We start from the raw sequence: 57476 nt of genomic DNA, 5'->3' as shown, positions 1-57476 counted from the left end.
CTGCCAGATCAAACGAGATGAGGTCGAACCGATCCTCGAACCAGGGCCGCAAGGCCGACCACGCGTCCTGATCGGTCCCAAAGCCATGCGACAGGATTGCCACAGTCGGCCCCGCACCACTCCTGCGGCCATGCAATTTCGCGAAGCAGCTCACGCGTTTTCCATCAGAAATTTATCTACATGAAAACGCGTAGGCTGAATACGGTTAAAGCTTCAACCGCGATCAAACGGGTTCCGCTGTCGGGAACGCAGAAACTTGGCGAATTCGCTGGTCAACAGCGCTGGCCACGGGTTTTCCCGGCGCTGGCTCAGCTCGCCCAGCGGCTGAGTGTAAGAGGCGGGCTTCCTCAGCTCACATCGTTATCCTGCGCGACGCAAAACTCTGCAAGACCTTAGGCGGGAGCTATTCCGCGAATGAACTTACGCCTGAACAGTATTCCGCGCGGTTTGGCCCTACTGCCGGCTTTCCAATGATCGCTTCGGAAACCGCACAAGAATCGCGGTTCCGATGGCGCCTTCGCCGATCTCGACGCTGGCGCCCATGCGCGATGCTGCGGACCGCACGATGGCAAGGCCCAGGCCCGTGCCATCGGGCCCTTGCGCTGCTTCGAGGCGGACGAAGCGTTCGAAGATCGTCTCGCGCTTGTCCGGCGGGATGCCTGGGCCGTCGTCGCCGACCGTGAGCACGGTCTCGCTCGCCCGCTGCAGCAGCGTGATGGTGACCGTGCCACCGGGCCGGTTGTAGCGGATGCCGTTGTCGACAAGGTTGGCGATGATCTCGAACGTCAGCGTGCGGTGGCCGGATATGACATAGTCTTCGCCATCATCCGCATCCAGATTGAGTTCAACCCCTGCACCGATGGCCTGGTTGATGAGGCGGCCAATGATGGCCGCGCTGACTTCCCTGAGATCCACGGATTCCAGCGGCGCGGAAACACCGGCTTCCTCGGCACGGGCGAGCGCGAGCAGTTGCGTGACCAGTCGCTCAAGCCGCGTCACCGCATCGCCGATCTCGTCCAGCGCTTCGCGCGATCCGCGCCGGGCCAGCGCAACCTGAACCTTCAGCACGGACAGCGGCGTACGCATCTGGTGCGAGGCATCGGCCGTGAAGCGGCGGACCCCGCCGGTTGCATGGTCCAACTGCGCCAACAACTGGTTAAACGCGGTTGCCAAAGGGCGCAATTCGCGCGGCAGGGGACCACTGTCGAGCGGCGAGAAGTCCGGCCGGCTGCTGAGTTCCCGCGATTCGACCGCGCCGCGAAGCCGGGCGAGCGGCCGCAGGCTCCAGCTCAGAGCGGGGCGCAGCAACAGCGTGGCGACCCCGACGAGTGCCAGTTCGGCGATCAACAGCGCATCCAGAAGGCGTCTGGTCAGCGCCTTTCTGTTGTCGAGCGTTTCGGCGATCTGCACGATGACCGGGCTATCGATCCGGGGCAGCATCCGCTTCACCTCGCCAATGCGGATATCTTGGCCTCGATAACGGGCAAAGCGGAATCGTGGCTCGTCGGTGGTCAGCGTTGCCGGATCGGGCGCGGGCAGGTCGGCATAGCCTGTGAGCAACTGGTTGCCCGCGGCGATGCGGTAATACACATTATCGCGCTCGCTGTTTTCCAGCATGCCGAACGCGGCGGGCGGCAGGTCCAGCGTGACCTCGCCCCGTTCGACCTCGACGGTTTCGGCAATGGCGCCCAGTGCACCGCCAAGCACGCGGTCATTGGTGCGGCGCACGACATCGGCGATCAGGGCGGCGCCGCCGATGCCGATGATCGCGGCGACCGCCAGCAGCGGCCCAAGCATCGCCGCCAACAGCCGGGTGCGCAGCGCGATCGCCCGGTGCGGCCCACCGCCCGGTTCAGCTGGCATCTAGCATATAGCCAACACCGCGCACGGTACGGATGCCCGGGCCGTCGGGCGCCAGCTTGCCCCGCAGCCGCGTGACATGCACTTCGATCGCATTGCCGCCGACCGGCTCGTCGAACCCGAAGACCTCCCCGATCAGCAGTTCGCGCGGCACCACCTGACCGGCGCGGGTGGCAAGCGCCTCCAGCACCGAAAACTCGCGGCGGCGCAGGTCCAGCGGGCGACCCGAAACGTCCGCCATGCCCGTTGAGCGATTGATGGTCAGCGCACCGACAGTGATCTCGGGCGTTGGATCGCCTCCACGCCGCCGGCCCAGTGCCCGCGCGCGGGCCTCCAGTTCTTCCGGTTCGAACGGCTTGCGCAGATAATCGTCGGCACCCAGGTCCAGTCCGCGCACCCTGTCGTCCAGCGCGTCGCGCGCCGTGAGCATCAGCACCGGGACGCGTGAGCCGCGCCGGCGCATCTCGGCCAGCACCGTGAACCCGTCGATGTCGGGCAGTCCCACGTCCAGGATCACCAGCGCGTAAGGCTCGCCGCCGACGACCGACAGGGCATCTTCGCCCGTGGCCACATGGTCGACAGCATGGCCGCCCGCGCGCAGCAGGGCCGATATGCTGCGCGCCAGGGCCGCGTCGTCTTCGATGATCAAAATGCGGATAGGGCACCGGATGCTGAAAGGTTGATGACAGGTTCCCTTCGTATCCCACCCTCGGATCTTATCCGAACGTAGAGACGGAAAGTGAGGAGATGGAGCGATGCCAAGGGTTATTCTGAAGATAGCGATGGTGGCAAGCCTGTCGATGCCGGGCGTCCCGGCGATCGCGCAGCAGCGCCCGACCGGCTATCCCCGCTCCTACGACCAGCTGATCGCCGACGCGCGCGCCGAGAGGCAGGTGAGCATCTACGCCAATGCCGACCAGGCCGAGGTTGCCCCGATCATCCGTGCCTTCCAGCGCCGCTACCCCGGCGTCACCGTGCGTTACGCGGACTTGGGCTCGACCGAGATTGCGCGCCGCTTCGTTGTCGAAACGCGGGGGCGGAAGCCTTCGGCCGACCTTGTCTGGTCGTCGGCGATGGACCTGCAGGGCAAGCTGATCAACGACGGATTCGCGCAAGCCTATGCCAGCCCGGAAAAGCCGGCTTTGCCCGCATCGGCGGTGTGGAAGAATATGGGTTTCGGCGTCACGGCCGAGCCGATCGGCTATGCCTACAACAGAAAAGCGATCCCCGACGCGCGCGCGCCGCGCACCCATGCCGCGCTCGAAGCGCTGCTGCGGCGCGATCGCAAGACGCTGACGGGCAAGGTCACGACTTTCGATCCGGCACGCTCGAATGTCGGCTATCTCTACTTGGCCGAGGATTTCGCAATCACGCGCGATACCCGCTCGCTGGTTGAAGCGATGGCGGCAACCCGGCTGGTGCTCGCTAGCACGACGGAGCCCATGTTGCGCGCCGTGGCCGAAGGGCGGCAGGCGATCGCCTATAACGTCATCGGCTCCTACGCGCTGGAGCGGGCGCGGCACGATCCCAGGATCGGCGTGATCTTTCCGCAGGACTATACGATCGTCACCTCACGCGTTGCCTTCATCGCGCGCAATGCGCGGCATCCCGCTGCGGCGAAGCTGTTCCTGGATTTCCTGCTCTCGCGCCAGGGGCAGTCGCTGCTCGCCCAGCACAGCCTCTGGCCAGTGCGCACCGATATCCGCAGCCGTCGCCTGCCCGCCGCGCAGGTTCGCCCGATCCGGGTCGGGCCCCAGCTTCTCGTCAATCTCGACCGCCTCAAGCGCCAGCGCTTCCTGCGCGACTGGAATGCGATCCTTACTTCCGGAGCCCGAAGCCGATGACATCTTCCCTCCTGCGCGGCGGTTGCGCCGCGCTGGCACTGATCGCTGCTACACCCGCACTGGCGGCCGAGGCGCTCACCAACGCCGATCTGGCTGACCTGGTGCGCGCACAGGCCGCACAGATCGCGACGCTGAAGGCCCGGCTCGACAAGCTGGAAGGGCACAATGCCGCCATGGCCGCGGCCCAATCCGCACCCGCGCCCACTCCCGCGCCGCAAATGGCGCAGCGAGAGGCCGCACCGCCCCTGAAAGTCAGCCCGTTCGCGCCGCAGATCGTGCCGCCCGGCCCCGCCGACATCGACGTGGCACAGGCGCGCGCCATCGCCGCGAACGAAGTCGGCCTCAAGACTGAATGGGGTGCGGGCCTGCCGGTGTTCCGGTCTGCCGATGGCGTGTTCACCTACAAGCCACGCGGGCGCATCCTGGTGGACGTCAGTTCGACCGGGGGATCGAAATACCAAGGCCGCAACACCACCACGACGGGCATGCGCGCGCTCCGCCTGGGCCTGGAAGGGGGCGTCGGGCCGCACTTCTTCTATCAATTCGAAACCGACTTCTCCGAAAACGAGGTCGATATCGTCACCGCTTTCATGGGCTGGCGCAACAAGATCAGCAACAAGATCGATTATGACGTGCGCGTCGGCCATCTGTTCAACGATCGCAGTTTCGAGGGCAGCACGGGGTCCGACTCCACGCCGTTCCTGGAGCGCAGCACGGTATCGACCGCGATCATTCCGCAGCGCGGATTCTATGGCATCGGTATCATGGGCCGGATGTTCGGGCCGAACTGGCACGCTTCGGTCGCGGTCACCGGTGACCGGGTCGATGGGGAGCAGGCGACCAACGACAGCCGCACCGTGTCGGCGCGCGCGCACTGGAACCCGATCAAGACCGACACATCGCTTCTGCATGTCGGCCTGTGGGGCTTCGACGAAGCGCTGTCTTCTGCAGCGACGACGTTGACGCGCAACACCGTGATTGGCGGACGGTTCAACGGTGCGGTTCGGGTGAGTACGGGCGAACTGCTGGGTGGCCGGTCGACCACCGGTTATGGCGTCGAACTGGGCGGCTATACCGGCGGCCTGTGGGTGATGGGCGAGGCGGGCCAGCGCATTGCGCGGCTCGACGCTGGGCGACCCGATTTCAAGAGCAAGGCGTGGAGCGTGTCCACCGGCCTTTTCCTGACCGGCGAGCTGCCCCCCTACAACCCGCGCCTCGGCAGCTTCGGCCAGCCCAAAGTGCTTGATCCGGTGCTCAGCGGTGGGACCGGCGCGATCGAGCTGACCGCGCGCTATGAAAATCTCGACTACACCGACCTGATCCTGGGCGGCGATGGCTGGGCCGCGACGCTGGGCGTCAACTGGTATCTCAACAGCTTCACGCGCTTCCAGCTGAACGGCATCCAGTGGCACACCGACAATCGCTCCGGCGCCTATACCGGCAGCGACGACGGCCAGACCGTTTCCGCCCGCGTCGGCGTGACCTTCTGATCCTCATTCCTCCAGTTCTTTCAAGGACGCAGCGATGAACCTCGCCCTGCTCGGCTTCCTTATGGTCGCCACATTCATGACCCTGATCATGACCAAGAAGATGACGCCGCTGGTCGCGCTCATCGTCATCCCTTCCGTGTTCGGCGTGATTGCCGGGCAGTCGGCGGGGCTGGGCGACATGATGATCGAGGGGATCAAGAACCTGGCGCCGACCGGCGTGATGCTGCTGTTCGCCATCCTGTTCTTTTCGACCATGACCGACACCGGCCTGTTCGATCCGCTGGTCGGGCGGCTGATACGGATCGTGCATGGCGATCCGATGCTGATCCTGATCGGCAGCGTGGTGCTGTGTGCGCTCGTGAGCCTGGATGGCGACGGATCGACTACGTACATCATCACCATCGCCGCCCTGCTGCCGCTCTACAAACGGTTCGGCATGAACCGGCTTTATCTCTGCTGCCTTCTGATGGCGACGAGCGGGGTGATGAACCTGACACCCTGGGGCGGTCCCACCGCGCGGGCCGCCAGCGCGCTCAAGCTGGACCCGGCGACGCTGTTCCTGCCATTGATCCCTGGCATGCTCGCGGGCCTCGCGTTCCTGATCGGCCTGGCTGTCTGGTTCGGCCGCAAGGAACGCAGCCGCCTGGGCCAGGTCAGCGTCATGGAGACGACCGATGCGGCCAATATGGCCGTGTCGCAATATCCCGAAGCGCGCCGTCCGCACCTCATCTGGTTTAACGGCGCGCTGGTCGTGGCGTTGCTGACCCTGCTGGTGTGGGGCCTGCTGCCACTGTCGGTCCTGATGATGATCGCTTTCGCCATCGCCATGATCGTCAACTATCCCAGCGTCGCGCAGCAGAAAGAGCGGATCTCCGCGCACGCGGGCAATGTCCTGTCTGTTGTCTCGCTGATTTTCGCCGCGGGCATCTTCACCGGCATTTTGGGTGGCACCGGCATGGTGGAGGCGATGAGCAAGGAAGTTGTCGGGGCCATCCCGCCCGTGCTTGGCCCCTATATGGCGCCGATCACCGCGTTGCTTAGCCTGCCGGCCACCTTCTTCATCTCGAACGACGCGTTCTATTTCGGCATGTTGCCGATCCTGGCCGAAGCGGGCGCCCATTATGGCGTCGAGCCGATTGCGATCGCCCGCGCGTCGCTGATGGGCCAGCCGGTCCATCTGCTCAGCCCGCTGGTGCCGTCCACGTATCTGCTCGTCAGCTTGGCGGGCATCGACCTTGCCGACCATCAGCGCTTCACCCTGCTACCCGCTGTCGGGGTGTGTGTGGTCATGACGCTGGTGGGCATGATTGCGCTGGCCTTCCCCTTCGTTGCCTGATCGCATCGGGGGCGGGCTGACCGGCCACGCTGCTATTTCCCCGCGGTCATCTCTGGCCGCGCAGCGATCAGGAAGTTGCGCATAACGATTCCCGTGTCGCCCCGCCGGTAGGCGAGCGCCAGGCGCACGCTGGCCTCAGCACCCTCGATGTCGCGATAGGCGATGCCGTCCAGCGCCATGTGGCGCATGGAGGCGGGGACGATCGATACGCCGAATTCGGCCGCGACCAGCGCGAGGATCGATCCTATCTGCGGCGCGGGTTGGCCTAGCAGTGGCTCGAACCCCGCGGCACGGCACGCCTCGACCGCCACGTTGAACAGGGTGCGGCCCGCCTCAGGCGTTGTCAGCACCAGCGGCTCGTCGCGGATCGCCGCCAGCGGCAGCGCGTCGGCGGACGACTGCGCCAGCGCATGGCTGGCCGGCAGCACCAGCACCATGCCCTCGTCCACAACCGTATCCAGCACGACATCGCTGCTGTCGACCGATGGCGGACGCAGGAAGGCAATGTCGATCATGTCGTCTTCCAGCGCCCGGGCCAGATCGATGCTGTTCTGTTCGACCAGCTTCAGTGCGATGTCGGGCCAGCGGCGACGGAACTGGCGGATGGCATTGGGAACGGCGCTGTGGAATTTGGCAGAGCCGGTGTAGCCCACCCGCAGGGCGCCGGTTTCGCCACGTCCCGCGCGCTGCGCGGCATGGATGGCATGCTCCACGATGCCGGGTATCTGTTCGACCGCGCGGCGGAAGGCGATGCCCGCCTCGGTCAGCACGGCGCCTTGCGGCACGCGATGGAATAGCCGCACACCCAGTTCATCCTCCAGCGCCTTGATCTGCGCGCTGAGCGGCGGCTGAGCGATGCCCAATTGCTGAGCGGCGCGCGTGAAGTGCCGTTCGTCGGCGACCGCCAGGAAATACCGGATGTGGCGCAGTTCCAGCTTCATACGCCCGGCATATCGAGAATGGCCGAGCGATATATTGGCATATTGTTGCGCCGCAGCATACTGATAGCCCCGTCACCAGCAACCGTCAGGACTACCGCCATGTCCCATCGTTCCACGCCGCTCACCCTGCTTCCCGCCATGCTGTGCGATGGCCAGCTATGGTCGCGCCAGATCATGGACCTGTCGCCTGACACGGCGATCGAACTGGCTGACCTGACGCTGGACGAAAGCATCGCAGCGATGGCGGCGCGCGTGCTGGCACGGGCGCCCGCGCGCTTCGCGGCGGCAGGTGTGGGGCTGGGCGGCCATGTCGCGCTGGAGATCATGCGCCAGGCACCCGACCGGATCGATCGTCTGGCGTTGATCGGTACGCGCGGCACATCCGACCGCCGTGTTCGCCTGGCCGAGCAACACGGATCGCTGGCCACCGCACCGCTCGCCGATCCGACGCTGACCCCGCTGATCAGCGGGCAGGCGCAGGCCATGGCCGACCGGATTGGCCGGGACGTCTTTGCCCGGCAGCAGCGCGCGCTGCTGGCGCGGCCCGCGATCGATGACATGCTGGGGTCAATCGCAGTGCCGACCCTGGTGGCCGTGGGCGATCGCGATCGCATCTGCACGCGCAGCGATGCGCTGGCGCTCCATGCGCGGATACCGGGCGCGACTTTCATGACCATCGCGGATTGCGGCCATCTCGCGCCACTGGAGCGGCCCGGCGCCGTTACGCAGGCGCTGCGGGGCTGGCTGCGGCAGGGCGAGAAGCGCACATGGCGCCGGGCGGCCTGATCCACGCGAGCCGACCCAAGGTTGGAAAAGTCGGCAGAAGTATACTGCTGCCAGGTGTTGTGCATGCTGCCTCTCGCACAAAACGCGGTTCATGTACCCTGCGCCCCGCCGGGAAGGGCAGATCGCAGGCAACATGAGCGCAGCTACGGCCAGAAGCTGTCACGAACCTTTCAACGGACCCGCAGATAAAAACATCCCGGGGGTGCTGCCTGGCCGTGTTCCGCCACGTTGCCTAGAACCTGGTTCTCAGCGTGACGCCATACGTGCGCGGGTCGCCCAGGGTTCCCGTCACCGCGCCGGTGGTGCCCGCCGAAAGGCTCAGGTAATAGAGCGTGTTGGTCAGGTTGCGGGCCCAGACCTGGATGTCCACAATGCCATCCAGTGCGCGGACGCCGAGGCGCGCGTTGACCAGCGAATAGCCGGGGATCAGTGAATAGCGAGATAAGCTGGCGGTGGTGTTGAAGTCCGAGCGATAGCTGTAGTCCGCGCCGACATACGCCTCGCTGTCACGGCCCAGCAGCGATCCCACGGCCTGGCGCGCTTCGCCCCCGGTGGAGACGGCCCATTTCGACACACCGGGCAGGCGCCTGCCGCTTAGGTCGCAGGTGGTCTGTCCGGTGACTTCGATCGGGCATGGCGCATTGGCATAATCGACGTACTTGGCATCAGTGAACGCGCCCGAGGCATAGAGCGAAAGCCAGGGCGCAGGACTGGCGCGCAGATCCGCCTCGAAGCCGCGCGTGCGCACCTTGCCGACGTTGGTGAAATACGACTGGTTGTTGCGATCCGTATCAACCACCGTCGTCTGATAATCGCTGTCGTTGGTCCAGAATGCGGCCAGGTTCGCGGTCAGCGCGTTGTTAAACCATGCCGTCTTCACGCCCAGTTCGTAGCTGTCGATGGTTTCGGGCTTGATCACCGGATCGGCGGCGAAAGCGCCGGTGGTGACGATGTTAGCAAGGTTCAGCCCGCCGAACTTGTGGCCGCGCCCATAGGTCGCATAGACCAGCGCGTCGGGCGTCACTTTCCACGACAGCGTCGCCGAGCCGGACAGGCGGCCCTCCTTGGTGCTGGCCGTGTAGGCGTTCGCCACGCCGTACCGCGCGCGGATCGAGTTCGCGGCGACCAACTGCGCTGGCGTCAACCCGGCCAGGCTGGCACCGGTGGCGGTTTGTTCGAAATATCCGGTCTTCGTCTCGTACGTATAGCGAAGCCCGGTGGTGAGATCGAGCGTGGGGGTGACGTGCCAGATCGTCTGGCCAAAGGCGGCGTAGCTGTTGGTCACCGGGCGTGAATGGCCGACAATGGTGTAGCCGTTGAGCGCAGCGGCCGCAGCGGTCCGGTCCACGTTGGGCGCGACGAACCAGGCGGCAGCGTCCTTGCCATAGGCGTTCAGTGCTTCGGCATCGATCGCCTGCCACAGGTATACAGGCCCGCTACGTAATCGACCTTGCGCGTCCCTTCCGAGGCGATGCGCAGTTCCTGGCTGAACTGCTGCTGCTCGTTGCTCTGGTGGAAATCCGATCCGGCATCCAGGCTGGTGGAATCGCCATCGTTGTGCGGATACCAGTTCCACGCCCGATAGGCGGTGACCGAGGTGATCGTATTGCCGGGGATAGTCAGATCGGCGATCGAGGTGACGCCCCACTGGTTCATCTTGTAGCGCGGATTGGCGTCCACATCGACCTGCCGGCCCGCAGGGTCGATCACCTGCGGGGTGTAGCCGGTTCTGGCGGCGCGGGCATAATAGTTGTTTGGGAATGCGGTGCCGTTGTCGTACTGCGTAAGCACGCCGGTGAGGACGGCGGCGGCAGTCTTCGAATGCTGGCGGCCGTAATCGCCGATCAGCCGCAGTTTGAAATTGGTGGCGGGGGTGAACAGCAACTGACCGCGCACGCCGAAGTCATGATAGTCCTGCGTATCACTGCCGTCATAGCGGTTGGTCATGTACCCGTCGCGGTCGGTCTTGGAAACGTAGAGGCGGGCGGCCAGCAGATCGTCCACCAGCGCGCCGCTGGCATAGGCATGAACCTGCCGGAAGTTGTAGTTTCCAACCGTGATGTCGCCGCCCGCTTCGGGATCGAATTTCGGCGAATTGGTCGTGACCACCACTGCGCCGGCCGAGGTGTTCTTGCCGAACAGCGTGCCCTGTGGGCCGCGCAGCACTTCGATGCGCTCGACGTCCGACAGATCGAACACCGCCTGTCCGGGGCGTGCAAGATAGACCTGGTCAACGTAGACGCCCACCGCAGGCTCCAGCCCGTCGTTGTAGACCGAAACGTTGTTGCCAAGCCCGCGAATGTTGATGCTGGTGTTGCGCGGATTGGTGTTGGTGACCACCAGGCTGGGGGTGAGCTGCTGCAGGTCGCGCAGGTTGTACGTGCGGGTCGCCGCCAGTTGCTCGCCGCCAAAGGCATTGGCGGCAACCGGCACGTCCTGGATGCGCTCGTTGCGGCGACGGGCGGTGACGATGATGTCAACGCCGGAACCGGTGCCACGGTCGGCGTCAGATGGGCCCGCTTCGGCGTCCGCATTCGTTGCGGCGGGAACGGCGGGCGTTTCTTCGGCGCAAACGGGCATGACGGAAAGGGCGCTCGATCCCAGAAGGCCCAGCGTGAAGGCGCGAAAAAGCGTGTTCATTGCAATACCCCGAAGCGATTGGATGACCGACGATCGGACGATCAAGGAAAACTCAATCGGTTCGGTAGAGAAATCATCAAACATGGCAATGAAGTTTCTCTACATTAATGGTAGAGTAAAACTTTGTGGGCTGTTTCCAGCGGCCCCGCTAAGCCGTGCGTTCCCGCCTCCCACGAACGGAACCGACGTGACACGCAAGGCCGCCCTGATTGCCGCCGCTCTTTTGAGCACCTTGATGACCCCGCCTGCCTACGCGCAAGCAGCGCCTGCGGCCCCGCCCGCCACCGCATCCGGGCCGGTGCGTGAAGCCCAGCGGCCCAACTTCCTGGTCATCGTCGCCGACGATCTTGGCTGGTCCGACCTGGGGTCTTTCGGCGGCGAGATCGCAACGCCCAACCTCGATGCGCTGGCCAACAGCGGCGTTCGCTTCACCGGGTTTCATACGGCGCCAACCTGTTCGCCAACGCGCTCCATGCTGCTGAGCGGGGTGGACAATCACGAGGCCGGGATCGGCACGATGATCGAAACCCGCCCGCCATCTCTGGCTGATCGCCCGGGATACGAAGGTTATCTGAACGACCGTGTGGCCTCAATCGCGGAACTGCTGCAGCAAGGCGGCTATCGCACGCTGATGTCCGGCAAATGGCACTTGGGGTTGACACCGGATCGCAGCCCGGCGGCACGCGGGTTCGAGCATTCCTACGCTCTGCTGCACGGGCTGGGGAACCATTTCGGCGCCGACCAGAACGCCGCGTGGCGCAAGGCAAAGGCCAATCCGCTCTATCGCCAGGACGGCAAGCTCGTGCGTTTCCCTGTTGGTCGTTATTCGGCAGACTACTTCGCCGACCAGATGATCGGCTTTCTGGAAGACGGCGCGCACGATCAGCGCCCGTTCTTCGCGTATCTCACCTTCTCCACCCCCCACTGGCCGATGCAGGCGCCCGCGGAAACGATCGCCAAGTACAAGGGGCGCTACGACGGGGGCTACGAAGTGCTGCGCGCGGAGCGGCTTGAGAGGCAGAAGAAACTTGGCCTTGCCGCCCTCGACCAGCAGCCCCATCCGCTTGACGGGGTGAAGCCGTGGAGCAGCCTCACGCCGGATGAAAAAGCGATCGAGGCGCGCAAGATGGAAGTCTACGCCGCGATGGTGGATCGCATGGACCAGAACGTCGGGCGCGTGATCGCGCAGCTCAAGCGCACTGGGCAGTACGACAACACCGTCATCATATTCCTGTCGGACAACGGCCCCGAAGGCAATGAGATCGACGCTCCCTCGCAGGTCCGCGACGTGCCGGGCGGCGCGAAGAAGCTGGGTATCGACAACCGCCTTCAGAACATCGGCAACGCCACATCCTATGTCGGCTACGGTGCCGGATGGGCACAGGCCAACAGCTCGCCCTCGTGGCTGGTGAAAGGCTACCCGACAGAAGGCGGCACCCGGGTGACCGCGTTCGCCGTGGGCAAGGACGTTGTGGGCAACCGCATTGCGCGCGGTTATCTAAGCGTCACCGACATCGCCCCGACTTTGCTTGACCTTGCCGGGCTCACCCAGCCCGCAACGTTCAAGGGCCATGCGATCCTGCCGTTCGAGGGCCATAGCCTCGTTCCGGTGCTGGCCGAGAAGGCGGCCGAAGTGCGCGCGCCAGGTGAGCCTGTGGGCACAGAGCTGTTCTATCGCCGTGCCTTGCGCAAGGGGGACTGGAAAGCGGTTTATCTGCCCAAGTCACGTTCGGTCTATCCGCGCGATGGCGTGGGCGAAGGCAAGTGGCAGTTGTTCAAAATCGCCACCGATCCCGCCGAAAGCCAGGATCTGGCCCAAAGCCATGCCGGCAAGCTTGCAGAACTTGTGGCGGATTGGGACCGGTACGCGGCACAAAAGGGCGTGGCGCTCCCGGAAGCTGCGCCGGCGAAGGCCAAGCAGCCTTGACGAGAGGGTACGCCGGGTGATTGTCCGGCGCGCCCTGCACGGCTATCGTCCCGTCTTGAATGGAACGAGTGAACGGTTTGCAGAATAGCGATGACAGGGGCAGCCTGGGCGAAGCGCCGCCCGCCGGTATGGCGTGGATCGCGGGCGGCCGTTTCGCGATGGGCTCCGACGACTTCTATCCCGAGGAAGCGCCCGTCCGCCGCGTCGCGATCGATGGGTTCTGGATTGACATCACTGCGGTAACGAACCGCGAATTTGCCCGGTTCGTAGATGCTACCAGCTATCGCACCATTGCCGAAGTGGCGCCCGATCCGGCGCAGTATCCGGGCATGGCGCCGGACATGGCACAGCCCGGCTCACTGGTTTTTCACAAGACCGCCACGCCGGTCGACACCCGCAATCCAGCGAACTGGTGGCGGTTCGAATTCGGGGCGGACTGGCGCCATCCGTTAGGCCCGGATAGCGATATCGACAGCCTGGACTTATGGGATCATCCCGTAGTGCAGGTGGCGTATGCGGATGCACACGCTTACGCCGAATGGGCCGGCAAGGATCTGCCCACCGAGGCCGAGTTCGAATTTGCTGCACGCGGCGGCCTTGAGGGCGCGGCCTATGCCTGGGGGGACGAGCTGGCGCCGGGCGGCGCAATGATGGCCAACTACTGGCAAGGCCTGTTCCCTTTCGCCAACCAGCTGTTGGACGGCTGGGAGCGCACGTCACCGGTGGGCACGTATCCGTCAAACGGCTATGGCCTGTTCGACATGATCGGCAACACCTGGGAATGGACCCAGGACTGGTGGAGCGAACGACGCACCCCCATCAAGAAGAACGCTGGCGCTTCATGCTGCACCATCAGCAACCCGCGCGGCGCCAAGCTGAAAGACAGCTTCGACCCATCGCAACCGCGCGTACAGATTGGTCGCAAGGTGCTGAAAGGCGGATCGCACCTTTGCGCCGCAAACTATTGCCAACGCTATCGCCCCGCCGCGCGCCATCCCGAGATGATCGACACCGCAACCTCGCACATCGGCTTTCGCTGCGTACGCCGGTAAACCGCTCGTGCTTGGCCTGCTGCAGTTTGATGATCGGGATGGCGAGGGCGGTTACCGTTCGCGCAGGGCGTACATCCTTTGTCGGGCGAAAGTTTTGATTCTCCCGAGGCGCACTTTGGTCGGCGAATGCTCACTCGGTATCCACCTCACACCAGCGATCAGTTGCGGCCCAGCTTGGCTTTCAGCGCGTCGATGCGTTGCGATGCTTCGGCCTTGCTGAGGCCTTCGGATGGCAGGTCTTCACCGGCTTCCTCGCACAAGGTCGTCAGGTAGGACGCCTGCGCGCCGGTCATTGGATCATCACCGGATACCCAGTCCGCCGGGTCCTTTTCGGTGTTGGAGCCGGGATGTTCATCGAGCTTGGGGTTGTGCAGATGGTCGTTCATGGCGCTAATCCTTTGTCACTAAGTGTTCGCTATTCGTTCCTTAACGACCGCTTGGCGTGGTTGGTTCCTGAACTGTAATCGCTTATCGAGCAGGCAAGCAGGGCAGCGCGTCAGGCATCGGCATCAGGTTGCCGCGCGGGGTCGGCAGCAGCGAAGGGCGGTAGTGCTGTGCAGGCCTCGCCGGCGGCCACCAGCCGGGGAAACGCCTGCAGATCGACGTCGAAACGCCGGGCCGAATAGAGCTGCGGCACGAGGCAGCAGTCCGCCATTGTGGGCACACTGCCGAACGCGAAGGTGCCGCCGTGGCGCGCGACCAGTACTTCCAGCGCTGCAAAACCCTGGGTGATCCAGTGCCGCATCCACGCGTTGACCGTGTCGTCATTAGCGCCCGCTTCGCCGCGCAGCCATTGCAGCACCGCCAGATTGTTGAGCGGATGAATGTCGCAGGCGACCAACTGCGCCATGGCGCGCACCACCGCGCGGTTTGCGGGATCATCCGGCAGCAGGGGCGGCCGGGGATAGGCTTCGTCCAGCCACTCCATGATCGCCAGGCTTTGCGTCAGGTGGAGGCCGTCCGCGTCCAGCACGGGAACCCGGCCCTGCGGCGATGTGTCGCGATACGCAGGCTCCCGCTGTGCGCCGGTCCTGAGGTCATAAGTGATCTGGCTATACGCCAGTCCTTTGAGGTTAAGCGCGATCCTGACCCGGTATGCCGCGCTGGAGCGCCAGTACCCGTGCAGGACAAGGCTCACCGCGCAGGCTCCACCACGCCCGCGCACAAGCCGAAGCCGATGGCGCGGTAGCCGGGCTGCTCTGCCGTGGCGGACAGCACCAGTTCGTCGCCGTCCTCGAGGAAGGTCCGGCTTTCCCCGCCCGGAAGCGTAACCGGCTCGGTGCCCCCACGGCTCAGTTCCATCAGACTGCCTTCGCTGCCGCGCGTCGTGCCCGATATGGTGCCGGTGCCGAGCAGATCGCCGGGCGCCAGGTTGCAGCCGTTGGAGGTATGGTGCGTCACCATCTGCGCCAGGGTCCAGTACATCGCCGTGGCGCTGCCCTGGCTCAGCGTGACGGGCGGGAGCCCTGCGTCCCGCATGGAGCGGGTGGACAGTGTCACCGCCAGGCGAACGGCCAGCGCGCCGCATTGCTGGTCCGCCTCATCCGTCAGATAATCGAGCGGCGCGGGATCGCCTTCGGGCCGGGGCGGCTGAGGGACATGGAAAGGCGCCAGTGCCTCACGCGTGATCACCCAGGGAGAGACGCTGGACAGGAAATTCTTGGCGAGAAAAGGCCCGAGGGGTTGATACTCCCACGCTTGGATGTCGCGGGCCGACCAGTCGTTCAGCAGGCACAGCCCGCCGATCCGGTCCCACGCCTGGCCGATGGGCACCGACGCGCCAAGGTCGTTTTCGCCGGCAATCCACGCCCCCAGTTCCAGCTCGAAGTCCAGCCGCTGCGAGGGCGTGAAGCGAGGGGCTGCATCGTTGGGGCCTTTCAACTGCCCCTTGGGGCGCACCAGCGGCGTGCCTGACGGGCGGACCGAGGACGCCCGGCCATGATAGCCGATCGGCACGTGCTTGTAGTTGGGCAGCAGCGGGTTGTCCGGCCGGAACAGGCGCCCGATGTTGGTGGCGTGGTGGATGCCGACGTAGAAATCGGTGTAGTCGCCGATCTGGAACGGCAGGTGCAGCGCGCAATCAGCCGCGCGGTGCAGATGGGGTTCGACCTCGCCTCGCCGGGACGCATCCGTCAACAGCGCGAAAATGGCATGGCGCAGCGCCAGTCGCTCCTGAGGCGGGAGTGCGAACAGGGCATTGAGCAAAGGTACGGCAAGGGCGCTGCGGGTGGTTTCGGGCAGCAGGCTGGCCAAAGCGGCAAGGTCCAGGCACCAGTCGCCAATCGCCGTTCCTATGCGCGGCGTGCTGTCCACCGGGCTGAAGATGCCAAGCGGAAGGTTCTGCACCGGGAAGTGTTCGTGTGCATCCGCGCCAGCCACCCAGGTGCTGGCGGCGGCATCGTGGGTATGATCGATCATCGACGATTGTGTCCTTCCCGGAGACGGTATCTTTCCACGCTGCTATAGCCGATCCACGATGGCATTTTCGCGCCAACATGCAGGAAATATCGCAATTTCCTGCACGAATATCGCGCCGGCGGCGGGATTGGCGCGCGATACCTCTTGGGCACTGGGGTCGGCGGCGATTGCGCGTGCCGCCGCAGAACGTTCGTTGACGAGGCTAGCGGTGATCGCGATACGCGCACACGACATGGCGACACCGCTGCTGAGGGCTTCTTGATGACGACATATACGCTTCGCCTGCAATGCGACGATCGCCGGGGGCTGGTCGCCACGGTGGCGGGGTTCCTGCTCGGCGCGAACTGCAACATCATCGATGCACAGCAATTCAACGATGCGATCAACAACCGGTTTTTCATGCGCGTGGTGTTCACCAGCGATGACGGGGTTGGCCTCGAACCCTTGCAGCGCGATTTTGCGCCGATCGCCGATGCGCATGGGATGGAGTGGTCGATCCGGGACAATGCGGTGGCGCGCAAGGTCGTGCTGCTGGTGTCCAAGTTCGACCACTGCCTGGGCGATCTGCTGTATCGCTGCCGCATCGGCGAATTGAACATGGATGTGGTGGCGATCGTTTCCAACCACCCTCGTGAGGCGTTGCGGATCTCCGAAATCGGGGCGATCCCGTATCATCATCTGCCGATTACGCGCGATACCAAGCCGCAGCAGGAAGCGCAGATCAAGCAGATCGTCACCGAAAGCGGCGCTGAACTGGTGGTGCTGGCCCGCTACATGCAGATCCTGTCAGACGATCTGGCGCGCTTTCTTTCAGGGCGCTGCATCAACATCCATCACAGCTTCCTGCCCGGATTCAAGGGCGCCAAGCCCTATCATCAGGCGTTCGAGCGCGGGGTGAAGATGATCGGGGCAACGGCGCACTACGTGACCGCCGACCTCGACGAAGGGCCGATCATCCATCAGGACGTGGAAGCCATCACCCATTCCGACCGGCCCGAAGACCTGGTGAGCAAGGGGCGCGATATCGAGCGCCGGGTGCTGGCCACCGCCATCCATTATCACCTGGAGGACAGGGTGCTGATGAACGGCCACCGCACGGTGGTCTTCAAGCGCTGATCGTATGACCCGCCGTGGGGGCAAGCAGCAGGTCTCGCACATGGGACAAGCTGGGCAGCACGTGCGCCGCGAGCAATACCTGCTCTTGCGTGGGTGGCAGCATGTCGGGCACCAGAATGGTGGCGATGCCCGCAGACGTGGCGGAGCGCACCCCCGCTACGCTGTCCTCCACCGCCACGCATGCGGACGGGGCGAAGCCCAGTCGATTTGCGGCCAGCAGATACGGCTCGGGGTGCGGTTTGGGGTGAGTCACGTCGCTACGGGTGACCACCACGTCGAAATAGTGGAGCAGGCCCACCGTCTCCAGCCGCGCTTGCGCCGTGCCGCCGATCGTGGAGGTACATAGCGCCAGCGGCACGCCGGCCTTACGGAAATGATCGAGGATCAGCCGGGCGCCGGGGCGCAGCGGCAGGCCAGCTTCAACGTCGGCCTCGAACAGCACGTCGGCGTCGGCGAAAAAGCGCGCCAGGGGGAAGTCCGGACCCAGCCGCCGGCTCAAAAGCGCTTGGGCGGCGTCCCGGTTTACGCCGACCATTTCATGCAGGACGCTGTCCGCCACGGGCGCCCCGAGTGCTGCCGAGGCCTTGGTAAAGGCTTGGTGCTGCGCGGTTTCGCTGTCGATCAGCGTTCCGTCCATGTCGAAGATCACGCCGCGGATCGGATCGGGCAGGGCGGCTGGGGTTAACGAAGTCATAGGTCACATATGGCGCCTGTTCATGAAGGCGCCATTGCAAAAAGCCCAACCGCCGCGCCTTTTCATGAAAGTGCGGCGATGTTCAGAACGGCAGGCGGTCCAGTTCCGGCAGTTCCAGCACCGCGCACAACGCTGACCGGGCCGTCAGGCAGGTATTCCACAAGGCGGGATCGGACAAATCTTTCACCGCGATGCTCTCCGGCCACAATTGGCCCACGAGCGCTTCGATCCGGCCCAGCTTTTGCGCCGTTGCCATAAAGCGCGGGTCGATGGTGGCAGGATCGGCGACTACGCGCAGGCGCAGGCACGCCGGGCCGCCGCCGTTCGCCATGCTTTCGCGCAAGTCATGCACGAACAAGTGACGGATCGGGCCGTTGCCGGCAACGTGGCGCTCCAGCCAGCGCCAAACAGCGGGCGTATCGCGCGCTTCGCCGGGCAGCACCAGCGCCGCTTCGCCCGAGGGCAGGGTGACCAACTGGGCGTTGAACAAGTACGAGGCGATGGCGTCCTCAAGGCTTACCGCGTCCGCCGGCACCTCCACGATCTCGATCTCGGGCAGCTTGGCGCGCAACTCGGCATACAGCGCATCGCGATCGGCGAAAGCGAGTTCGTGAGTGAACAGCACCCGCTCGTTAGCCACCGCGACGACATCGTTGTGAAACGCCCCGGCGGCGATCGCCGCGTCGGACTGGCGGGCGAAGACCGTGCGCGCGGGGTCCAGGCCATGGATTCGCGCCACCGCCTCGCTCGCCTCGCGATGCTGGCGGGCGGGGAAGGGGCCGCCGGCCACGCCGTAAACGAACACCTCAATGCCGGGCGCGTCGTGGCGCGCGCACAGGCGCATGTGGTTCGCCGCGCCCTCATCGCCGAACGGGGCGGGGATCGGTGCGTGGACGGCAAAGTGCGCGGCGTCGGCAAAAGCGATGCGCAACTGCGCCAGCGTTTCGGTCCATTCGTGGCTGCGATGCGGCATCGTTACCAGATTGGCGACGGTCAGATGGCAGCGCCCGTCCTGCGTGTCGGGACCAGGAGACACCGTGGCTGCGTTGGCAGCCCACATCGACGAGGCGGACAAGGCATTGGCGCGCAGCGTGGCGCTGGCGTGCGCCGTCGTCGTTCCCAGCCGTTCAAGCCACGCGGCATCGGGGCGGCGCTGCGGCAGTAAAAACCCTTGTGCCAGTCCTCGCTCCAGATTGGCGCGCATCTTTGCCAGCCCTTGCAACGCGGCGGCGCGCGGGTGCGAAACTTTGCCGAAATTGCGGGCCGAGGCCAGATTGCCAAGGCTCAGCCCGGCGTAATTGTGGCTGGGGCCGACGATACCGTCGAAATTGATCTCGGTAAGCATGAGTTGCACGCCTTCATGATGCGAACGCTCGGACATGTCGCTAACGGCCGGTTATGCCGGTGCGTACGTAATGGCATCGCCGATGCCAACGCCCAGCAGCTGCGCGGCATCGGTGTCCAGCGCACCGTCTTCGGCCACGCGGCCAAGGCACGCGCGAAACTGCGCCAGCCGCCCGGTTGCGACCAGATGCGTCGGCTCCTCGCCGCTGGCCGGGCCTATCGCCGTGATGGTGGCGGTGCGGGCATCGCGGATGGTGCGGATCTGATCGGTGCGGGCGATCATCGTGGGGCCACCATCGAAGATGTCGATATAATTCTGGAAGGCAAAGCCCTCACTTTCCAGCATCCGCATCGCCGGGCGCCCGGAATAGTGCGGCTGGCCCATGACCTGCCGCGCGGCTTCAGACAACAGCGCGGTATAGATGGGGTGCTTGGGCATCAGGTCGGCGATGAACTGGTTGCCATGCTTGGCGTTGAACTCGTCGGCGTCGCGAAAGCTCATGTCGAAGAAGCGGCCCGCCAGTCCGTCCCAGAACGGGGAGTTGCCCGCATCGTCGATCGCGCCGCGCAGTTCGGCCAGCGTCATGTCATGAAACCGCTCGCGGTGCATGGCGATGAACAGGTAGCGGCTGCGCGCCAGCAGCTTGCCCACCCCGGCCGAACGCTCCGTGGCGTCCAGATACAGGCCGCCCACTTCGCTGGCACCATCAAGGTCGGTGGAAAGCGTCAGCATTTCGGCGCGGAAGGTGCGGTCCAGTTCCTTGGAATGCTGGGTGATGCGCCCGATGCGATAGGAATAGAACGGCAGCTCGGTGCCCACTTGCGAGAACGCCTGGCAGGTGCCGCGCACTTTGCCCTCGGTGGTGTCTTCCAGAATGAACACGAACAAGTCGTTGGCGATCTCGCCATCGTCGCGGGCAAAGCTTTTGGCGGTGCGTTCAAGCTTGCCTGCCAGCGTCGACTTGTCAGGTGGCAGGTTGGTGAAGCCGCCGCCGGTGCCCTTGGCCATGCGGTACAGCGCTTCCAGATCGCCTTCGCGGGCGGTACGCAGCAGGAAGGTCATGCCGGCAATCCTTCGCGGTCGAGACGGTGCATCACCAGCGCGGTGAGGCGGGCGCGGGCATCGAGGGAACTGGGAATCATGAACTCCTGCGGTGAATGGATGGCGCCGCCCAGCGCGCCCATCGTGTCGAGCACAGGCACGCCGCAGGCCGCGATGTTATTGCCATCGCATACGCCGCCGGTATCCTGCCAGCGCATCGGCTGGCCCAGATCGGCAGCAGCGCGGGACACCAGCCCGAAGAGGCTTTGCGCGGCGGGGGTGATCGGCTTGGGCGGGCGGGACACATGGCCATGTACGTGGATCTGCACGTCGTGTGCTGCGCTGACCTCGGCCACGATCGTCTCGATCAGAAGGCGGGCCGTCTCGGCCAGCTCGGGCGTGCGTGGGCGCAGATTGAAGTGCAGGATCGCAAGATCGGGCACCACGTTGTTGGGGCCGCCGCCATCGATGCGGGCCGGGTTGATCGACAGCCCGTCCTGGACGCCAGCGGACAGGCGCAGCGCCAGATCGCTGGCGGCGACAACTGCGTTGCGGCCATCGTGCGGGTTGCGGCCCGCATGGGCGGAGCGTCCGGTGACCACCGCCGCATAATTGCCGGACCCTGGACGGGCGCGCGCCATCGCGCCATCGGGCAGGCCCGGCTCGAACGTCAGCGCGGCCATCTTGCCTGTCGCCAGTTCAGCGATCAGGGCTGCGGACGAGAGCGATCCGGTTTCCTCGTCACTGTTGATCAGTACGTCATAGCCCAGCGTTGGCGCTGCCTCCTCGTACGCGGCAAGGCCCGCCAGCATCAGGGCAAGGCCGCCCTTCATGTCTGCCGTGCCGGGACCGTTCAGCGTATCATCGTCCACCCAGGTGCACTCCTGGAACGCGTGGTCGCGCGGATAGACCGTATCCATGTGCCCGGTCAGGATCACGCGGCGCGCGGCCTGCGGGCGGACCGACAAAACCAGATGGTGGCCATGCTCGACCGGCTGCAGCCTGCCACCGGCATCGACGCGCTCGACCGGGGCGGGCTCCACCAGCCGCACCTCTCCGGGCAGGCGCGCAAAGGCATCCGCAAGCTGGCCCGCCATCGCCGCCAGCCCGTCCAGATTGCCGGTGCCGCTGTTGATCGCGGCCCAGGCCAGCGTGTGCGACAGGATCGGCGCGCGCTCCACCGGTGCGAGCAGGGCCTGTTCCTCCGGGTTCAACGCGGTCATGCCGTGAGCTTGCCGGCAAGCGCGCCGATGTTGCCGGTGGCATCCGCTGCCTCGAAGCTGGCGACCGGGTAGGCGCAGTAATCGGCGGCGTAGTAGGCGCTGGGGCGGTGGTTGCCGCTTTCACCCAGGCCCCCGAACGGCATCGAACCGGCCGCGCCGGTGGTTGGCCGGTTGCGATTGACCACGCCGGCGCGGCATTCGTTGAGGAAGCGGGACCACAAGTCATCGTCGGCGCTAATCAGCCCGGCGGACAAGCCGAAGCGCGTGTTGTTCGCCGCTTCCAGCGCGGCGCTAAAATCGGGCACGCGGCTGACTTGCAGGACGGGGGCGAAGATTTCCTCGTCGGGCACGAAAACCCCGGTCACGTCCAGCATGGCCGGGGTGACGAACGACGCAGGGCGCCCCTCCACGCCGGTGAACGGCTGGATAACCTTTGCGCCGCGCGCGATCAGGGCGTCTACTTGCGCCTTCGCCCCGCTGGCTGCGGCCTCCGAAACCAGCGGGCCGATCCACGGCTCTGGCGTGTCGTCCCACGCGCCGATGGTGATGCGCCGCGCCATGTCAGCCACGGCATCCACCAGCGCCCTGCCGAACGCCGTGTCCGGCACGATCAGGCGCCGCGCGCAGGAACAGCGCTGGCCGGTGGTGATGAAGGCGGATTGCACGACGACAGCGGCAGCCTCTTCCACGTCCGGCGCATCCCAGGCGACCAGCGGATTGTTGCCGCCCAGTTCCAGCGCCAGGATCACGTCCGGCCGATCGGCGAAGATGCGTCGGAAATGTGCACCCGCGCCCGCTGAACCGGTAAACAGCAGCCCGTCGATAGCGCCCGCCACCAAAGCCTCGCCGGTTTCGCGCCCACCCTGGATGCACTGGAACACATGGGGGTCGTCGGCCAGCGCTTCGGCCCAGCATTCCGCCATCGCCGCGCCGGTGGCGGGCGTCATCTCGGAAGGCTTGAACACCACCGTGTTGCCCGCCAGCAGCGCGGGCACGATGTGGCCGTTGGGTAGATGGCCGGGAAAGTTGAACGGCCCCAGCACCGCCATCACCCCATGCGGACGGTGGCGCAGCACCGCCGCGCCGAACGGCATGTCCGTCTGCTTTTCGCCTGTTCGCTCCGCCTGCGCGGCGATGGAAAGCGCCACCTTGCCAATCATCGAGCCCAGTTCGGCGCGGGTTTCCCACAGCGGCTTGCCGGTTTCGCGCGCGATGATTTCGGCAATCGCTTCTTTGTGGGATTCAAGCGCGGTCTTGTATCGTTCCACAACGGCGACCCGTTGGGCAGGCGGCAGCGCGGCCCAGGCTGGAAACGCCTGGCGGGCGCGCAGCAGGGCGGCCGACACCGCGTGAGGGTCTGCCGCTGGCCCTTCCCATACCAGGTAGCCGTCGGCGGGATCGAACGATCGAAGCGTAGTCATGTCTTCTTCCCGTGGCGCATCGCCCAACACCAGAGCCCATCTCTGATCCATGTTAGGCTTTGTTCGTTTATTGCGCTGACATGAAACATAGGAAACGGCGGCGGGCAACCCTCTCAATGGAAGTTCGGCTTTTAGGCGGTTTTTCCTGGTACTGAGGGCCAAAACCGCAGGTGCTTGCGAGACTTGCCGCTGTTTTTGCAGTGCAGCACAAATCGCGACTGAAAATCCGCCCGCAGCGATTGGCGAGATTACTTTAGTGCACAAGTGCACGAAAAGACATAGGAGTAAGCCATTGGAAGGCGTACTGCGTCGGTCTGTCGCTTTTTTGCGTCGCAGCGGAAACCGAATTGCGTCCTGCGGATTGAGACTGTGACATTCATTTCTCGTTCACGGGGATCGCATGGCTCACCTGCCACTTTCACAAGATTTCGAATTCGGTCGCGAGGTGGCAGAGGTGCACTCCTTTTTCGAAGCGACCAACCCCGGATTTTCACGTGCTGCGCGTGTCGCCCTGATCGGCAACTTCGGTCCCCGTAAATGCGGGATCGCCACGTTCACGACCGATGTTTTCGACAAGCTTGCGGAATATCATCCTGAAATCGCCGTAGACGTCTATGCGCTGGATGACCCGGCTCAGCCTCTTTCCTATACCAACGTCGTCGATACCATCGCCTGGAACGATATCGCGGATTACGAGCGGGCCGCCAGGAAGATCAACGATTCTGGCGTAGACGTCGTCTGGTTGCAGCACGAATACGGCATTTTCGGTGGCGATGACGGGGAGATGGTCACGCATTTCGTCAATCGGCTAGCCGCACCGCTGGTTCTTACGCTGCACACCGTGCTTACCGATCCGTCCGAGCGGCAGCGCGCGATCCTGCGACATCTGGTGACGCGTGCCTCGCGGATCATGGTCATGTCGCGCACTTCGTGCGATCTGCTCGAAAACGCCTATGGCGCGCCCGCGGACATCCTTGAAGTGATTGATCATGGTGCCCCCGATCGCCCATTCGGTCGGCAGGAGGAGTTCAAGGCACGTCTCGGGCTGTCGGGTCGCAAAGTTCTCACGACGTTTGGTCTGCTTGGTCCCGGCAAGGGGCTGGAGCACGCCATTCGAGCGCTTCCCGCGATCGTGGAGCGCCATCCCGAAACAGTCTACCGCATTGTCGGCGCCACCCATCCCAATCTGGTCGCCCAACACGGTGAAGCCTATCGCGAAGGCCTGATCGCCCTGTCCCGCGAATTGGGCGTTGCCGATCACATCATTTGGGACAACCGCTTCCTCGACACACCCGAACTGCTGGATCAGTTGGAAGCCTGCGACATCTACCTGACGCCGTATCCTGGCATGCAGCAGTCGACCTCAGGCACGCTCAGCTACGCCGTGGCGCTGGGCAAGGCGGTGGTGTCCACGCCGTATGTCCACGCGCGCGAACTGCTGGCAAATGATGTCGGCTGCCTGATCGAGGTTAATTCCAGCAGCGCGATTGCCGACGCCGTGATCGGCTTGCTGGACGTTCCCGAAGACTTGGAAGCGATGCAGCGGCGCGCTTACATGCGTGGCCGTGAAACGATCTGGCCGCGTTTCGCAGACGCTTCGGCGCGGCTGGTGACAGGCGCGGTTTCGGCGCTGGGCAGCGAGCCGCGCATCAGCAAGGCGCCGTCACTTTTGGCCGTGCTGGCGATGAGCGATGGCACCGGCATGCTCCAGCATTCGGTAGGCGTCGTTCCTAATCGCCACCACGGTTACTGCCTTGACGATAACGCCCGCGCTCTGATGCTCATGAACGTCGCAACCGGCATTTCCCCGGTGGAGCGCACTAAATGGAGCCTGGTCTACGCTGCGTTCATCCAGTTCGCCTGGAATCCTGACCTTCGCCGCTTCCGCAATTTCATGCGGTTCGACCGCACGTGGTGCGAGGATGAGGGTTCGGAAGATTCGAATGGTCGCGGTATATGGTCGCTCGGTCAGACCTTTGAGCTTTCTCAAGACGAAGGCTTGTCGCGCTGGGCGCTGCATCTTTACAACGAGGTGATTGGCTCGATCGCGCCGCTCGGATCGCCGCGCGCTATTGCCTTCTCGATGCTGGGCGCCTGTGCGGTCTTGCGGCGCAATCCGTCTCACGCGGCAGCCCGCAGTGTGGTGGAGAACGGCGGCGATTTCCTGATGCGTCTGCTGGGGCAGGGCCGCCGTCCGGACTGGGCATGGTTCGAAGCTGTGCTGGGCTATGACAATCCTCGCTTGCCGCAAGCCTTGATCGAGGCGGGCGCGGCTTTGGACCGGAAGGACTGGACCGATGCCGGGTTGGAAACGCTGCGGTGGATCTGCGCGCAGCAATTGTCCGTCAAAGGGCAGTTCCGCCCTATCGGCTCGGAGAGCTTTTACAAGGAACACAGCTACCTGCCGTTCGACCAGCAACCGCTGGAAGCACAAGCGGCAATCGAGGCTGCCCGTTCGGCATGGCTGGTAACCAAAGACGCTCATTGGTCGGACCATGCGCGTGCCGCTTGGCGGTGGTTTTTCGGGGATAACGATCGCGGCGCTATCCTTGCCGATCTCGCAACCGGCCGCTGCCTTGACGGCGTGACCCCTCGCGGCGCCAACGCAAATACCGGCGCTGAATCAATCCTGGCCTTCCAGTTGTCGCATTATGCGCTTAAGGAACTGGAAGAGCAGGAGCTGAAACTGGCCCCCCTGTCGCCGTATGTGTCCCGCGAAGGAGGACTTCTTGAACCGGCCCGAGAACGTCTGGTCTGATCCGCTGCAAATTTTCGAAACGCGCCTCCACGCCGATCCGTCACGTGTAGTCATTCGCCCGTTTCATCTGGGCTGGCAATCCAAAGGTGCACCCGGTGGGCGCGCCTTGCGTCTGGTCGAGGACGTCACCGCGCTCACCGAAGATCGTGCGGCGCTCGAATACTCGCGGGTGTTGCAGGATTTCAAGGAACGGCATTGGCAGACCGAGCTCATTTTTTCCAACCGCTTCAACGAAGTGGCGCGCAATCTTGAGCTTTCCCCGGGCGATTACAGCCTCACCAAGCAGCGCCTGATTGGCGCCTATTTCTGTCACGAATATACGTTCGCGGCAGCCGCGTTGATGAACCCATCCATCGTGCCGTCGCCTGACCAGTCGGGCCTGCAGGACGGGTGTGTGCGCTTCATCATGTCGCTGCGCGCGGTGGGCGAAGGGCACATCAGCACCATCGCGTTTCGTGAAGGGATTGCGGATTGTGACGGCGGTTTCGACCTGTGGCCGCAAGCCTCGTTCGCGACGTCGGTCGAGCTTGACCAGGAAGACCAGTTCGATTCCGACGATGTGGTCTCTGTGCACCGCAACCCGGAATCCAGCCTGTCCAACACCGTTATCTTCCCGATCACCGAGCAACAGCGCGGGGGTCTGGAAGACCTGCGGCTGGTGCAGTTCGATCATGGCGGCGGCGATTTCGAATGGATCGGCACGTACACCGCATGGTCGGGCAGCTCAATTCGTTCGGAACTGCTGCGCACCCGCGATTTCCGCAACTTCGACCTCGAACCGATCCGGGGCGAGGCCGGGCGGAACAAGGGCATGGCCCTGTTTCCCCAGAAGATCGGCGGACAGTATGCCATGGTCAGCCGGCAGGATGGCAAGAATCTGTTCCTGCTGCGCTCCGATCAGGTTAACGTGTGGGACGATGAAGGCGTGCTGCTGATGGAGCCCAAGTATCCTTGGGAATTCATCCAGATCGGTAACTGCGGCAGCCCGATCCTGACCGACGAGGGCTGGCTGTTGTTCACCCATGGCGTGGGCGCGATGCGCAAGTATGCGCTGGGCTGCGCGCTGCTGGACCGCGACGATCCCAGCAAGGTCATCGCCCGTTCGACCGAGCCGGTGCTCACCGCCGAGAACGCGGACCGGTCGGGCTATGTGCCCAACGTGATTTACACCTGCGGTGCACTAAAGGTGCGGGACCGTTTGCTGATCCCCTACGGCATCTCCGATAGCACCGTGGGCTTTGCTACGTGCGACATCGCGGCGCTGATCGATTCGATGGAATAACGCGGACGCAGCGTGATGGAACTGGTTGCCCGCCTTGGGCTGGATGTGCCGATCATCCAGGCACCGATGGCGGGGACCAGTACGCCTGATCTTGCTATAGCGGTATGCAACGCGGGCGGTCTTGGCTCGGTCGCGGTAGGGGGTGCCGGCGCTGCCGATGTTCGCGCCATGATCGCGGCGGTTCGCGCAGGGACGTCCCGCCCTTTCAACGTCAACCTGTTCGTGCACCGCACGCCGGTGGCCGCTGCCTCGCGGGAATCAGCGTGGATCGAAACGCTGCGCCCGGTTTTCGCGCAGTTCGGAGCAGCGCCTCCGCCCGCATTGCAAGCGCCCTACCGCAGCCTTGCAGACAATCCTGAAATGCTGGCGATGCTGGTGGAGCGAGCCCCGCCTGTGGTGAGCTTTCACTTCGGCCTGCCGTCCGCCGATGCGATTGCGGCGTTGCGCGGATGCGGATCGCTACTGCTGGCCACCGCCACCAACGTAGAGGAGGCGCGCGCTATCGCTGCGGCGGGGCTGGACGCCATCGTGGCGCAGGGGATCGAGGCCGGCGGCCATCGCGGGATGTTCGACCCCGCCGCGTCGGACCCGCAGCTTGGCGTGATGCCGCTGGTACGGTTGCTGGTGCGCGAAGGCGGCTTGCCGGTGATCGCGGCGGGCGGGATCATGGATGGGGCCGGGGTCGCCGCCGCCCTCGATCTTGGCGCGGCGGCGGCGCAAATGGGAACCGCGTTCATCGCGTGCCCCGAGTCAGCGGCCGACGCCGCGTATCGTGCGGCCCTGACGGGGCCTAGCGCGCATCGCACGACGATGACATCGATCATCTCCGGCCGTCCGGCGCGCGCGTTGGCGAACCGATTCACCGCTTTGTCAGCGCAGTTGGATGAGCGGCAGGTGCCCGATTATCCGATCGCCTATCACGCCGGCAAAGCCCTGAACGCCGCCGCCAGTGCACGGGGCGAACATGGCTTTGGCGCGCAGTGGGCGGGGCAGGGCGCACCGCTGGCCCGCGCGATGCCGGCCGCCGAACTGATCGCCACCCTCAAAGCCGAACTGGCCGCCGCGCGCCCGCCCGCAGCCTGACCGATACGCGCTACCCGTGCGCGCCGAATTCGTTCGCCAGCGCTGTGGTGATGCGCAGCGATAGCGCATACGACCGCGCGATCGGATCGATGTACTCCTTGTGGATTTGCGCATAGCCGGTGGCGCTGGAATCCGGATAATCGCTGGGCGCGTCCACCGCGAAGTCGCTGATCGAGGGGAAATGGATCGGGAATGCGCGACGCAGCTGGGCCAGCCCATCTTCCACGCGCAGGGTGAAGAACATCTCCAACACGTCGTCCCGGCTGATGTCGTTGGCGCGGCTGAACTGCGGCACCATGACCGAGCGCAGGAACATGTGCTGGAACAGTGCGATGCGCAGTGCATGCAGCACGCCCAGCGAGCGGCGGGTCTGCTCCCGGTCGGCCAGCGGGGTTTCGTCGGGAATGAGGTCCAGCAGGCGATACAGCTTGAGCGCATCCACCCGCAGGCGCGAAGCGAGCCGGCGGTAGACGCCGGCGCGGTCATCACGGGTCAGGTATTCGGCCAGCTTGAGGCAGGCGTCCGCGATGCCTTCCTCACCGCCGCGATACGGGCGGCTGGCCCAGTAGGCGGAGTTGAACAGCTCGCCATAGGCCGACACCGTCTTGATCGAGGCCAGCGCATTGGCGGCACGAGCCAACCGGACGATCTGGCGCCCGCGCGCGCTTTCGCGCAGCAGCGCCGCCACTTCCTCGCGGTTGCCGTCCGCCGCCGTGCCGATGCCGGCGATCACGTTCACCGGATAGCCCAGTTGCTGCAGGATCGCGTTGTGGGGGATGGCGCGGATCTGGCGCAGGTTCATCGTGCGGTCGGAGGCCAGGTCCGACTGGCGGCGGGCCTTGCGGCTGCCTGTGTCGTTCAGCAGGCCCAGCCCGAAGGCGGTGATCGCGCGGCTGTATGTGGATGAGGCCAGGTGATCGTGCTGCACGCCGCGGATCGCACGATAGAAATCCAGCGACAGATCGGTGCGGCGATAGAACGGGTCGGTCGGCGCGCTGACGTCCGCGTTCCACAGCGGGCGTTCGACCATGCGGGTGAGCGTGGCCAGCGCCAGTTCGTCCGAGCCGAACCACAGATAGCCGTCACCGCCCTGGAAGCTGACTTCGGGTTCCAGGCGGATGCCGGCGCGCAGGAAGCGGCGGCGCGCCCACGGCGACATCTGCCAGTCGAACCGGTCATCGATGCTGGAAGGGTGGCAGCCGCGGCCCATAGATTCGCCGCCGGTGTTGAACACCAGCGCGGCCACATCGGACAAGCCGTTGGCGGCCATCGCCTCCGACAAGCGGCCCTGCAATCGCTCGATCCCCAGCGCGGCGGGCACCTGGCCCACGAAGCGCCCGGCATCGGAAAAGCCGGTCTGGATCGAAACGCGCCCGCGCCGGCGGGAGTATTCGCGATAGGCCGGTTCCGCCAGCACGGCGTCGAGCAGGCGGCCGCCATGCTCCAGCGCGTTCTCGGTCTCGAACAGGGGTGAGACATCGACCTTGTCGTCGATCCCGAACATGCGCGCGAAATACAGCGCGGCGAGCACCGTCGTAGGCTCCTCGCACTCGGCCACGAGCATGCGGATCGGCGCATCGGCGTCGATGTGCTCAAGGATCTGCGCCATGGCCAGGAACTGGCGCACGGCGGTGGAATTTTCGATGGCGAGCGCGGCGAAGTTGGAGCGCAGCGGCTTCACTTCGCCCAGCAGTTCGCGCATGCGCACCAGCGCGGCCTGGCTGGCCAGGCTGAGCTTGCCGTCCGGGTCGATACGGCGGCGGATCGCGTTTTGCAGCTGCGATGCGTTCACCCGGAAGTGAATCCAGCCCATGCCAAGGCCATCGGCGCGCATGGCCGCCGCGCTGACCAGGAGGGCGCGTGCCTGCTCGATGTCCGCATCGCGCGCTTCGTCCTCAAGCCGCGCGATGATGCCGGCTAGGCTCACCAGCTTGTCGGGATGCGCGGCGGCAAGGCCGTTGGCGGCGGCGGACAGGGCTTCGGGGTCGGACAGATCCTGACGGAAGGCGCTGGCGGCTTCGGCGGTATGGGCGTGCGCCCGCTCCAGCAGAGTGGCGATTTCAGGCGCGGCCTGTTTGAGCGCGGCGGCATAGCCGGCCAGGCGCTGCGCCTTTTCCTCAAGCCGGTAGCGGATCGAGGTTGACCAGGAAATGTCGGTGCGCCCGTCCATGTCGTAGCCGACCCAGTGGGCAAAGCGTACCGGCATCGGGGTAAGCGCTTTCCAGCGCTTGGGCCAGCGCGCGGCGGCCATATCAAACAGGCGTGCATTGATGCGGTCGCGCGCCGCCTGGCCCCGCGCCATCGCTGCCATCGCGGCATCGTGTTCGTAGTCCAGCGTGATCGTGTCACGCTTCGGCGAGGCGACGCACACCGATGCTTCGCTGAAATCGCCGCTGGAGGCGGACGCGGCAACCGCTTCGGCCTGAGCGGCGGTCAACAGGAAAGTGGGATGCGCGGTGAAGACCACGTGCGCAGCGGGGCGCTGCCAGCGTACGGCAAACGCGGCGAAATCCCCGTCGCTGGCGCTGTCATGAGCCAGCGCATCGATTGCGGCGTCGTTGGCCGCTGCCGCGACGGTGCCCAGCATTCGGTCGAGCCGGGCGGCGCGCGCGCGCAAGCCTTCGCAGTCCATCTCGGCGACGAGCGCCTCGATATCGTCGAGCGACATCGCGCCGTCCTCCAGCGCCCGCGACAGTTCCAGGCCAAGCTGGAACACGGGGTTGAACAACGGCGACACGGCGGTCAGCTTGTGCAGGTCCTGCAGCCGCGCGTCGAGTTGTTCGACCGTGCGCAGGGTTGCGTCCGCTGCGCCCACCCCCGCCGGCATCAGCGGTCGAGCCCTGCGGCGATGCGGGCTTCCGCCTCGATCTTGGCCACATCCGGCTTGCCCTTGGGCACCATCCAGCTGCCACCCACGCACAGCACCGCGTCAAGCGCCAGCCATTCGGCGGCGTTCTGCGGAGTGACGCCGCCGGTGGGGCAGAACCGGGCGTTGAACAGCGGCGCGGAGATCGCCTTCAGGGCCGGGGGGCCGCCTGCCGCCATCGCCGGGAAGAACTTCAGCCGGTCGAAGCCCATTTCCAGCGCCAGCATCACGTCGCTGGCGTTGGCGGTGCCGGGCAGGAATGGAATGCCGCTTTTGAGGGCGGCTTCACCCAGGGTGGGGGTGAGGCCGGGCGAGACGATGAACTCCGCGCCCGCATCGATGGCGCGGGCCAGATCGTCAGGCGTGAGCACCGTACCCGCGCCCACGACGGCGCCGGGCACCTGCTTCATCACCTTGATCGCATCGATCGCGCACGGGGTGCGCAAGGTCACTTCCAGCGCGGGCAGGCCGCCGGCCACCAGCGCTTCGGCGATGGGCAGCGCGTGGTCGATATCCTCGATTACCAGCACTGGGATCACGGGCGCCAGGCGCATCACCTTTTCGACGGCGGCGGAGAGGGAGGTATCGGTCATTGGTGCAGGTGCTCCCTTGCAAAAGCGGCGGCAGCGCCGAACAGGCCGGGCTGCGGATGCGTGATGAGCTTGACCGGCAGCCCGGCCATCAGCGCCGAGAAGCGGCCCTTGGCGCGGAATCTTTCGGCAAACCCGGACGACAGGATCGTTCCGCGAATACGATAGCCAAGCCCGCCGGCGATGACGACCCCGCCCGCGCCGTGCGCCAGCGCGTAATCACCAGCCGCCGCGCCCAGCGCGAGACAGAACCGGTCCACGGCGGCAGCGGCAAGACTGTCCTGTCCGCTGATGCCGGCGTTCCAGATGTCCACGTCGGTCATCTCGTGGATCGCCTCATGCTGCATCGCGGCCAGCGTGGCGTGGATGTCGACAATGGCGGGGCCGGAGACTACCCGCTCTACCGAGACGCGGTTGTGGCGCTTGCGCAGACGTACAAGGATCGCATCCTCAATAAGATCGAGCGGGGCGTAGTCTATATGGCCGCCCTCGGTCGCCTGCACGTGGTAGCTGCCCTTGCCGTCGCGATACAGGTGCGCCACGCCAAGCCCGGTGCCGGGGCCCAGTACGCTGAGCGTGCCAGTTTCGGGCAGCGGGATTTCGGGGCCGGTGAGATGCAGGAACTCGGTTTCATCGGCGCGGGCAACGGCATAGGCGACCGCCGCGAAATCATTGACGATGGTCTGGCGCGTGGGGCCCAGCATTTCCTGGATGCGGGCAGGCCGGATGATCCACGGGTTGTTGGTGAACTTGATCACCTCCCCGCCCACCGGGCCGGCGACGGACATCGCCACGGCGTCGGGCAAGGTGCCCCCGTTCATGTCGCGAAAGGCCTGCCAGGCCAACTGGAAACTGCCGTGGTCCTTGGTGTGCAAGGTGGCCGGCTCGCCCAGCGTGATAGTGCCGTCCGGCGCGATGGTGGCCAGCGCGAAGCGGGCATGTGTGCCGCCGATATCGACGGTTACGATCCGGGTGTCGCTCATAGCCCGGCCACCTCCAGCACCGCCGATCCGCCGGTCTCCGCGCTCGACGCACTATTGCGGAACATCGCGAACAATTCACGCCCCATGCCGAACGCTGGCGGCGGGGGCGGTGCCGGATCGCGGCCGGCAAGATCAGCGGTGGTCGACAAGCTGCCGTCCACGGCGGACAGGCGCACCACGTCTCCGTCGCGCAGATAAGCCAGCGGACCGCCTGCCAGCGCCTCGGGCGTCACGTGGATCGCCGCGGGCACTTTGCCCGATGCGCCCGACATGCGCCCGTCGGTGACGAGCGCCACCTTGTGGCCGCGATCCTGGAGCACGCCCAGCGGCGGGGTCAGCTTGTGCAGTTCGGGCATGCCGTTGGCGCGTGGGCCCTGAAACCGCACGACGACGACCACATCGCCGTCCAGTTCGCCCGCCGCGAAGGCCTGGATCACGCCTTCCTGCGTATCGAACACGCGGCATGGGGCCTCGATCGTCCAGCGCTGTTCGTCCACCGCGCTGGTCTTGAAGGTGCCGCGCCCCACGTTCCCTTGCACCAGCCGCATGCCGCCATCGGGCAGGAACGGGTTGGTCACGGGCCGCAGCATCGCATCGTCGCCGCTGTGCGCCGGTGCGGGTTTCCAGGTGAGGGTATCATTCTCCAGCACCGGCTCTTGCGCATAAGCGGCCATGCCGCCCTCGGCGATCGTCAGCACGTCGCCGTGCGCCAGCCCGGCGTCCAGCAGTTCGCGCACCACCCAGGCCATGCCGCCGGCGGCATGGAAGTGGTTCACGTCGCCCGCGCCATTGGGATAGACGCGGGTGATCAGCGGCACCACGGCAGACAGTGCGTCGAAATCCTCCCAGTCGACGATGATCCCCGCAGCGCGCGCCATGGCGGGTAGGTGGATCGCGTGGTTGGTGGACCCGCCGGTTGCCAGCAGCCCGGCGATGGCGTTGACGATCGCCTTTTCATCCACGACCTTGCCCATCGGGCGGTGATCGCTGCCCTTGCGGGTGATCTGTGCCAGACGGTGCGTTGCCGCGCGGGTCAGCGCCTGACGCAGCGGCGTATTGGGCGGGATGAACGAGGCGCCCGGCACGTGCAGGCCCATCATCTCCATCATCATCTGGTTGGAATTGGCGGTGCCATAGAACGTGCAGGTGCCTGCCGAATGGTAGCTGGCGCTTTCGCTGGCGAGCAGCTCCTCACGCCCCACCTTGCCTTCGGCATAGAGCTGGCGGACCTTCTGCTTCTCCTTGTTGGAGATGCCGCTGGGCATCGGCCCGGCGGGTACGAACACCGCGGGCAGGTGGCCGAATCGCAGCGCGCCGATGACGAGGCCCGGCACGATCTTGTCGCAGATGCCCAGCAGCGCCATGCCATCGAACATCGCGTGGCTAAGCGCGACGCCGGTGGAGAGAGCGATCACGTCGCGGCTGAACAGCGACAGTTCCATGCCGTCGAACCCTTGGGTCACCCCGTCGCACATGGCTGGCACGCCGCCGGCGACTTGCGCGGTGGCGCCGATTTCGCGGGCGAACAGCTTCATCTGCTCGGGGTAGCGGCCATACGGCTGATGGGCGCTGAGCATGTCGTTATACGCGGTGACGATGCCCAGGTTGATCGCCCGGCCCGATGCGATGGCGGGCTTGTCCTCGCCCGATGCCGCAAAGCCATGCGCCAGGTTGGAGCAGGACAGGAAGCTGCGATCGGAATGGCGGTCGGTTTCGCGATCGAGCATGTCGAGATAGCGCGCGCGGCTGTCTTTCGAGCGGCGGGCGATACGTTCGGTCACGCGTGCGACCACCGGGTGGAGGTTGGTCATGGGTCTGCTCCTGATCTTTTACGACATCCGGCATGCCTGTTGTCGAGGCGATGCTATCGGGCGTCAATCGCTACAGCGCGCCCTGCATGGAGACTCTTTCCGCGCAGGGCGTGCAGGCGGCACGAGGGGTCACTCGTGCCAGGTCACGCCGTTCCGTTCGGCAAGGGCGATCGCGGCGGATGGCCCCCAGCTTCCGGCGGTGTAGGGCTTGGGCTCAAGCTCGTGCTCCTCCCAGCCGGCGCGCACCGCATCGATCCATTCCCACTGCGCTTCCACCTCGTCGCGGCGGACGAACAGGGTCTGGTCGCCTTCGATGAGGTCGAGCAGCAGACGTTCGTAGGCGATGCGGCGCTGCGGCCCGGCGAACGCATCGGGCATGGTGATGGCCAGCGGCACCGAGCGCAGGCCAAAGCCATTGCGATCGAGCCCCGGCACTTTGGCCATGAGCGAGAGGGTGATGTTCTCTTCGGGCTGGATGCCGATGACGAGGCGGTTGGGCACCGTCTTGGCCCCGCGCCCGTGGAAGATCGAGTGGGGTACGTCACGAAACTGCACCACGATCTCGGTAGTGCGGCGGGGCAGGCGCTTGCCGGTGCGCAAGTAGAACGGCACGCCTTGCCAGCGCCAGTTGTCGATATAAGCCTTGATCGCAACGAAGGTTTCCGTGCCCGAATCCTTGCCCAGTTCGTCGTCGTAGCCCGGCACCGCCTGCCCGCCAATCGCGCCGGCGCGGTACTGGCCGGTCACGGTGTCGGACGCGACGGCCTTGCGCAGCGAATGGAGCACCTTGACCTTTTCGTTGCGCACGCTGGTGGCGTCGTAAGACACCGGCGGTTCCATCGCCACCAGCGCCAGCAACTGCAGTATATGGTTCTGCACCATGTCGCGCAGCGCGCCGCTATCGTCGTAATAGGCGACGCGCGATTCCAGGCCTACGGTTTCGGCCACGGTAATCTGCACGTGATCGATGTGGGCCGCGTTCCACAGCGGTTCGAACATCAGGTTGGCAAAGCGCAGCGCCAGCAGGTTCTGAACCGTTTCCTTACCCAGATAGTGGTCGATCCGGTAGATCCGGTCTTCCGGGAAGGCATGGGCCACGGCGTCGTTGATGACCTTGCTGGAAGTGAGATCGACGCCCAGCGGCTTTTCCAGTCCGATGCGGACATTTTTGCCCGCCAGCCCGCTTTTTTCAAGACCGTGAATGGTCGGCTCGAACAGGCTGGGCGCGGTGGACAGGAAGATCGACAGGCCTTCCTTGGGGGTGCCGACCTTCTGTGCCAGCGCCTGAAAGCTGTCGATGTCGTTGGCGTCCAGCGGTTGATAGCTTAGCCGGTTGAGGAACTGCGCCATGCCGCCGCGCCGGTTGGCAGGGAGGAACTGCTCCAGCGATTCCCGCGCGAAGTTGCGGAAGCCGAAGTCGTCAAGATCCGACCGGGCGGTGCCGACGATCTCGATGCGCGGGTCCAGCAGGCCTTCCGCGTCAAGCGCGCAAAGCGAGGGTAGCAGCATTCTGCGGGAGAGATCGCCCGTGGCACCGAAGAGGAGCAGGCGATCAGAAGTGAATTTGGTCACGGGTACCTTTCCACCGGACAACCGCGCTCCTCCACGCGGCCGTGATGTGCATTTCTGGCTGCACGCGGGCTGCATCCGCCAGGCGGCGCATCGTTGTGCGGGTGCGGCATACCAAAAGCATCCCGCACGCGCTAGGCCGCAACCGGGCCCAATGTGTGTTTTACGGCAGAAGCGAAGGCCGCAGTGGTGGCGATAATGCCATTTCGGCGGTTTTGAATGCGAATGTTGCAACAATAGTGTCGCACAGCCATGTCAACCGCCATGGTAAGGCCCGATGCAGGAGAGAACGGCGCATGACGATCGAGGGCGTTCACCTCCTTGAGCATCTGCAGACCCCGGCGATGATGGTATCGCGCGGACAGGTGCGCTTTGCCAACAGTGCCGCCAAGGCGCTGCTGGGCGCGCATATCGTGGGGCAGGACGTGCGCATCGCCATTCGCGATCCGCGCGCGGTCGCCTCGATCCTCAGCGCCGAAGGCGGCTCCGCGCAAGTCAAGGGGCTGTCCACCGGCGGCTCGATGTGGGAGGTGGACTGCAAGGTAGTGGGCCCCACAGAACGGCTGGTCAGCCTGTACGATCTGTCCGAACGGATCAGCGTCGCGAAGTCGCATGCGGACTTCGTGGCCAACGCCAGCCATGAATTGCGCACCCCGCTTGCCAACGTCATCGGCTATTGCGAGACGCTGACCAACCCCAAGGCCGGCGGCGACGAGGCGGTGCGCAACCGTTTTCTGGGCACCATCCGCCACGAGGCGCAGCGCATGCAGGCGCTGATCTCGGACCTTATGTCGCTGTCGCGCATCGAGGCGGTGAAGCACGAAGCCCCGCATGACAGCATCGATGTGGTGGCGCTGGCACACGAAGTGGCGGGCGAATTTCGCGGCGGCCCGCAAGTCACGGTGCGCGCCAACCGTGACGACGCCGTGATCGCGGGCGATCGCGGGCAGCTGTCGCAAGTGCTGCGCAATCTGATCGACAACGCACTGAAATACGCCAAGCCGCAAGGACCGGTCGAAGTCTCGGTCGAGGCGGCAAGCACCGGCTGGGTGCTGGTATCCGTGCGCGACGAAGGGGACGGCATTCCGCCCGAACACTTGCCGCGCGTGACCGAGCGGTTCTACCGCGCTGACACCAGCCGCAGCCGCGCGGTGGGCGGCACGGGCCTGGGGCTCTCGATCGTCAAGCACATTGTCGAGCGGCATCGCGGGCGTTTCGACATCGAAAGCCGCCAGGGCGTTGGCACCACCGCCCAGCTGATGCTGCCGTTGCGGGGCGAATGAGCGCGGCAGGGGCGGGGCGAGCCGTTGCCGTCGCGCTTGAAAACGGCAACGATGTCACGCCATTGTCATAGAAGTGTCATCGCAGGCCAATAGGGGCAGCGCTAGACAGAGCCCAAGGGGTATTCAATGCGCACGACCAAGACGTTCATCTGTGTTGCCGTATCCGCGATGGCGCTCAGCGCCTGCGGGGGTAGCGGTTCCTCCGGCGCATCGCGCGATTTCGTGCGCGGCGTGGGCTCATCCACAGTCTATCCGTTCGCCACCACAGTGGCCGAAGCATACGCCAAGGCCAGCGGCGCGAAGTCTCCCGTGATCGAATCGACGGGCACGGGCGCGGGCATGAAGCTGTTCTGCGCCGGTGTCGGCGCGCAGCACCCGGACATCGAGGACGCCTCGCGCCGGATCAAGAAGGCCGAGTATGATGAGTGCCAGAAGAACGGCGTCAAGGAGATCGTCGAGATCCAGGTCGGTATCGACGGGATCGCCTTCGCCGAATCCAAGAACGGCCCCGGTTTTCAGCTGACCCCCACCGATATCTACAAGGCGCTGGCCGCTACCCCGTTCGGCAAGCCCAATACCGCGAAGACCTGGAAGGACGTCAACCCGTCGCTCCCCAACGAGCCGATCCTGGTCTACGGCCCGCCCTCCACTTCGGGCACGCGCGATGCGCTGAAGGAGCTGATCCTGGAGGCCGGTTGCAAGACCGATGCGGCGACCAAGGCGCTCAAGGACACCGACAAGAGCAAGTACGAATCGACCTGCCACGACATCCGCGAGGATGGGCCGTATGTGGATGCGGGCGAGAACGACAACCTGATCGTCCAGAAGATTTCGCAGAACCCCAAGGCCATCGGCATCTTCGGCTATTCCTTCCTGGAGGAAAACCCCGAGAGTCTGAAGGGTATCCCGATGTCGGGCGTGACGCCTACGTACGCCACGATTTCGGACTACTCCTATCCCGGCGCGCGGCCGCTGTTCATCTATGTGAAGAAGCAGCACCTGGGCCCGATCAAGAGCCTGCAGGGCTATGTGGCGCAATGGGTGAAATCGTGGGGCCCCGATGGCCTGGCGCAGAAGAAGGGCATGGTCATCTCGCCCGAGGCCGTGCGCACCAAGAATGCGGAAATCGCCGCGAAGATGACCCCGCTCGATCCCTCCGAGCTGAAGTAAGGGGGGCGATCTGCCGCCGCTTGCCGAATTGCGCCGACGTTAGGAAAGGGCCGATGGGCCAGTCATGATACTCACCGCAGTTCTTCTGGCCGTGATCGGCCTTGGCCTCGTCGGCTGGTTCGCCGCGCGGGGCCGGGCCCGCCTGCTGTATAGCGGGCGCGGGTCGATGCACTCGATGCCCAGCTACCATGCCTGGCACGTCGCCTTGTGGATACTGGTGCCGGCGCTGCTGGTGTGGGGCTTGTGGCAGGCGGTGATGCCGGGCCTTGTCGAAGGTGCCGTGTTCGCCAGCCCGGCCGCCGCTCACCTGCCCACCGATCCGTTCCAGCTGGGCGCGATCGTTTCCGAGGCGCGCAATCTTGCCGCCGATCCGTCCGCCGCATCCTTCAACCCAGAGGCGGAAGCGCTGGTCGAACCCTTCCGTGCCGCGCAGACGCGCTTTGGACTGATGGGCGCGGCGCTGGTGCTGGTCGTGGCCTTTGCCGGCGGCGCCTTTGCCTTCACCCGCGTCAAGGCGCGCTTCCGTGCCCGCACCCAGGTGGAGCGGGCAGTACTGGCACTGCTGCTGATCGCATCGCTCAGCGCAGTGCTGACCACCTTCGGCATCGTCGCCTCGCTGGTGTTCGAGGCCGGGCTGTTCTTCAAGGACGTGTCGCCGATCGCCTTCCTCACCGGCACGCACTGGTCTCCGGCGAGCACGGCGGGTGACAATATCTCGAACAATTTCGGCGCGGTGCCGCTGTTCTGGGGCACGATCTACATCGGCGCGATCATCGCCATGGTGGTCGCCATCCCGCTCGGCCTGATGAGCGCGATCTACCTGACGCAATACGCCACGCGCGATGTGCGCAAGTGGGTGAAGCCGCTGCTCGAAATTCTCGCCGGTATTCCCACGGTGGTCTACGGCTACTTCGCGGCGCTGACGGTGGCGCCGGTGATCCGCGATTTCGCAGCTTCTGTCGGCATGCCCAACCCGTCCACCGAAAGCGCGCTCGCCGCAGGGCTGGTCATGGGGGTGATGATCATCCCGTTCGTCTCCTCGATGGCGGACGATGCACTGGCGGCCGTGCCGCGCGCGATGAGCGACGGCTCGCTGGCGCTCGGCGCAACCCGTTCGGAAACGATCAAGCGGGTGCTGCTGCCCGCCGCGCTGCCCGGCATTGTGGCGGGCGTGATGCTGGCGATCAGCCGCGCGATCGGCGAGACGATGATCGTGGTGATGGCCGCGGGCGCCGCGGCCAACCTGTCTGCCAATCCCTTCGCCTCAATGACCACGGTGACCTATCAGATCGTCCAGATGCTGACCGGCGACCAGGAGTTCAACAGCCCCAAGACGCTGTCCGCCTTCGCACTGGGGCTGGTGCTGTTCATCGTCACTCTCATCCTCAACATCGTCGCCCTGCGCGTCGTAAAGCGGTTCCGGGAAGCGTATGAGTAACCTTGACTGGAATTCGCCCTCCGTCAGCAAGCGGCTGGTCAAGCGCCACGCTGCCGAGCGGCGGTTCAAGTGGATCGGCTTTGGCGCGATCGTGCTGAGCCTGTCGTTCCTGGCGCTGCTGCTGGTCATCATGCTCAAGAACGGACTGGCCGGGCTGGACTATCGTTTCCTGACCGGCGCGGATTCCACTGATCCCACCGTTGCGGGCGTCTGGGGCGCGACCAAGGGTTCGCTGCTGACGATGGGCGTCACGCTGCTGCTGAGCTTCCCGATGGGCGTGCTGGCAGCGATCTATCTCGAGGAATTCGCGCCGCGCGCCCGCTGGATCGAGTGGGTGGAAGTGTCGATCAACAATCTGGCGGCAGTGCCCTCGATCATCTTCGGCCTGCTGGGCCTGGCGGTGTTCATCAACACGCTGGGGATGCCGCGATCCTCGCCGCTGGTGGGCGGGCTTACCCTGGCGCTGATGACGATGCCGGTGATCGTGATCTCGGGCCGCAACGCGATCAAGGCGGTGCCGCCATCGATCCGCGAAGCCGCCTACGGGGTGGGTGCGAGCAAGGTGCAGACCACGTTCCATCACGTGTTGCCGCTGGCGCTGCCCGGCATCCTGACCGGGACCATCATCGGCATGGCCCGCGCCCTGGGCGAAACCGCGCCGCTGCTGATGATCGGCATGCGTGCGTTCATCGCCACTCCGCCAGACGGCCTCAATTCCCCGTCCAGCGTGCTGCCGATGCAGATTTTCCTGTGGTCTGACGAAATCGACAAGGCTTTCGTCCAGAACACTTCCGCCGCCATTATCGTGCTGCTGGTTTTCCTGCTCACCATGAACGGCATCGCGATCTATCTTCGAAACAAATTCGAAGTCCGCTGGTAGGGACATGAACGAAACCAAGCTCACAGCCCGCAACGTCGACGTCTTCTACGGACAGAAGAAGGCGATCAACGACGTGTCGATCGATATCGACAACGGCCTCGTCACCGCGTTCATCGGCCCGTCCGGTTGCGGCAAGTCGACGTTCTTGCGCACCTTGAACCGGATGAACGACACCATCGCCGGGGCCCGCGTCACCGGCGAGATCCTGCTGGATGGCGAGGACATCTACGCCCCGGCGATGGATTCGGTCGCCTTGCGCGCGCGGGTCGGCATGGTGTTTCAAAAGCCCAATCCGTTTCCCAAGACGATCTACGAGAACATCGCCTATGGCCCGCGCATCCACGGGCTGGCCAGCGGCAAGGCGGACATGGACCGCATCGTGGAAAATGCGCTGACCAAGGCGGGGCTGTGGGAAGAGGTCAAGGATCGCCTGACCGATGCCGGCACCGCGCTGTCGGGCGGCCAGCAGCAGCGCTTGTGCATCGCTCGTGCGATCGCGGTCAGCCCGGAAGTCATCCTGATGGACGAGCCATGCTCCGCGCTCGATCCGATTGCCACCGCACGGATCGAGGAGCTGATCGACGAGTTGAAGGAAAGCTTCGCGATCGTCATCGTCACCCACTCGATGCAGCAGGCCGCGCGCGTCTCGCAGCGCACGGCTTTCTTCCACCTGGGCAGCCTGGTGGAATACGGCGAAACCGATCAGATCTTCACCAATCCGCGCGAAACGCGCACCAAGGACTACATCACCGGCCGTTACGGCTGAGGTGAGGGGGTAACAGGAAAACGCCATGGTCGATCATACCGTCAAGGCCTTCGACACCGAGATCGGGCAGCTTCGCGGCCTCGTCGCAGAAATGGGCGGGCTCGCCGAAGTCGCCATTCGCGATGCCATCACCGCGCTGGTCCATCACGATGAGGATCTGGCAGCGCAAGTAGTCGCCGCCGATGTCCGGCTCGATGCGCTGGAAGCCGAGGTGGACCGCCTGGCGGTGCGCACCATCGCGCTGCGCGCACCCATGGCCGACGATCTGCGCGATGTGATCGCCGCGCTCAAGATCTCGGGCGTGATCGAGCGGATCGGCGACTATGCCAAGAACATCGCCAAGCGCGTCAACGCGCTGGAGGGGCGCACCAAGATCGATCCCGTCACGCTGGTGCCCGCCATGGCCGAGATCGCCGAAAGCATGGTGCGCGACGTGTTGAACGCCTACGGTTCACGCGATGCGGCGCTCAGCGTGGAAGTGATCCGGCGCGACCAGAAGCTGGACCAGTTCTACAACACGTTGTTCCGCTCGCTGCTCACGCACATGATGGAAAACCCGGCCACCATCACCAGCGCGGCGCAGCTGCTGTTCATCGCGCGCAACCTGGAACGCATCGGCGATCATGCCACCAACGTGGCCGAGATCGTCTATTACGCGGCGACGGGCGAATACTGCACCGAACGCGATTCCCAGACCGACGACACCTCGGGGCCGCTGGTATGAGCGCCGCCGCGTCCGTCCTCGTCGTCGAAGACGATGTCGCCTTGTGCGAACTGCTGACCTGGAACCTGAGCGCCGAGGGGTATGACGTGCGTTCCACCGGCGATGGTGAGGAAGCGCTGGTCATGGTGCGCGAGCAGGTGCCCGACGCCATCGTGCTCGACTGGATGATCGAGCAGGTGCCCGGCATCGAGGTGTGCCGCCAGCTGCGCAAGGACAAGCAGACCGCGCAAATCCCGATCATCATGGTGACGGCGCGCGGTGAGGAGGAGGACATGATCCGGGGTCTGAAGACGGGCGCTGACGATTACGTCACCAAGCCGTTTTCCCCGCGCGAACTGATGGCCCGGATAGAGGCGCTGCTGCGCCGCGCGCGCCCTTCGCTGGCCGGCAACGTGCTGTCATGGGGTGATATCGAACTGGATGCCACCAGCCACCGCGTGCGCCGCGGCGGCGAAGCGCTGCACCTTGGCCCCACCGAATTTCGCCTGCTGCGCTATTTCATGGAGCGCCCCAACCGCGTGGTTTCGCGCCAGCAGATCCTCGACGGGGTATGGGGCATGGATTCCGATATCGACGAGCGCACCGTGGACGTTCACATCCGCCGCCTGCGCAAGGCCATCAACCGCGACGGCGACACCGACCCCATCCGCACCGTTCGCGCGGCGGGCTATGCGATGGACGTGGCCTGACGCGCTTCGGTGCATGGCCGTTTCCAAATTTCGCCATAGGCTTACGCAACCAGCCGGCAGAGGCAGGTGAAGCGCTGCAGCTGATCGGCGGCTGACGGTGTTTTGATTATGGTCGGCCGTCACGGCCCGCATTCGAAAGCGGCCCATCCCCAAAAGCTGGTCTCAAGTGGACTTGCCCGGCCAGACCGCATAACCTTTGGTCGGCAGATTGGGAATTACGATGTCCGTCAAGCAATGGGTTTTCGCGGTTGCCGTCATGGCGACGACCAGTATTTCCTTCGGGGCCGAGGCGCGAGACGAGGTTACTGCCGAAGCGCGGCACGATGCGCTCAAAGGCCTTCTGAAGACGATAAAACGCAAACCATTTTATGCGCTGGACTGGCATCAGCTAAAGTTGGCTGCGCTGGATGATGGCGCCGCGGATCAGCTCAAGAGTGCCTTGGCACAATCGGGCCGCTCCGCTGAGGGCATCAGAGAGCAAAGTTTGTGGGTGGATGCTGCTGCTGGCCACCCGCAGGCAGTGCTCGCATTTTACGACGGCAATGCTGCCGATGCTCCGCAGGATAAGACGCTCCCCAACGCCGCATGCTGGGCGCGGGCGATGCATGGACTGGACCTTGAGAACGTCATGGCGATTTGCAACGCTGCAATTTTGGCGAACAGGGCCAGCTATACATTTGTTTGGCGCGGTATGGCTGAATTGCAGCTGGGGCTTTTCAGGCAAGCGCTGGATGATTTCGACGAGGCGCTTGGCGATGTGAAATTTCGCACCCATCCGATGTTTGTCGATGCCGTATTCGGTCGTGGGGTAGCGCGCCTCAGGCTGGGCGACGCCGCAGGTAGCGCAGATATCGAGATCGCGAACCGAGCAAATAGAAATGTTGCGGCCAAGTTTGCCGATGTCGGCATTGCCCCATGATACAGCGGCTGGGCGAAAGGTACCCTGCCGCGCCCCTCACGCCGCCGTTAGCAGCCCTTGGTCGGTGTCCTCCAGCGCGCCGGTGATGGCGGTCAGGAACTGGTCGGTGGCGCGTTCCCAGGAATAGAGGCTGCCCAGCGCTGCTGCGTCCAGCCGTTCCGCCGTCAGCGCGCCGTCGATGGCGCGGGCAAGGCAGGTGTCCACAGCGCCAGCGGGCCGGCCTACCCGATGATCCACGCCGCGTCCGTCCTCGCCCAGGATGTCGATCGGGCCGGTGACGGGGAAAGCGGCGACCGGGGTGCCGCACGCCAGCGCCTCGATCACCACCAGCCCGAACGTATCGGTAAGGCTGGGAAACACGAAGCAGTCCGCCGCGCGATAGGCGCTCGCGAGCGCTTCGCCGGACAGCGCGCCCAGGAACACGGCTGCCGGATAGCGCCGGCGCAGGCTTTCCAGCGCGGGACCATCGCCCACCACGACCTTGGTGCCCGGTACGTCCAGCGCGAGGAACGCTTCCAGGTTCTTTTCGGGCGCTACGCGGCCCACGTTCAGCAGGACAGGGCCGGGCAGGCCGGTCATCGCCGGGTGGCGTGGACCCGCCGGGCGGAACAAGTCATGATCGATCCCTCGGCTCCAGGACCGGGTGGGGCCGATGCCGCGCTGCGCCAGTTCGCTCGCCAGGCTGCGGGTGGAGACCATCACCGCGCGGCTCTGCGCGTGAAAGCGCTGGAGGATCGGCCAGAAATAGGCCGGCGACAGGCCGGTGCGCAAGGCCGCGTAGTCCGGAAAGCGGGTGTGGAACGCGGACGTGAAGGGTACCGCCCGTGACAGGCACCAGCCGCGCGCCGCCCAGCCGATCGGCCCTTCGGTGGCGATGTGCACGATTTCGGGCGCAGCCGCGTCCAGCATCCGGCGCACCCCGAAGCGCGGCGCCATCGCCAGTCGGATCGAGGCGTAGCCCGGCATCGGCAGGGTCTTGAACCGATCGGGCGTGATCGTCTCAACCGCATGGCCGCAGCGGACCAGGTGTTCGACCGTCGAGGTGAGCGACCGTACGACGCCGTTCACCTGCGGAAGCCACGCATCGGTGGCGAGCGCCAGCTTCACGCGCCAGCTTCCACCAGAGCGTCGGCCTTGGCGGTGTGGCCGCCGGTTTCCGTTACCCAGTCGATGATTGCCATGTGGCCGGTGAAGTCTTCGGCCAGCGCGGTGCAGCTTTCCACCCAGTCGCCATCGTTGTAATAGGTGATGCCGCTGAATTCACGGATTTCTGCGCAGTGGATGTGGCCGCACACCACCCCGTCGAACCCGCGCGAGATCGCCTCGTTGGCCACGGCTTCCTCGTAGCTGCCGATGTACTGGACGGCGTTCTTGACCTTTTTCTTCATGTAGGCCGAGAGCGACCAGTACGGCAGCTTGAAGCGGCGGCGCACGGCGTTGAAAGCGATGTTGGCGCGCAGCAGCATCGAGTATGCCGCATCGCCCAGGAACGCGAGCCACCGGGCGTACAGCACCACCCCGTCGAACGCATCGCCGTGGGTCACCAGCAGGCGGCGCCCGTCAGCGGTGACGTGCACCGCTTCCAGTGCCAGTTCCACGCCGCCGAAGCTGAGGCCCGCATAATCGCGCAGCATCTCGTCATGGTTGCCCGCGACAAAGATAACGCGGGTACCGCGATGCGCCATCTTGAGGATGCGGCGCACCACTTCGTTGTGGGCATCGGGCCAGTACCAGCCCTTGCGCAGCCGCCAGCCGTCCACAATGTCGCCCACCAGGTACAGCGTCTGGCAATCCACATGGCGCAGGAAATCGACGAGCATACCGGCATTGCAGCCGCGCGTGCCCAGATGAACATCTGAAATCCAGATCGTGCGGTATTTGCGCTTGGGCCTGAAGCCTTTGGGATCGGGAATATCGAGCCAGGCGGGGATGCGCCCGCCGGCATCGGTTTCGCGGCTCAGAAGCGTGTCGAGTTGGTCGCGCATGGTCGTTCATCCCCGGTTCCCTGCGCTCCTTGCTCTGGCAGCCTGGCGTTGCGCCGGCGTGACGTTTGCCGGTCAGTTTGATGACAGCAATGCGGAGGCGGACGTTTCGCCGCGATGTCGCCCATTTGTCACCCGGTCGTCATATTGGGACGGCAAAGCCCGCCCGTACGCAGGGGCTGCACAAGTCCTCGCGGTGCGGGCGCAATGGCGGAAACGGGGCGGTTCAGGGGCGATGCGGCGGATCGATATATTGCTGGCGAGCGAACTGACCGGAGGGCACGCGCCTTTCCGGCACGATCAGTTTGATGTGGTGCTGCACCGCTGGAACGAGGCCTCCGAACTGCCGCTCATCGAAGGGGCGCTGTGGATCTTCATCGACTGGGTGTTGTCTGACATGTCCGGCCTGGAACTGTGCCGCCGCCTGCGCGCCGACAGCCTGACCGCGCACGCCCATGTCACGATGGTGCTGGAAGAAGATAACATCGACGATCGCAAGCGTGCGCTACGCATGGGCGCGGACGATTACATGGTCGGCCCGCTTACGCGCACGGCGCTGCTCGACCGGGTACTGGGTGCCAACCTTGGCGATCAGGACGCCGTGGGCATCCGCGTGGTGACGCAGGGCGAGCTGATGGTGGACGTGGGCGCGTTTCAGGCGCGCTTTGCCGGCAAGCCGATCACGTTGATGCCCAACGAACTGCGGCTGCTGCGCTATTTCATCGAACATCCCGGCCGGGTGTTCAGCCGCGCGCAGTTGATCGCCGCGTTGGGCAAGCAGGAGCCGCCGGTGGACGAGCGCACCGTGGACGTGTGGATCGGGCGCCTGCGCCGCGCGCTGAAAGGCGCGGGCGCGGGCAATCCGCTGCGCACGGTACGCTCGCTGGGGTATGTGTTCGATACCCCCTGAAGGCGGGCGATGGGTGCGGACCCGTGCCTAGCCGATCCATCCGGCAGTGACCGCCAGCAGCCACAGGCCGATCACCAGGAACAGCAGCGCGGCAATCGTGCGCACCACGTTGAGCTGCACCCGTTTGATGAGCGCGTTGCCTGCAAACACCGCCGGCACGTTGGCGATCATCATGCCGATGGTGGTGCCGGCCATCACCGGCAGCACGGTGTGGAAGCGTGCGCCCAGCGCGACCGTGGCGATTTGCGTCTTGTCGCCCATCTCGACAATGAAGAACGCGATCGCGGTAGCCAGGAATGGGCCAAAGCGGCTGGGTTTGGCTTCCTCGTTCTCGTCCAACTTGTCAGGCACCAGCGTCCAGGCGGCCATCAGGATGAAGCTGGCGGCCACGGCATAGCGGAACCACAGGCTGTCCAGAAACGCCGCAGCCTGTTCGCCCACCAGCGCGGCAAGGAAATGGTTGGCCAGCGTGGCCACGAAGATGCCGCCCACGATCGGCCACGGCTTCTTGAAGCGCGTGGCCAGCACGATGGCGAGCAGCTGTGTCTTGTCGCCGATTTCGGCGAGCGCGACCACGGCGGTGGAGGTGAGCAGGGCTTCCAAATCAGATACTCCGGGGCCGGGCGACGAGTGAACGCAACGACGCATGCAGCCCCCGCCCGGCCGGGCGGAACCGCGATGCGTCATTGGTCTCACCCGAACGGTTTCCCGTCCTCCTGCGCGCCACGGCCTCTCGACCGAGTATGTTGACGGCAGGTCCCGCAATAAAGCGCGGGCGGCTACTCCCCAGATGACCCGCAAGCGCCTACCCCCATGCGGCCAGGATGAAAAGGCAAAAAAGGCCCGGCCGCATGTCAACGTGCGGCCGGGCCATCAAGGGTGCGCCGGGCGGGCAGGTCCGCCCGGCGGGAAATCAGAACGTTATGGCGGCAGACAGCGAGAACACGCGGCCCAGTGCATACGTGTTGAAGTTCACCCGGCCGTCGTCGAACGTCTGGTATTCCAGATGCTTGCGTGCGGTCAGGTTGCGGCCCTCGGCCTTCAATTCGATCTGCTTGCCGGCAACCTGGATGCCTTGGCGCAGGACCAGATCGATGCGCAGGCCCGGATACTCGATCACGTCGGGCTGGCGCGTGACCCCCACGAAGCCGCGGCTGACGGTGCGCTTGCTGGCATAATTGATCAGCAGGGTCTGCTGCGAGAGGTGTTCGGTATCCTCAAGCCCCAGCTGCAGGTTGGCGATATGCTCGCTCTGCCCGGTCAATGGCGCACCATCCTGGAAGTAGATGCTGGCAAGCTGGTCGGTGCTCGCGCCGTAGATCTGAGTCAAATCCGTGTCGGACACTTTTAGCTTCGACTTGGTGTAAGTGTAGTTGCCCACCAGCACCAGCCGCCGGTTGGCGAAGAAGCTGCCGCCCAGCTTATCCAGATAGACGTACTTCTGCACTTCCAGTTCCGCGCCGTACAAGTCGGCGGCGGGCGCGTTGGCGTAGGACGTGATGAACGATTCCGTGCCCGTCAGGTAGGATTCGATCGGGTTCTTGATGTGCTTGTAGAACGCACCGATCGACAGCCGGTCGTCCCGGTTGACGTACCATTCGAAACGCCCTTCGGCGTTGTACAGCTGGCTGTCGATCAGGAACGGGTTGCCCTGATATGTCCGGTTGCTGTCCGGGTCGTAGAAGGTCTGGTACACCAGTTCGCGGAACTGGGGCCGGGCGATGGTCTTGGAGGCATTGGCGCGCAGCTGCATGCCTGGCTGCAGTTCATACGTCAGGGTGACGGCGGGCAGGAAGTATTCCTTCTTGAGCCCGGTGGCCGTGGACGGATCACCGCCGATCGGCTTGAGCACGGTCGTCTCGTTCGCCCATTCCCAGCGCACGCCTGCATCGATAGACAGCGCATCGGTGATCTGGCCTTCCACCTTGCCGTAATAGGCGTGGTTGAGCAGGCGCGAATCGAACAGGCCGGTGTTGGCGGTCAGATCGCGCAGTTCCAGGTTGTAGTTCACGCCCGCCTGGCCAAGATACCACAAGCCCGGCTGCAGCAGCACATCGGGGCGCAGCAGGCCAAAGCCGGAGATCAGCGTCTGGCTGCCGCTGGCATAGACACCGAACTGGCGGTTGGAATTGCTGCGGGTGTTGAGCTGGTAGGCATAGCCCACCGTGCCCTTCCAGTCCGGCGTGAAGCGATGCGCCACGTCAACGCCTGCCGACCATACGTCCTCGTTCAGACGCGAAAAGCTGATCGTGGTGGGCTGCACAGAGCCTGTGCCCAGCGTGTTGACATAGCTGGAGCCGAACTGGTCGGTGGCGCTGTTGGTGCGCACGTATTCGCTGTCGATCTCGAACGGGGCGTTGCGCTTGGAATTGGCATAGCCTGCGCGCACGTCGATGCTGGTGTTGTCGTCCGGCTTGAACTGGCCGACCACCTGCGAATTGATCAGCTGGCGTTCGTACCAGGCGGTCTTTTGCGACATGAAGTCGGCCACCTGGTTGCTGTCCTGCTTGCCCACGCGCAGGCGCGTGAACTTGCTGGTGTCGTGGATGTAGACGTTGGTCCAGCGGATCGAGTTCTCGCCGAATTCCAGCGCCAGCCCCAGCAGGCCGTTGGCGACCACGCGGTTTTCGGTGCTGACGGTGCGATAGTCCTCGTACAGCTGGTTTGCCGCTGCGCTGGAGCCTTGCGTCAACTGCTGGATGGCATCGCGGGTCTGCGTCTTGTTCGAATATCCCGCCGCCGCGATGACCCCCAGCGTGGCGCCGCCCAGGTCGAATGATGTGCCGGCTGACAAGTCCGCCGAGAAGTTGGGCTGGGTGTGCTTGATCTTCTGCACCACCGAATTACGGCCGGTGAATAGCGTGCTGCCGATCGCCTTGGCCTGGTCGGAAGTGGAGTTGAGGACGGTGTTCCCGTTCAGGTAATCCTTCAGCGCGGAAGGCTGGTTGCGGTTGCCATTGTCGTACCCCGTCCAGTCGGTCTTGCTGCCGTAATAGCTGTAGCTCAGCTTGTCGGTGGTCTGGGTGTCCCAGCCCACGCCGCCGCCGATCGTCAGGAAGCTTTCGGGCGGAATCGACTTTGTGGTGAGATTGATGACGCCGCCGCCGAATTCGCCGGGGAAGTTCACCGAGTAGCTTTTCTGGACGAGCGAGGAGGCGATGATGCTGGTGGGAAACAGGTCCAGCGGCACCACGCGCTTGAGCGGCTCGGGGCTGGGCAGCGGCGAGCCGTTGAGCAGCGCCAGCGAATAGCGATCGCCAAGTCCGCGCACGTAGACGTAGCCGTTGCCCACCACGGACAGGCCGGTGACGCGGCCCAGCGCGCCGGCGATGTCGCCTTCACCGGTGCGGGCGATCTGCTCGGTGGACAGCACCGAGATGACCTGCGGGGCGGTGCGCATCACGTTGCGGTTGCGCGAACCCGTCACGATGATCGCGCCACCCGGAACCGAGATGTCGGGCGCGGCTTCTTCGGGCTCGGGATTGCCGGGCGCGGCGGGCGCATCATCGGCGGGCGTGCCTGACTGTGCGCCCATGCTGCCCGATGCGGGCGGAGAAGTGCTGTCCTGAGCCCATGCGCCAGCGGGCGCGAGCATCGAAGTGGAGAGCAGCAGCAACGAGACGAGCCGCGGCTTGGTCATGGATTGTCCCCCTGGAACACGTAAGGAAAATGGCAGAAAGGGGGCGGCCGCGAACGGGCCGCCCCCTTGATCTGTCTTGGGCGGCCGGATCAGGTGGTCGGCAGCGCCGTGCAGGCGGTGGTCGAACCGAACGCGCCGGTTGCGGTGTTGCAGGTCCAGCCGCGATACCAGGTGTCGCTCGCCCCGGAGACCGCGCCGATGTAGGTCGGCTTGTCGAAGTAGGTCGAGATGGTCTGGATGTTGGCATACGCCACAACGCCGGTCTCGTTCGTGCCGTTGACGAAGGTGCTCGTCAGGGTCGAGGTGAAGGTGTCGTTGTTGGCGTTCGAACCCGAGCCGAACTGGGTCTGGACGGCGGCGGCGTTATACGTGCCGGTGCCCAGGAACTTCGTGGCGTTGCAGCTCAGCACGGTGGCATAGGCCTTGAGCGTGGCCTGCGCCGATCCGTTGGTGGTGGTGCCGTTCAGGCGGATACACTCGTTTGCGGGCGTGTTGATGATGCCGTTGACGAGAGTGATGTCCGAGTTGCCACGGATCAGGACAGCGGCCTGGTCGTTCGAATCGTTGTTCGTGCTGGCCGCCGGCTGGATGGCGGTGAAGTTGGCGATCGTGCTGGTCTGGCGCGGTGCGTTGTCTTCGTTGCCGTTGGAGTCGATTTCCATCAGCGCGTCGCCGCCGCCACTGCGTTGCAGCAGCAGGAGGTACTGGAAAAAGCCCTTGATGCCGGTGTCGATATCTAGGCTGTCATCGTCCGCGTTGACCGCGATGTAGTGCTTCATGCGCACTTCGCCGCCGAAGAATTCGACGCCGTCGTCCGAACTGTTGACCGACTGGATGTATTCCAGCGTGGTGCCGCTGCCCAGGCTTTCACCCGTTAGCGACTGCAGTTCGATGCCGGGCGAAAGCGAATAGCCCGAATAGCGGATCTGCACGTACTTCATCGTGCCCGCGTTGTAGGTGTTGTCGGTGCCGCCGAACACGGCCGGGTTGACCGAGCCTTCGGTGTTGCGCTCGCAGTTGTTGGCGGAGGTGGAGCCGGCAGCGGTGCAGTCGGTCGTGATGCCGCGGCCCAGCAGCACTACGCCGCCCCACTGGCCCATGTCGGTTTCCGAATTGCTGCCCACCACGTTCTGGCGGCTGGTGAAGATGATCGGCAGCGCGGCGGTGCCCACCGCGTTGATCTTGTTGCCGCGATTGACCGCGAGCCAGGCGGCTTCCGAGGTGTTTTCACCGTAGATGATGACGCCCGGATCGATCGTCAGCGTGACGTTGGTGTCAGCCGTCAGGCTGCGGCTGGCGCACGATGCGGTGGTGGTGACGCGCGGCGCGGCAGCGGTCGGGGCGGTAAAGCCGCCGTCGCAGCCCACGTCCACGCGTCCGTTGATGCGGTATACCACGCCCGCCACCTTGGGCAGGCTGGAGTTCACGTTGACCAGCGCGGGCAGGGTGCAAACGCGCCAGGTGCCTTCGGGGCCGGAAATCGTGCCCGAATCGGTCAATCCGCCGGTGGCGTTGAACGCGGGGCAGCTTGCGGCGGCAACGACCGTGCCGGTGCCCGAGGTCGGGGTAGCGGTCGGCGTGGTGCTCGGGTTGTTAACCACGACGCTGCCTGCGCCCGGCGAAGAAATGTCGTCAGCCCCGCAACCGGCGAGAGCGAGGGCGCTGCAGCCCACAAGCAGTAGACCAGAAAACTTGTTCACGAATTAGTCCCCCGTGTTCAGGCGGAACGGGGCAGCGATTCCGCCTCCGTTGCACAAGCCGGCATCTAGGGGCTGAAAATGACGATCTATGGGCGATACGATGACAGTTAATTACATAAAGACGACAATGGGATGACGAATTAACACAGGTAGTCTCCATCGCTGACCGCCGGCGGTAATCTGCGCATTCACAGGTTGATTGCAGTATTATGACACTATCGACATTTTATTGATGAAAGATCCAATCAGGCAGACGTTGCGGTCATAACCAAGCTGTACCGGGAGAACGTGCCATGTCCCTTTCCATCCTTGCCGCCGCCGTACTGACCGGCCAGTCAGCCATGTCGCTCACCGCCGCACCCGCGCCGCTTTCCACTGTCGATGTCGCCTATGTCGAGCTTACGGCAGGGCAACCCCTGCGGGCTGTACACAAGCTTGAGGCGGCAGGCGCTGCGCGGTCCGACGATCCGGCGACGCTCATCAATCTCGGCGCGGCTTACGCGCGGGCGGGGATGAGTGGCAAGGCGCTGGGCGCATACCGGGCGGCGGTCGCCAGTCCGGTGCGGTACGACTTGCAGCTGTCCGATGGATCGTGGGTGGATTCGCGCTTTGCCGCGCGTCAGGCCCTGGAAGCGATGGTCGCTGCCAACACGATGGCGTTGCGCTGAACAGGGTGTACGGGAGGCGGGCCCAGCAACGCCTCCCCACGTAATTGTCCCAAAATGTGCCGATAGCATTTCGGCCTACTCATCGCGCGGCTTGACCGGACTGCCGCACTTTCGTCACACACTTGTCATCCTATGACGGCACTGGCCTCATATACGGAGGGCACAGTGATTCGTTACGCTGATATTTCGAGCCGCTTTTTACGCGGTCTAGTGGCAATGCTCGCAGGCGTTGCCGCGTTGCTTGCGCCGGCGATGGCGCAGGCGCAGGCCGTTGCCCGCGATCCTGCCGGTTCCGGTCCGATCGTCGCCGCGCTGGGCTGGCTGCAGGGCACGCTGCTGGGCAATGTCGCCACCGCCGTCGCGGTCATGGCGGTTGCCGCCGTAGGCTTCATGATGCTGACGGGCCGCATGAACTGGCGCTTCGGCGCCACGGTCATCATCGGCGTATTCATCCTGTTCGGCGCGGGCGCCATCGTTACCGGCATCCAGTCGGCCGCGGTGGGCTGAGCCATGACGCTGGCCCGCTACCCGGTGCACCGCGCGCTCACCCGCCCGCAGATGTTCGCCGGGGTGACGTACAGCTTCTTCATCATCAACGCTGCGGTGACGACGGAAATCTTCCTCATCACCAAAAGCTTCTGGGCCTTGCCCGCCGCGCTCGCCATTCACGGCGCCGGCTATCTCGCCTGCCTGCGCGAACCGCGGGTATTCGACTTGTGGATCGCCAAGGTCAGCAAATGCCCGCGCGTCGCCAATTGGCAGCGCTGGGGCTGCAACAGTTACGCGCCGTAACGAAAAACGGCGCGGGGGGACTACGACATGGCCAGAAACTTCAGGACGGCATTGACCGGGCCGATGGCGAAATTCGCGGGCAAGGAAGTGCTTGCCGGCGACCGTCTGCCGTATGCCGGCTTCGAGGATGACACCGTGGTGCGGCTGCGCGACGGGTCGGTGATGCTCGCCCTCATGGTACCGGGCCTGGCGTTCGAGACCGCTGACAGCGATGAGTTGAACGCCCACGTCGCCACCCGCGAAGTGCTGCTGCGCTCCGCGCTCGATGCGCGTTTCGTGCTGTATCACCATGTCATCCGCCGCCGGGTGGAGATAGAGATGGCGGCGCAGTTCGATGATCCGGTCGCCGCGCATATCGACGCGCGCTGGCGCGAACGGACCGGATCGGGCGCGCTGTTCGTGAACGACCAGTTCGTCACGCTGGTGCGCCGCCCCGCGCGCGGCAAGGCCGGCTGGGCGGACCGGCTGGGCCGGATGATGAAATCCAAGGCTGCTGCCGTCGCTGCCGACCCGGCTGACGTGCGCGCCTTGCGCGCCGCCGCCACCGCGATGGTCGCCTCGCTCGGTGCTTATGGTGCGCGGATCCTGGGCGATTACGAAGCACCCGCCGGCCGGTGCTCCGAAGTGCTGGAACTGTTGAGCGCACTGTACAACGGCGAAATGCGCCCGGTGCGCCGCCCGTCCGACGATACCGACATCGGCCATATGCTGCCCTACCGCCGCGCCAGCTTCGGCATGGACGCGATGGAAGTGCGCGGCGCCACCGGCGGCGGCTTTGCCGCCATCGTCTCGCTCAAGGACTATCCCGATTCCACCGCGCCCGGCCTGACGGACGCGTTGCTGCGCCTGCCCTGCGAAGTGGTGCTGACCGAGACGTACGCGCCCGCCGACCGGCAGATCGCGCGCGAACGCATCGACCTGTCGATCCGCCGCCTGCGCAGCGCCGACGAGGAAGCGCTGGCCGAGCGCCGCGAGATGAGCGCGGCGCGCGATGCGCTGGGCACCGGCGCGGTCGGCTTTGGCGATCATCACTTGTCGGTGCTGGTGCGCAGCGAAACGCTGGAGCAGCTGGACGATGTGACCGCGATGTGCGCGGCGGCGCTGGCTGATGCCGGCGCCGTGGCCGTGCGCGAGGATGTGAATCTTGAGCCCGCGTTCTGGGGCCAGTTCCCCGGCAACGAAGGCTTCATCGTGCGCCGCGCGCTGATTTCCAGCGCCAACATGGCCTGCTTCGGCAGCATGCATGGCTTTGCGATGGGGCAGGCCAGCGGCAACCACTGGGGCGATGCGGTCACCTTGCTGGCCACCACCAGCGCCACGCCGTTCTTTTTCAACTTCCACCAGGGCGATCTGGGCAACTTCAGCGTCATTGGGCCGTCCGGTTCCGGCAAGACGGTGGTGATGAATTTCCTGGCCGCGCAGGCGCAGAAGTTCGGTCCGCGCACTATCCTGTTCGACAAGGATCGCGGCGCGGAAGTGTTCCTGCGCGGGATCGGCGGCACGTACAGCCGCATCGCCGCCGGCCATCCCACCGGCTTCAACCCGCTGGCGCTGCCCGATACCGCCGCCAACCGCGCGTTCCTACGCGACTGGCTGGGCGTGCTGCTGGCCGCCACCGGCCCGGAAGAACTGGCGACGATCGCGGGCGCGGTGGACGCGGCTTATCACAACGATCCGTCGCTGCGCCGCCTGTCCCATTTCCGCGAGCTGCTGGCCGGTGCGCGCCGCCCGCAGCCCGGCGATCTGGGCTCACGCCTGGACGCCTGGCTGCAGGGCGGCGAACATGGCTGGCTGTTCGACAACCAGCATGACCGGCTGGACCTGTCTTCGCGTGTGCTGGGCTTTGACATGACCGCACTGCTGGAAAGCCCGCGCTTGCGCACGCCGGTGATGATGTACCTTTTCCACCGCATCGAGGAGCGGCTGGACGGCGAGCCGACGATGATCCTGATCGACGAGGGCTGGAAGGCGCTGGACGACGAGGTGTTCGCCGCGCGCATCCGCGATTGGCTCAAGACCCTGCGCAAGCGCAACGCGCTGGTTGGTTTCGCCACCCAGTCCGCGCGCGATGCGTTGGACAGCAAGATCGCCACCGCGCTCGTCGAACAGACAGCAACGATGCTGTTCATGCCCAATTCGCGGGCACGGGCGGAGGATTACTGCGAAGGGTTCGGGCTTTCGCGTCACGAGCTTGACGTGATCCGTACGCTGCCAGCCCACTCGCGCTGCTTCCTGATCCGCCAGTCCGACGCGTCGGTGGTGGTGCGGCTGGACTTGTCGGGCATGCCCGAAGTGCTCACCGTTCTGTCGGGCCGCGAAAGCACGGTGCGCAAGCTGGACGGTTTGCGCGAACGCTACGGCGATGCGCCCGAAAGCTGGTATCCGGTCCTGACCGGGATGCCCTGGCCGGGCGAGCTGGGCGAAGATGCACCCTGGGTCGTGGCGGCGGAGTGAGCGTATGAGCGCGGCCTGCCAGCAGCTTACCGAAATGGCCTCGGGCGGCGTTGCCCCGGCGTTGCGCGCAGTGGACTGCGTGGCCAACGAAATGGCCGCGTCCGCATTCGGGCGCATGTTCGGTGCTGGCGGCGCGATGGGGCCGGTGCTTACCATCCTCCTCACGCTGTATATCGCCTTCTTCGCCTTTTCGCTGCTGACCGGGCGCTCCAGCCTTGGCATCTCGGCGCTGTCGCCGCGCATGTTGCGCTTGGGTGTGGTGCTGACGTTCGCGACCAGCTGGATCGCATATCAGGGCGTGGTCTGGAACCTGGCAATCGGTGGGCCGGACTGGATCGCGGGCCTGCTGATGGGCGCGAAAGGTTCGGCGACGCAGCTGTTCGGTGACCGGATCGACATCGTCTTCCAGGCCATCAACGACATTTCCGAAGCCACCTCCAAGGCAGGCGGTGCCGAGGCGGCCCAGCCTGCCGCCGGTGGCGCTGCCGTGGCGGCTGTGGCGGCCAAGGGGGCGGGCGGGCTGTTCACCCCCGAAAGCGTGATGTGGATGGGCGCGCTGCTGTTGCTGCTGGGCACGGTGGGCGTGCTGCTGACCGCGCGTATCGCGCTGGCGGTGTTGCTGGCGATCGGGCCTATCTTCGTGGTGATGGCGCTGTTCGGCGGCACCCGCGGGCTGACCGCCGGATGGCTGCGCGGCGTGGTGCTGACGGCGGTCACCCCGCTGTTTGTTGTACTGGGCGGCGGGATCACGCTGGAATTGCTGGTGCCGATCATCTCAGGGCTGGTGCGCAGTGCCAACGGCGGCGAGATTGACGGGCGCGGCGCGATGGCGTTCTTCCTTGTCGCCTCGGTGCATGTCGCGCTGATGATGATGGTGGTGAAGGTGGCCGCCACGATGGTTTCGGGCTGGCAGGTGTTCGGCCTTGCCGGCAGCGACAAGGACAAGGGTTCGGCGCCGGCGCAGGCTGGCGTCCCGGTTCCCGCGAGCGTTCAGGCACCCGCCGTTTCCGCATTCCAGAGCCGCACCTCCACCGTATCGGCCGCCGCAGCGGCGGCAACCGGCGCGGTGAACGTTGTGGGCAGCGAAGCGGCACTGCGTGGCGCAGACCGGCGCACGGTGATCACCCAGGTGACGGGCGGCGGCATCGAACCGCTTCGCCAGGGCGATTCCGGCCCGCGCGCCAGGGGCATCGGCAGCCGCTTTCGCAGTGCATCGAACGATCCCGGCAAGTTGCCGGCGAAGGAGACAATACGATGATCCGCGCACCCTTGCGCACCCTGGCGCTGGCGGGATGCATTGCCGCGATCGCGGTTGCTGGTCCGGCGCAGGCTGACGAGCGCCTGCTGTCCCATGCCTACAATGCAAACGAAGTCGTCCGCATCGA

At 65.2% G+C, this 57476-nt stretch carries 49 protein-coding genes, 1 pseudogene and 1 riboswitch (2 of these 51 cut by a window edge); of the genes and pseudogenes, 26 read left to right on the top strand and 24 right to left on the bottom strand.

Translation table 11 applies throughout. From position 1 onward, the window contains the following. A protein-coding gene (locus ASE49_RS11215) for an alpha/beta fold hydrolase (RefSeq protein WP_235522948.1) crosses the window boundary here: on the bottom strand, positions 1–103 show its 5' portion. 647 nt of this gene lie to the left of the window's left edge; 103 of the gene's 750 nt are visible here — the first part of the coding sequence; its start codon is at positions 101–103; its stop codon lies beyond the left edge, outside the window. Positions 104–263: 160 nt separating this feature from the next. Between ASE49_RS11215 and ASE49_RS18935 the strand changes: the two are divergent. Continuing rightward, positions 264–437 (top strand): annotated as a pseudogene (locus tag ASE49_RS18935) (hypothetical protein); the annotation flags it as partial. Positions 438–453: 16 nt separating this feature from the next. Here the strand turns inward: ASE49_RS18935 and ASE49_RS11210 are convergent. Both ASE49_RS11210 and ASE49_RS11205 read right to left on the bottom strand, forming a co-directional pair. Then, positions 454–1863 carry a sensor histidine kinase gene (locus ASE49_RS11210; protein WP_056771975.1) on the bottom strand — a complete coding sequence of 470 codons (1410 nt, stop codon included), beginning with the start codon at positions 1861–1863 and terminating at the stop codon, positions 454–456. Next, positions 1853–2506, bottom strand: coding sequence for a response regulator transcription factor (locus ASE49_RS11205; RefSeq protein WP_056772406.1), 654 nt, complete (start codon positions 2504–2506; stop codon positions 1853–1855). Before ASE49_RS11205 ends, ASE49_RS11210 begins: the two co-directional genes overlap by 11 nt. A gap of 109 nt (positions 2507–2615) precedes the next feature. On the opposite strand from ASE49_RS11205, the gene ASE49_RS11200 reads away from it, so the two are divergent. From ASE49_RS11200 to ASE49_RS11190, 3 genes are read left to right on the top strand one after another with little or no spacing between them, the layout of a single operon-like run. Continuing rightward, positions 2616–3704, top strand: coding sequence for an ABC transporter substrate-binding protein (locus ASE49_RS11200; protein WP_056771972.1), 1089 nt, complete (start codon positions 2616–2618; stop codon positions 3702–3704). After that, complete coding sequence (locus tag ASE49_RS11195; protein ID WP_056771969.1) at positions 3701–5194, top strand: OprO/OprP family phosphate-selective porin; 1494 nt, start codon at positions 3701–3703, stop codon at positions 5192–5194. The genes ASE49_RS11200 and ASE49_RS11195 overlap by 4 nt, the downstream gene beginning before the upstream one ends. Before the next feature lie 34 nt (positions 5195–5228). Beyond that, positions 5229–6530 (top strand): CitMHS family transporter, encoded by a 1302-nt coding sequence (locus tag ASE49_RS11190; protein WP_056771966.1) that lies wholly within the window; start codon positions 5229–5231, stop codon positions 6528–6530. 32 nt (positions 6531–6562) lie between these two features. Here ASE49_RS11190 and ASE49_RS11185 read toward each other — a convergent pair whose 3' ends face one another. Beyond that, positions 6563–7471, bottom strand: coding sequence for a LysR family transcriptional regulator (locus ASE49_RS11185; protein ID WP_156370271.1), 909 nt, complete (start codon positions 7469–7471; stop codon positions 6563–6565). Between the two features lie 99 nt (positions 7472–7570). Between ASE49_RS11185 and ASE49_RS11180 the strand changes: the two genes are divergently transcribed. Further along, positions 7571–8257 carry an alpha/beta fold hydrolase gene (locus ASE49_RS11180; protein ID WP_056771964.1) on the top strand — a complete coding sequence of 229 codons (687 nt, stop codon included), beginning with the start codon at positions 7571–7573 and terminating at the stop codon, positions 8255–8257. A 232-nt stretch (positions 8258–8489) separates the two neighbouring features. Here the strand turns inward: ASE49_RS11180 and ASE49_RS18740 are convergent, their stop codons facing one another. Then, positions 8490–9605, bottom strand: a complete 1116-nt coding sequence (locus tag ASE49_RS18740; protein ID WP_235522947.1) for a TonB-dependent receptor — start codon at positions 9603–9605, stop codon at positions 8490–8492. 44 nt (positions 9606–9649) lie between these two features. Then, a complete protein-coding gene (locus tag ASE49_RS18735; RefSeq protein WP_235522946.1) occupies positions 9650–10897 on the bottom strand; it encodes a TonB-dependent receptor in 1248 nt (415 codons plus the stop codon). Between the two features lie 235 nt (positions 10898–11132). On the opposite strand from ASE49_RS18735, the gene ASE49_RS11170 reads away from it, so the two are divergent. Both ASE49_RS11170 and ASE49_RS11165 read left to right on the top strand, forming a co-directional pair. Then, positions 11133–12824, top strand: coding sequence for an arylsulfatase (locus ASE49_RS11170; RefSeq protein WP_056771961.1), 1692 nt, complete (start codon positions 11133–11135; stop codon positions 12822–12824). Between the two features lie 128 nt (positions 12825–12952). After that, on the top strand, positions 12953–13876 hold the full coding sequence (locus tag ASE49_RS11165; protein ID WP_056772397.1) for a formylglycine-generating enzyme family protein: 924 nt from the start codon (positions 12953–12955) through the stop codon (positions 13874–13876). A gap of 158 nt (positions 13877–14034) precedes the next feature. On the opposite strand, the gene ASE49_RS11160 is transcribed toward ASE49_RS11165, so the two are convergent. From ASE49_RS11160 to fahA, 3 genes are all read right to left on the bottom strand, one after another. Continuing rightward, positions 14035–14262, bottom strand: coding sequence for a DUF3072 domain-containing protein (locus ASE49_RS11160; protein ID WP_056771957.1), 228 nt, complete (start codon positions 14260–14262; stop codon positions 14035–14037). Between the two features lie 110 nt (positions 14263–14372). Further along, the gene (gene maiA, locus ASE49_RS18730; protein WP_235522944.1) at positions 14373–15014 is read right to left on the bottom strand and encodes a maleylacetoacetate isomerase; all 642 of its coding nucleotides are present in this window, start codon (positions 15012–15014) and stop codon (positions 14373–14375) included. Next, positions 15011–16294 carry a fumarylacetoacetase gene (gene fahA / locus ASE49_RS18725; protein WP_056771953.1) on the bottom strand — a complete coding sequence of 428 codons (1284 nt, stop codon included), beginning with the start codon at positions 16292–16294 and terminating at the stop codon, positions 15011–15013. The genes maiA and fahA overlap by 4 nt, the downstream gene beginning before the upstream one ends. A gap of 261 nt (positions 16295–16555) precedes the next feature. Here fahA and purU point away from each other — a divergent pair, with 261 nt between their 5' ends. After that, positions 16556–17410 (top strand): formyltetrahydrofolate deformylase, encoded by an 855-nt coding sequence (gene purU / locus ASE49_RS11140; RefSeq protein WP_056771948.1) that lies wholly within the window; start codon positions 16556–16558, stop codon positions 17408–17410. On the opposite strand, the gene ASE49_RS11135 is transcribed toward purU, so the two are convergent. The 5 genes from ASE49_RS11135 to astD all read right to left on the bottom strand — a co-directional run bounded on the left by ASE49_RS11135 (position 17400) and on the right by astD (position 23134). Further along, positions 17400–18104 carry an HAD family hydrolase gene (locus ASE49_RS11135; protein WP_056771945.1) on the bottom strand — a complete coding sequence of 235 codons (705 nt, stop codon included), beginning with the start codon at positions 18102–18104 and terminating at the stop codon, positions 17400–17402. The genes purU and ASE49_RS11135 overlap by 11 nt on opposite strands. An 82-nt stretch (positions 18105–18186) precedes the next feature. Beyond that, positions 18187–19449: an N-succinylarginine dihydrolase gene (locus ASE49_RS11130; protein WP_056772395.1), complete on the bottom strand. Its 1263-nt coding sequence runs from the start codon at positions 19447–19449 to the stop codon at positions 18187–18189. A 51-nt stretch (positions 19450–19500) separates the two neighbouring features. After that, entirely contained in the window at positions 19501–20511 is a 1011-nt protein-coding gene (locus ASE49_RS11125; protein ID WP_056771942.1) for an arginine N-succinyltransferase, read from the bottom strand. Next, positions 20508–21713 carry a hydrolase gene (locus tag ASE49_RS11120; RefSeq protein WP_056771940.1) on the bottom strand — a complete coding sequence of 402 codons (1206 nt, stop codon included), beginning with the start codon at positions 21711–21713 and terminating at the stop codon, positions 20508–20510. Before ASE49_RS11120 ends, ASE49_RS11125 begins: the two co-directional genes overlap by 4 nt. Next, positions 21710–23134: a succinylglutamate-semialdehyde dehydrogenase gene (gene astD, locus ASE49_RS11115; protein ID WP_056772392.1), complete on the bottom strand. Its 1425-nt coding sequence runs from the start codon at positions 23132–23134 to the stop codon at positions 21710–21712. The genes ASE49_RS11120 and astD overlap by 4 nt, the downstream gene beginning before the upstream one ends. A 400-nt stretch (positions 23135–23534) precedes the next feature. On the opposite strand from astD, the gene ASE49_RS11110 reads away from it, so the two are divergent. Genes ASE49_RS11110 through ASE49_RS11100 form a run of 3 tightly spaced genes read left to right on the top strand, consistent with a single transcriptional unit; the run spans position 23535 to position 28257 of the window. Beyond that, a complete protein-coding gene (locus ASE49_RS11110; RefSeq protein WP_056771938.1) occupies positions 23535–25892 on the top strand; it encodes a glycosyltransferase family 4 protein in 2358 nt (785 codons plus the stop codon). Then, on the top strand, positions 25864–27174 hold the full coding sequence (locus tag ASE49_RS11105; protein ID WP_056771935.1) for a glycoside hydrolase family 130 protein: 1311 nt from the start codon (positions 25864–25866) through the stop codon (positions 27172–27174). Before ASE49_RS11110 ends, ASE49_RS11105 begins: the two co-directional genes overlap by 29 nt. 15 nt (positions 27175–27189) lie before the next feature. Continuing rightward, positions 27190–28257: an NAD(P)H-dependent flavin oxidoreductase gene (locus ASE49_RS11100; protein WP_056771933.1), complete on the top strand. Its 1068-nt coding sequence runs from the start codon at positions 27190–27192 to the stop codon at positions 28255–28257. A gap of 10 nt (positions 28258–28267) precedes the next feature. Here the strand turns inward: ASE49_RS11100 and ASE49_RS11095 are convergent, their stop codons facing one another. The 5 genes from ASE49_RS11095 to zwf all read right to left on the bottom strand — a co-directional run bounded on the left by ASE49_RS11095 (position 28268) and on the right by zwf (position 36079). Next, on the bottom strand, positions 28268–31084 hold the full coding sequence (locus ASE49_RS11095; RefSeq protein ID WP_056771930.1) for a phosphoenolpyruvate carboxylase: 2817 nt from the start codon (positions 31082–31084) through the stop codon (positions 28268–28270). Then, a complete protein-coding gene (gene eda, locus ASE49_RS11090; protein WP_056771926.1) occupies positions 31084–31716 on the bottom strand; it encodes a bifunctional 4-hydroxy-2-oxoglutarate aldolase/2-dehydro-3-deoxy-phosphogluconate aldolase in 633 nt (210 codons plus the stop codon). The genes ASE49_RS11095 and eda overlap by 1 nt, the downstream gene beginning before the upstream one ends. Next, the gene (locus ASE49_RS11085; RefSeq protein ID WP_056771924.1) at positions 31713–32696 is read right to left on the bottom strand and encodes a glucokinase; all 984 of its coding nucleotides are present in this window, start codon (positions 32694–32696) and stop codon (positions 31713–31715) included. Before ASE49_RS11085 ends, eda begins: the two co-directional genes overlap by 4 nt. Continuing rightward, positions 32693–34507 (bottom strand): phosphogluconate dehydratase, encoded by a 1815-nt coding sequence (edd, locus tag ASE49_RS11080; protein WP_056771921.1) that lies wholly within the window; start codon positions 34505–34507, stop codon positions 32693–32695. The genes ASE49_RS11085 and edd overlap by 4 nt, the downstream gene beginning before the upstream one ends. A gap of 129 nt (positions 34508–34636) precedes the next feature. Next, the gene (zwf, locus tag ASE49_RS11075) at positions 34637–36079 is read right to left on the bottom strand and encodes a glucose-6-phosphate dehydrogenase (protein ID WP_056771916.1); all 1443 of its coding nucleotides are present in this window, start codon (positions 36077–36079) and stop codon (positions 34637–34639) included. Between the two features lie 293 nt (positions 36080–36372). Between zwf and ASE49_RS11070 the strand changes: the two genes are divergently transcribed. From ASE49_RS11070 to ASE49_RS11035, 8 genes are all read left to right on the top strand, one after another. Further along, positions 36373–37359 (top strand): sensor histidine kinase, encoded by a 987-nt coding sequence (locus ASE49_RS11070; protein ID WP_056771913.1) that lies wholly within the window; start codon positions 36373–36375, stop codon positions 37357–37359. A gap of 126 nt (positions 37360–37485) precedes the next feature. Further along, positions 37486–38529, top strand: coding sequence for a substrate-binding domain-containing protein (locus tag ASE49_RS11065; protein ID WP_056771910.1), 1044 nt, complete (start codon positions 37486–37488; stop codon positions 38527–38529). Between the two features lie 64 nt (positions 38530–38593). Then, positions 38594–39967, top strand: coding sequence for a phosphate ABC transporter permease subunit PstC (gene pstC / locus ASE49_RS11060; protein WP_056771907.1), 1374 nt, complete (start codon positions 38594–38596; stop codon positions 39965–39967). Further along, positions 39960–40847: a phosphate ABC transporter permease PstA gene (gene pstA, locus ASE49_RS11055; RefSeq protein ID WP_056771904.1), complete on the top strand. Its 888-nt coding sequence runs from the start codon at positions 39960–39962 to the stop codon at positions 40845–40847. The genes pstC and pstA overlap by 8 nt, the downstream gene beginning before the upstream one ends. 4 nt (positions 40848–40851) lie before the next feature. Continuing rightward, positions 40852–41613 carry a phosphate ABC transporter ATP-binding protein PstB gene (gene pstB, locus ASE49_RS11050; protein WP_056771900.1) on the top strand — a complete coding sequence of 254 codons (762 nt, stop codon included), beginning with the start codon at positions 40852–40854 and terminating at the stop codon, positions 41611–41613. 25 nt (positions 41614–41638) lie between these two features. Further along, positions 41639–42337, top strand: a complete 699-nt coding sequence (gene phoU, locus ASE49_RS11045; RefSeq protein ID WP_056771897.1) for a phosphate signaling complex protein PhoU — start codon at positions 41639–41641, stop codon at positions 42335–42337. Beyond that, entirely contained in the window at positions 42334–43026 is a 693-nt protein-coding gene (gene phoB, locus ASE49_RS11040; protein WP_056771895.1) for a phosphate regulon transcriptional regulator PhoB, read from the top strand. The genes phoU and phoB overlap by 4 nt, the downstream gene beginning before the upstream one ends. Positions 43027–43246: 220 nt before the next feature. Beyond that, positions 43247–43945 carry a hypothetical protein gene (locus ASE49_RS11035; protein WP_056771892.1) on the top strand — a complete coding sequence of 233 codons (699 nt, stop codon included), beginning with the start codon at positions 43247–43249 and terminating at the stop codon, positions 43943–43945. Positions 43946–43981: 36 nt separating this feature from the next. Here ASE49_RS11035 and ASE49_RS11030 read toward each other — a convergent pair whose 3' ends face one another. Together ASE49_RS11030 and ASE49_RS11025 are read right to left on the bottom strand one after the other, a co-directional pair. Next, complete coding sequence (locus ASE49_RS11030; RefSeq protein ID WP_056771889.1) at positions 43982–45052, bottom strand: glycosyltransferase family 4 protein; 1071 nt, start codon at positions 45050–45052, stop codon at positions 43982–43984. After that, complete coding sequence (locus ASE49_RS11025; RefSeq protein ID WP_056771886.1) at positions 45049–45930, bottom strand: UDP-2,3-diacylglucosamine diphosphatase; 882 nt, start codon at positions 45928–45930, stop codon at positions 45049–45051. Before ASE49_RS11025 ends, ASE49_RS11030 begins: the two co-directional genes overlap by 4 nt. A gap of 232 nt (positions 45931–46162) precedes the next feature. On the opposite strand from ASE49_RS11025, the gene ASE49_RS11020 reads away from it, so the two are divergent. Next, positions 46163–46837: a response regulator transcription factor gene (locus ASE49_RS11020; protein ID WP_056771883.1), complete on the top strand. Its 675-nt coding sequence runs from the start codon at positions 46163–46165 to the stop codon at positions 46835–46837. A gap of 27 nt (positions 46838–46864) precedes the next feature. Here the strand turns inward: ASE49_RS11020 and ASE49_RS11015 are convergent, their stop codons facing one another. The 3 genes from ASE49_RS11015 to ASE49_RS11005 form a co-directional block, all read right to left on the bottom strand. Then, a complete protein-coding gene (locus ASE49_RS11015; protein ID WP_056771882.1) occupies positions 46865–47440 on the bottom strand; it encodes a TMEM165/GDT1 family protein in 576 nt (191 codons plus the stop codon). A gap of 13 nt (positions 47441–47453) precedes the next feature. After that, positions 47454–47638: riboswitch (yybP-ykoY riboswitch) on the bottom strand. 112 nt (positions 47639–47750) lie between these two features. Then, positions 47751–50477, bottom strand: a complete 2727-nt coding sequence (locus tag ASE49_RS11010) for a TonB-dependent receptor domain-containing protein (RefSeq protein ID WP_056771879.1) — start codon at positions 50475–50477, stop codon at positions 47751–47753. An 89-nt stretch (positions 50478–50566) separates the two neighbouring features. Further along, complete coding sequence (locus ASE49_RS11005; protein ID WP_056771875.1) at positions 50567–52177, bottom strand: hypothetical protein; 1611 nt, start codon at positions 52175–52177, stop codon at positions 50567–50569. Positions 52178–52470: 293 nt separating this feature from the next. On the opposite strand from ASE49_RS11005, the gene ASE49_RS11000 reads away from it, so the two are divergent. The 6 genes from ASE49_RS11000 to ASE49_RS10975 all read left to right on the top strand — a co-directional run. Beyond that, a complete protein-coding gene (locus tag ASE49_RS11000; RefSeq protein WP_056771873.1) occupies positions 52471–52845 on the top strand; it encodes a hypothetical protein in 375 nt (124 codons plus the stop codon). Between the two features lie 183 nt (positions 52846–53028). After that, positions 53029–53352 (top strand): TrbC/VirB2 family protein, encoded by a 324-nt coding sequence (locus ASE49_RS10995; RefSeq protein WP_442945990.1) that lies wholly within the window; start codon positions 53029–53031, stop codon positions 53350–53352. Positions 53353–53355: 3 nt separating this feature from the next. Continuing rightward, on the top strand, positions 53356–53637 hold the full coding sequence (locus ASE49_RS10990; protein ID WP_056771867.1) for a type IV secretion system protein VirB3: 282 nt from the start codon (positions 53356–53358) through the stop codon (positions 53635–53637). 27 nt (positions 53638–53664) lie between these two features. Next, entirely contained in the window at positions 53665–56091 is a 2427-nt protein-coding gene (locus tag ASE49_RS10985) for a VirB4 family type IV secretion/conjugal transfer ATPase (protein ID WP_056771864.1), read from the top strand. Positions 56092–56095: 4 nt separating this feature from the next. Next, positions 56096–57349, top strand: coding sequence for a type IV secretion system protein (locus ASE49_RS10980; RefSeq protein ID WP_056771863.1), 1254 nt, complete (start codon positions 56096–56098; stop codon positions 57347–57349). Further along, a protein-coding gene (locus ASE49_RS10975) for a TrbG/VirB9 family P-type conjugative transfer protein (protein ID WP_056771860.1) crosses the window boundary here: on the top strand, positions 57346–57476 show its 5' portion. Its footprint extends 739 nt past the window's final position; 131 of the gene's 870 nt are visible here — the first part of the coding sequence; it begins with the start codon at positions 57346–57348; its stop codon lies beyond the right edge, outside the window. Before ASE49_RS10980 ends, ASE49_RS10975 begins: the two co-directional genes overlap by 4 nt.

It is taken from the genome of Novosphingobium sp. Leaf2 (genome assembly GCF_001421325.1).
Lineage (GTDB): Bacteria > Pseudomonadota > Alphaproteobacteria > Sphingomonadales > Sphingomonadaceae > Novosphingobium.
Note: the sequence above shows the minus strand (reverse complement) of the source record. Positions and strands in the feature narration are given on the sequence as shown.

Bases quoted from the DNA above. Each gene is read 5' to 3' on its own strand.
- edd (WP_056771921.1), bottom strand. From the start codon at position 34,507: ATGACCAACCTCCACCCGGTGGTCGCACGCGTGACCGAACGTATCGCC.
- ASE49_RS11135 (WP_056771945.1), bottom strand. From the start codon at position 18,104: ATGACTTCGTTAACCCCAGCCGCCCTGCCCGATCCGATCCGCGGCGTG.
- ASE49_RS10980 (WP_056771863.1), top strand. From the start codon at position 56,096: ATGAGCGCGGCCTGCCAGCAGCTTACCGAAATGGCCTCGGGCGGCGTT.
- ASE49_RS11160 (WP_056771957.1), bottom strand. From the start codon at position 14,262: ATGAACGACCATCTGCACAACCCCAAGCTCGATGAACATCCCGGCTCC.
- ASE49_RS11195 (WP_056771969.1), top strand. From the start codon at position 3,701: ATGACATCTTCCCTCCTGCGCGGCGGTTGCGCCGCGCTGGCACTGATC.
- astD (WP_056772392.1), bottom strand. From the start codon at position 23,134: ATGACTACGCTTCGATCGTTCGATCCCGCCGACGGCTACCTGGTATGG.
- ASE49_RS11170 (WP_056771961.1), top strand. From the start codon at position 11,133: ATGACCCCGCCTGCCTACGCGCAAGCAGCGCCTGCGGCCCCGCCCGCC.
- ASE49_RS11130 (WP_056772395.1), bottom strand. From the start codon at position 19,449: ATGCTTACCGAGATCAATTTCGACGGTATCGTCGGCCCCAGCCACAAT.
- ASE49_RS11110 (WP_056771938.1), top strand. From the start codon at position 23,535: ATGGCTCACCTGCCACTTTCACAAGATTTCGAATTCGGTCGCGAGGTG.
- ASE49_RS11010 (WP_056771879.1), bottom strand. From the start codon at position 50,477: ATGACCAAGCCGCGGCTCGTCTCGTTGCTGCTGCTCTCCACTTCGATG.
- phoU (WP_056771897.1), top strand. From the start codon at position 41,639: ATGGTCGATCATACCGTCAAGGCCTTCGACACCGAGATCGGGCAGCTT.
- ASE49_RS11065 (WP_056771910.1), top strand. From the start codon at position 37,486: ATGCGCACGACCAAGACGTTCATCTGTGTTGCCGTATCCGCGATGGCG.
- fahA (WP_056771953.1), bottom strand. From the start codon at position 16,294: ATGATCGATCATACCCACGATGCCGCCGCCAGCACCTGGGTGGCTGGC.
- ASE49_RS11070 (WP_056771913.1), top strand. From the start codon at position 36,373: ATGACGATCGAGGGCGTTCACCTCCTTGAGCATCTGCAGACCCCGGCG.
- ASE49_RS11000 (WP_056771873.1), top strand. From the start codon at position 52,471: ATGTCCCTTTCCATCCTTGCCGCCGCCGTACTGACCGGCCAGTCAGCC.
- ASE49_RS10990 (WP_056771867.1), top strand. From the start codon at position 53,356: ATGACGCTGGCCCGCTACCCGGTGCACCGCGCGCTCACCCGCCCGCAG.
- ASE49_RS10985 (WP_056771864.1), top strand. From the start codon at position 53,665: ATGGCCAGAAACTTCAGGACGGCATTGACCGGGCCGATGGCGAAATTC.
- ASE49_RS11100 (WP_056771933.1), top strand. From the start codon at position 27,190: ATGGAACTGGTTGCCCGCCTTGGGCTGGATGTGCCGATCATCCAGGCA.
- ASE49_RS18735 (WP_235522946.1), bottom strand. From the start codon at position 10,897: ATGAACACGCTTTTTCGCGCCTTCACGCTGGGCCTTCTGGGATCGAGC.
- ASE49_RS11185 (WP_156370271.1), bottom strand. From the start codon at position 7,471: ATGAAGCTGGAACTGCGCCACATCCGGTATTTCCTGGCGGTCGCCGAC.
- ASE49_RS11180 (WP_056771964.1), top strand. From the start codon at position 7,571: ATGTCCCATCGTTCCACGCCGCTCACCCTGCTTCCCGCCATGCTGTGC.
- ASE49_RS11120 (WP_056771940.1), bottom strand. From the start codon at position 21,713: ATGACCGCGTTGAACCCGGAGGAACAGGCCCTGCTCGCACCGGTGGAG.
- ASE49_RS11085 (WP_056771924.1), bottom strand. From the start codon at position 32,696: ATGAGCGACACCCGGATCGTAACCGTCGATATCGGCGGCACACATGCC.
- ASE49_RS11200 (WP_056771972.1), top strand. From the start codon at position 2,616: ATGCCAAGGGTTATTCTGAAGATAGCGATGGTGGCAAGCCTGTCGATG.
- ASE49_RS11210 (WP_056771975.1), bottom strand. From the start codon at position 1,863: ATGCCAGCTGAACCGGGCGGTGGGCCGCACCGGGCGATCGCGCTGCGC.
- pstA (WP_056771904.1), top strand. From the start codon at position 39,960: ATGAGTAACCTTGACTGGAATTCGCCCTCCGTCAGCAAGCGGCTGGTC.
- pstC (WP_056771907.1), top strand. From the start codon at position 38,594: ATGATACTCACCGCAGTTCTTCTGGCCGTGATCGGCCTTGGCCTCGTC.
- ASE49_RS11165 (WP_056772397.1), top strand. From the start codon at position 12,953: ATGGCGTGGATCGCGGGCGGCCGTTTCGCGATGGGCTCCGACGACTTC.
- ASE49_RS11190 (WP_056771966.1), top strand. From the start codon at position 5,229: ATGAACCTCGCCCTGCTCGGCTTCCTTATGGTCGCCACATTCATGACC.
- phoB (WP_056771895.1), top strand. From the start codon at position 42,334: ATGAGCGCCGCCGCGTCCGTCCTCGTCGTCGAAGACGATGTCGCCTTG.
- pstB (WP_056771900.1), top strand. From the start codon at position 40,852: ATGAACGAAACCAAGCTCACAGCCCGCAACGTCGACGTCTTCTACGGA.
- ASE49_RS11035 (WP_056771892.1), top strand. From the start codon at position 43,247: ATGTCCGTCAAGCAATGGGTTTTCGCGGTTGCCGTCATGGCGACGACC.
- ASE49_RS11125 (WP_056771942.1), bottom strand. From the start codon at position 20,511: ATGACCTTCCTGCTGCGTACCGCCCGCGAAGGCGATCTGGAAGCGCTG.
- ASE49_RS11025 (WP_056771886.1), bottom strand. From the start codon at position 45,930: ATGCGCGACCAACTCGACACGCTTCTGAGCCGCGAAACCGATGCCGGC.
- ASE49_RS11020 (WP_056771883.1), top strand. From the start codon at position 46,163: ATGCGGCGGATCGATATATTGCTGGCGAGCGAACTGACCGGAGGGCAC.
- eda (WP_056771926.1), bottom strand. From the start codon at position 31,716: ATGACCGATACCTCCCTCTCCGCCGCCGTCGAAAAGGTGATGCGCCTG.
- ASE49_RS11095 (WP_056771930.1), bottom strand. From the start codon at position 31,084: ATGCCGGCGGGGGTGGGCGCAGCGGACGCAACCCTGCGCACGGTCGAA.
- purU (WP_056771948.1), top strand. From the start codon at position 16,556: ATGACGACATATACGCTTCGCCTGCAATGCGACGATCGCCGGGGGCTG.